The sequence below is a fragment of the Pseudomonas sp. RIT778 genome (genome assembly GCF_019718735.1).
GTDB classification, from domain to species: domain Bacteria; phylum Pseudomonadota; class Gammaproteobacteria; order Pseudomonadales; family Pseudomonadaceae; genus Aquipseudomonas; species Aquipseudomonas aphyarum.
This window is the reverse complement of the sequence record NZ_JAIHBA010000039.1, coordinates 1-56,440: the sequence shown is the minus strand read 5'-3', so window position 1 is coordinate 56,440 and position 56,440 is coordinate 1. Positions and strand designations below refer to the sequence as shown.

53 protein-coding genes, 4 tRNA genes and 1 pseudogene (1 of these 58 cut by a window edge) are annotated in these 56,440 nt (G+C 60.7%); 33 read left to right on the top strand and 25 right to left on the bottom strand.

The genetic code is table 11. From position 1 onward, the window contains the following. From pssA to K5E37_RS25105, 4 genes are all read right to left on the bottom strand, one after another. Positions 1-166, bottom strand: partial view of a CDP-diacylglycerol--serine O-phosphatidyltransferase gene (pssA, locus tag K5E37_RS25120; RefSeq protein WP_007959662.1) — the start only. It extends 692 nt beyond the left edge of the window; the window shows 166 of its 858 coding nt (coding positions 1-166); the start codon lies at positions 164-166; its stop codon lies off the left edge, out of view. Between the two features lie 147 nt (positions 167-313). Then, positions 314-1,330, bottom strand: coding sequence for a ketol-acid reductoisomerase (gene ilvC, locus K5E37_RS25115; RefSeq protein WP_007959661.1), 1,017 nt, complete (start codon positions 1,328-1,330; stop codon positions 314-316). A 48-nt stretch (positions 1,331-1,378) separates the two neighbouring features. Further along, a complete protein-coding gene (gene ilvN / locus K5E37_RS25110) occupies positions 1,379-1,870 on the bottom strand; it encodes an acetolactate synthase small subunit (RefSeq protein ID WP_003176102.1) in 492 nt (163 codons plus the stop codon). A gap of 2 nt (positions 1,871-1,872) precedes the next feature. Further along, entirely contained in the window at positions 1,873-3,597 is a 1,725-nt protein-coding gene (locus K5E37_RS25105; protein WP_085608788.1) for an acetolactate synthase 3 large subunit, read from the bottom strand. Between the two features lie 400 nt (positions 3,598-3,997). Here K5E37_RS25105 and K5E37_RS25100 point away from each other — a divergent pair, with 400 nt between their 5' ends. Next, positions 3,998-4,414 carry a DUF4124 domain-containing protein gene (locus K5E37_RS25100; RefSeq protein ID WP_007959651.1) on the top strand — a complete coding sequence of 139 codons (417 nt, stop codon included), beginning with the start codon at positions 3,998-4,000 and terminating at the stop codon, positions 4,412-4,414. Positions 4,415-4,432: 18 nt separating this feature from the next. On the opposite strand, the gene K5E37_RS25095 is transcribed toward K5E37_RS25100, so the two are convergent. The 3 genes from K5E37_RS25095 to mrcB are packed head-to-tail and all read right to left on the bottom strand — an operon-like array spanning position 4,433 to position 7,855. After that, a complete protein-coding gene (locus K5E37_RS25095) occupies positions 4,433-4,768 on the bottom strand; it encodes a YqcC family protein (RefSeq protein ID WP_064599443.1) in 336 nt (111 codons plus the stop codon). Further along, positions 4,768-5,514, bottom strand: coding sequence for a hypothetical protein (locus K5E37_RS25090; RefSeq protein ID WP_007959642.1), 747 nt, complete (start codon positions 5,512-5,514; stop codon positions 4,768-4,770). The genes K5E37_RS25095 and K5E37_RS25090 overlap by 1 nt, the downstream gene beginning before the upstream one ends. A 16-nt stretch (positions 5,515-5,530) precedes the next feature. After that, positions 5,531-7,855 carry a penicillin-binding protein 1B gene (gene mrcB, locus K5E37_RS25085; protein ID WP_221535426.1) on the bottom strand — a complete coding sequence of 775 codons (2,325 nt, stop codon included), beginning with the start codon at positions 7,853-7,855 and terminating at the stop codon, positions 5,531-5,533. A gap of 118 nt (positions 7,856-7,973) precedes the next feature. Here mrcB and K5E37_RS25080 point away from each other — a divergent pair, with 118 nt between their 5' ends. The 4 genes from K5E37_RS25080 (at position 7,974) to K5E37_RS25065 (ending at position 11,257) form a co-directional block, all read left to right on the top strand. Beyond that, a complete protein-coding gene (locus tag K5E37_RS25080) occupies positions 7,974-9,530 on the top strand; it encodes a bifunctional aminoglycoside phosphotransferase/ATP-binding protein (RefSeq protein WP_221535425.1) in 1,557 nt (518 codons plus the stop codon). A 91-nt stretch (positions 9,531-9,621) separates the two neighbouring features. Further along, on the top strand, positions 9,622-9,966 hold the full coding sequence (locus K5E37_RS25075; protein WP_007959639.1) for a pentapeptide repeat-containing protein: 345 nt from the start codon (positions 9,622-9,624) through the stop codon (positions 9,964-9,966). 220 nt (positions 9,967-10,186) lie between these two features. After that, positions 10,187-10,459, top strand: a complete 273-nt coding sequence (locus K5E37_RS25070; RefSeq protein ID WP_003228231.1) for a TfoX/Sxy family protein — start codon at positions 10,187-10,189, stop codon at positions 10,457-10,459. A 15-nt stretch (positions 10,460-10,474) separates the two neighbouring features. Further along, positions 10,475-11,257 (top strand): Crp/Fnr family transcriptional regulator, encoded by a 783-nt coding sequence (locus K5E37_RS25065; RefSeq protein ID WP_221535424.1) that lies wholly within the window; start codon positions 10,475-10,477, stop codon positions 11,255-11,257. A 226-nt stretch (positions 11,258-11,483) separates the two neighbouring features. On the opposite strand, the gene K5E37_RS25060 is transcribed toward K5E37_RS25065, so the two are convergent. Genes K5E37_RS25060 through K5E37_RS25045 form a run of 4 tightly spaced genes read right to left on the bottom strand, consistent with a single transcriptional unit; the run spans position 11,484 to position 15,030 of the window. Continuing rightward, complete coding sequence (locus tag K5E37_RS25060; protein ID WP_221535423.1) at positions 11,484-12,335, bottom strand: ChaN family lipoprotein; 852 nt, start codon at positions 12,333-12,335, stop codon at positions 11,484-11,486. A gap of 21 nt (positions 12,336-12,356) precedes the next feature. Beyond that, a complete protein-coding gene (locus tag K5E37_RS25055; RefSeq protein WP_085608668.1) occupies positions 12,357-13,124 on the bottom strand; it encodes a heme ABC transporter ATP-binding protein in 768 nt (255 codons plus the stop codon). Beyond that, positions 13,124-14,107 carry an iron ABC transporter permease gene (locus K5E37_RS25050; RefSeq protein ID WP_221535428.1) on the bottom strand — a complete coding sequence of 328 codons (984 nt, stop codon included), beginning with the start codon at positions 14,105-14,107 and terminating at the stop codon, positions 13,124-13,126. Before K5E37_RS25050 ends, K5E37_RS25055 begins: the two co-directional genes overlap by 1 nt. 50 nt (positions 14,108-14,157) lie before the next feature. Next, a complete protein-coding gene (locus K5E37_RS25045) occupies positions 14,158-15,030 on the bottom strand; it encodes a hemin ABC transporter substrate-binding protein (protein ID WP_221535422.1) in 873 nt (290 codons plus the stop codon). A gap of 162 nt (positions 15,031-15,192) precedes the next feature. Here K5E37_RS25045 and K5E37_RS25040 point away from each other — a divergent pair, with 162 nt between their 5' ends. After that, positions 15,193-15,510, top strand: coding sequence for a Rieske (2Fe-2S) protein (locus tag K5E37_RS25040; protein ID WP_221535421.1), 318 nt, complete (start codon positions 15,193-15,195; stop codon positions 15,508-15,510). On the opposite strand, the gene sfsA is transcribed toward K5E37_RS25040, so the two are convergent. Both sfsA and K5E37_RS25030 read right to left on the bottom strand, forming a co-directional pair. Next, positions 15,507-16,220 (bottom strand): DNA/RNA nuclease SfsA, encoded by a 714-nt coding sequence (gene sfsA, locus K5E37_RS25035; protein WP_221535420.1) that lies wholly within the window; start codon positions 16,218-16,220, stop codon positions 15,507-15,509. The genes K5E37_RS25040 and sfsA overlap by 4 nt on opposite strands. Further along, positions 16,220-17,392, bottom strand: a complete 1,173-nt coding sequence (locus K5E37_RS25030) for a pyridoxal phosphate-dependent aminotransferase (RefSeq protein ID WP_007959618.1) — start codon at positions 17,390-17,392, stop codon at positions 16,220-16,222. The genes sfsA and K5E37_RS25030 overlap by 1 nt, the downstream gene beginning before the upstream one ends. A 334-nt stretch (positions 17,393-17,726) precedes the next feature. On the opposite strand from K5E37_RS25030, the gene dksA reads away from it, so the two are divergent. The 14 genes from dksA to K5E37_RS24960 all read left to right on the top strand — a co-directional run bounded on the left by dksA (position 17,727) and on the right by K5E37_RS24960 (position 36,968). After that, a complete protein-coding gene (gene dksA, locus K5E37_RS25025) occupies positions 17,727-18,170 on the top strand; it encodes an RNA polymerase-binding protein DksA (protein ID WP_007959616.1) in 444 nt (147 codons plus the stop codon). Positions 18,171-18,253: 83 nt separating this feature from the next. Next, positions 18,254-19,150 carry a tRNA glutamyl-Q(34) synthetase GluQRS gene (gene gluQRS, locus K5E37_RS25020; RefSeq protein ID WP_085608673.1) on the top strand — a complete coding sequence of 299 codons (897 nt, stop codon included), beginning with the start codon at positions 18,254-18,256 and terminating at the stop codon, positions 19,148-19,150. Positions 19,151-19,227: 77 nt separating this feature from the next. After that, a complete protein-coding gene (locus K5E37_RS25015) occupies positions 19,228-19,404 on the top strand; it encodes a hypothetical protein (protein WP_003176118.1) in 177 nt (58 codons plus the stop codon). Next, positions 19,388-22,342, top strand: coding sequence for a sensor histidine kinase (locus K5E37_RS25010; protein WP_007959612.1), 2,955 nt, complete (start codon positions 19,388-19,390; stop codon positions 22,340-22,342). Before K5E37_RS25015 ends, K5E37_RS25010 begins: the two co-directional genes overlap by 17 nt. Before the next feature lie 22 nt (positions 22,343-22,364). After that, on the top strand, positions 22,365-23,801 hold the full coding sequence (locus tag K5E37_RS25005) for a sigma-54 dependent transcriptional regulator (protein WP_221535419.1): 1,437 nt from the start codon (positions 22,365-22,367) through the stop codon (positions 23,799-23,801). A 735-nt stretch (positions 23,802-24,536) separates the two neighbouring features. Continuing rightward, on the top strand, positions 24,537-25,937 hold the full coding sequence (locus K5E37_RS25000) for a polynucleotide adenylyltransferase PcnB (RefSeq protein WP_221535418.1): 1,401 nt from the start codon (positions 24,537-24,539) through the stop codon (positions 25,935-25,937). A gap of 3 nt (positions 25,938-25,940) precedes the next feature. Beyond that, positions 25,941-26,426: a 2-amino-4-hydroxy-6-hydroxymethyldihydropteridine diphosphokinase gene (gene folK / locus K5E37_RS24995; RefSeq protein WP_221535417.1), complete on the top strand. Its 486-nt coding sequence runs from the start codon at positions 25,941-25,943 to the stop codon at positions 26,424-26,426. A gap of 320 nt (positions 26,427-26,746) precedes the next feature. After that, complete coding sequence (gene panB / locus K5E37_RS24990) at positions 26,747-27,547, top strand: 3-methyl-2-oxobutanoate hydroxymethyltransferase (protein WP_039771642.1); 801 nt, start codon at positions 26,747-26,749, stop codon at positions 27,545-27,547. After that, positions 27,544-28,404 carry a pantoate--beta-alanine ligase gene (panC, locus tag K5E37_RS24985; RefSeq protein WP_221535416.1) on the top strand — a complete coding sequence of 287 codons (861 nt, stop codon included), beginning with the start codon at positions 27,544-27,546 and terminating at the stop codon, positions 28,402-28,404. The genes panB and panC overlap by 4 nt, the downstream gene beginning before the upstream one ends. Before the next feature lie 349 nt (positions 28,405-28,753). After that, complete coding sequence (gene pgi, locus K5E37_RS24980) at positions 28,754-30,418, top strand: glucose-6-phosphate isomerase (protein ID WP_007959603.1); 1,665 nt, start codon at positions 28,754-28,756, stop codon at positions 30,416-30,418. Positions 30,419-30,532: 114 nt separating this feature from the next. Then, the gene (acs, locus tag K5E37_RS24975) at positions 30,533-32,470 is read left to right on the top strand and encodes an acetate--CoA ligase (protein ID WP_221535415.1); all 1,938 of its coding nucleotides are present in this window, start codon (positions 30,533-30,535) and stop codon (positions 32,468-32,470) included. A gap of 100 nt (positions 32,471-32,570) precedes the next feature. Next, entirely contained in the window at positions 32,571-33,587 is a 1,017-nt protein-coding gene (locus K5E37_RS24970; protein WP_221535414.1) for a class I SAM-dependent rRNA methyltransferase, read from the top strand. A gap of 133 nt (positions 33,588-33,720) precedes the next feature. Then, positions 33,721-36,672 (top strand): DUF748 domain-containing protein, encoded by a 2,952-nt coding sequence (locus K5E37_RS24965; RefSeq protein ID WP_221535413.1) that lies wholly within the window; start codon positions 33,721-33,723, stop codon positions 36,670-36,672. Next, a complete protein-coding gene (locus K5E37_RS24960) occupies positions 36,672-36,968 on the top strand; it encodes a DUF2845 domain-containing protein (RefSeq protein WP_007959599.1) in 297 nt (98 codons plus the stop codon). The genes K5E37_RS24965 and K5E37_RS24960 overlap by 1 nt, the downstream gene beginning before the upstream one ends. A gap of 166 nt (positions 36,969-37,134) precedes the next feature. Here K5E37_RS24960 and K5E37_RS24955 read toward each other — a convergent pair whose 3' ends face one another. Together K5E37_RS24955 and K5E37_RS24950 are read right to left on the bottom strand one after the other, a co-directional pair. Beyond that, a complete protein-coding gene (locus K5E37_RS24955) occupies positions 37,135-37,491 on the bottom strand; it encodes a BON domain-containing protein (protein ID WP_007959598.1) in 357 nt (118 codons plus the stop codon). 297 nt (positions 37,492-37,788) lie between these two features. Continuing rightward, on the bottom strand, positions 37,789-38,211 hold the full coding sequence (locus K5E37_RS24950; RefSeq protein ID WP_085608681.1) for a pilin: 423 nt from the start codon (positions 38,209-38,211) through the stop codon (positions 37,789-37,791). Between the two features lie 226 nt (positions 38,212-38,437). Here K5E37_RS24950 and pilB point away from each other — a divergent pair, with 226 nt between their 5' ends. The 5 genes from pilB to yacG are packed head-to-tail and all read left to right on the top strand — an operon-like array spanning position 38,438 to position 43,049. Further along, positions 38,438-40,138 (top strand): type IV-A pilus assembly ATPase PilB, encoded by a 1,701-nt coding sequence (pilB, locus tag K5E37_RS24945; RefSeq protein WP_221535412.1) that lies wholly within the window; start codon positions 38,438-38,440, stop codon positions 40,136-40,138. Positions 40,139-40,140: 2 nt separating this feature from the next. Continuing rightward, a complete protein-coding gene (locus K5E37_RS24940) occupies positions 40,141-41,358 on the top strand; it encodes a type II secretion system F family protein (RefSeq protein ID WP_221535411.1) in 1,218 nt (405 codons plus the stop codon). 1 nt (position 41,359) lies between these two features. Then, positions 41,360-42,232, top strand: coding sequence for an A24 family peptidase (locus tag K5E37_RS24935; protein WP_011335981.1), 873 nt, complete (start codon positions 41,360-41,362; stop codon positions 42,230-42,232). Beyond that, positions 42,229-42,852, top strand: coding sequence for a dephospho-CoA kinase (gene coaE / locus K5E37_RS24930; protein WP_085608685.1), 624 nt, complete (start codon positions 42,229-42,231; stop codon positions 42,850-42,852). Before K5E37_RS24935 ends, coaE begins: the two co-directional genes overlap by 4 nt. Next, complete coding sequence (yacG, locus tag K5E37_RS24925; RefSeq protein WP_221535410.1) at positions 42,849-43,049, top strand: DNA gyrase inhibitor YacG; 201 nt, start codon at positions 42,849-42,851, stop codon at positions 43,047-43,049. Before coaE ends, yacG begins: the two co-directional genes overlap by 4 nt. A 6-nt stretch (positions 43,050-43,055) precedes the next feature. Here yacG and K5E37_RS24920 read toward each other — a convergent pair whose 3' ends face one another. Together K5E37_RS24920 and K5E37_RS24915 are read right to left on the bottom strand one after the other, a co-directional pair. Further along, positions 43,056-43,271 carry a hypothetical protein gene (locus K5E37_RS24920; protein ID WP_007959584.1) on the bottom strand — a complete coding sequence of 72 codons (216 nt, stop codon included), beginning with the start codon at positions 43,269-43,271 and terminating at the stop codon, positions 43,056-43,058. 65 nt (positions 43,272-43,336) lie between these two features. Then, complete coding sequence (locus K5E37_RS24915; RefSeq protein ID WP_221535409.1) at positions 43,337-44,026, bottom strand: energy-coupling factor ABC transporter permease; 690 nt, start codon at positions 44,024-44,026, stop codon at positions 43,337-43,339. Between the two features lie 133 nt (positions 44,027-44,159). On the opposite strand from K5E37_RS24915, the gene K5E37_RS24910 reads away from it, so the two are divergent. The 5 genes from K5E37_RS24910 (at position 44,160) to K5E37_RS24890 (ending at position 47,599) form a co-directional block, all read left to right on the top strand. Continuing rightward, positions 44,160-44,786 (top strand): DUF1780 domain-containing protein, encoded by a 627-nt coding sequence (locus K5E37_RS24910; RefSeq protein ID WP_007959580.1) that lies wholly within the window; start codon positions 44,160-44,162, stop codon positions 44,784-44,786. Next, entirely contained in the window at positions 44,783-45,310 is a 528-nt protein-coding gene (locus K5E37_RS24905) for an MOSC domain-containing protein (RefSeq protein ID WP_221535408.1), read from the top strand. Before K5E37_RS24910 ends, K5E37_RS24905 begins: the two co-directional genes overlap by 4 nt. Before the next feature lie 51 nt (positions 45,311-45,361). Then, positions 45,362-45,535: a DUF3094 domain-containing protein gene (locus K5E37_RS24900; RefSeq protein WP_007909875.1), complete on the top strand. Its 174-nt coding sequence runs from the start codon at positions 45,362-45,364 to the stop codon at positions 45,533-45,535. 63 nt (positions 45,536-45,598) lie between these two features. Then, positions 45,599-46,897 carry an NAD(P)/FAD-dependent oxidoreductase gene (locus K5E37_RS24895; RefSeq protein WP_064599500.1) on the top strand — a complete coding sequence of 433 codons (1,299 nt, stop codon included), beginning with the start codon at positions 45,599-45,601 and terminating at the stop codon, positions 46,895-46,897. Between the two features lie 294 nt (positions 46,898-47,191). Continuing rightward, positions 47,192-47,599, top strand: a complete 408-nt coding sequence (locus K5E37_RS24890) for a hypothetical protein (protein WP_007959573.1) — start codon at positions 47,192-47,194, stop codon at positions 47,597-47,599. Positions 47,600-47,671: 72 nt separating this feature from the next. Here K5E37_RS24890 and K5E37_RS24885 read toward each other — a convergent pair whose 3' ends face one another. The 8 genes from K5E37_RS24885 to rluD all read right to left on the bottom strand — a co-directional run bounded on the left by K5E37_RS24885 (position 47,672) and on the right by rluD (position 54,708). Further along, positions 47,672-49,297: a methyl-accepting chemotaxis protein gene (locus tag K5E37_RS24885; protein WP_221535407.1), complete on the bottom strand. Its 1,626-nt coding sequence runs from the start codon at positions 49,295-49,297 to the stop codon at positions 47,672-47,674. Positions 49,298-49,457: 160 nt separating this feature from the next. Further along, a tRNA-Pro gene (locus tag K5E37_RS24880) sits at positions 49,458-49,534 on the bottom strand. A 97-nt stretch (positions 49,535-49,631) separates the two neighbouring features. After that, a tRNA-Lys gene (locus tag K5E37_RS24875) sits at positions 49,632-49,707 on the bottom strand. 5 nt (positions 49,708-49,712) lie between these two features. Beyond that, positions 49,713-49,789 (bottom strand) — tRNA-Pro (locus K5E37_RS24870). Positions 49,790-49,798: 9 nt separating this feature from the next. Continuing rightward, positions 49,799-49,874 (bottom strand) — tRNA-Asn (locus tag K5E37_RS24865). Positions 49,875-50,172: 298 nt separating this feature from the next. Further along, positions 50,173-52,737 carry an ATP-dependent chaperone ClpB gene (gene clpB / locus K5E37_RS24860; RefSeq protein WP_007959569.1) on the bottom strand — a complete coding sequence of 855 codons (2,565 nt, stop codon included), beginning with the start codon at positions 52,735-52,737 and terminating at the stop codon, positions 50,173-50,175. A 262-nt stretch (positions 52,738-52,999) separates the two neighbouring features. Beyond that, a complete protein-coding gene (gene pgeF, locus K5E37_RS24855; RefSeq protein WP_221535406.1) occupies positions 53,000-53,749 on the bottom strand; it encodes a peptidoglycan editing factor PgeF in 750 nt (249 codons plus the stop codon). Beyond that, the gene (gene rluD, locus K5E37_RS24850) at positions 53,746-54,708 is read right to left on the bottom strand and encodes a 23S rRNA pseudouridine(1911/1915/1917) synthase RluD (RefSeq protein WP_007959567.1); all 963 of its coding nucleotides are present in this window, start codon (positions 54,706-54,708) and stop codon (positions 53,746-53,748) included. The genes pgeF and rluD overlap by 4 nt, the downstream gene beginning before the upstream one ends. Before the next feature lie 152 nt (positions 54,709-54,860). Here rluD and K5E37_RS24845 point away from each other — a divergent pair, with 152 nt between their 5' ends. The 3 genes and pseudogenes from K5E37_RS24845 to K5E37_RS24835 all read left to right on the top strand — a co-directional run. Continuing rightward, a complete protein-coding gene (locus K5E37_RS24845) occupies positions 54,861-55,877 on the top strand; it encodes an outer membrane protein assembly factor BamD (protein WP_007959566.1) in 1,017 nt (338 codons plus the stop codon). A gap of 125 nt (positions 55,878-56,002) precedes the next feature. Next, the gene (locus K5E37_RS24840; protein ID WP_039771683.1) at positions 56,003-56,236 is read left to right on the top strand and encodes a PP0621 family protein; all 234 of its coding nucleotides are present in this window, start codon (positions 56,003-56,005) and stop codon (positions 56,234-56,236) included. Then, positions 56,226-56,440 (top strand): annotated as a pseudogene (locus K5E37_RS24835) (PAS domain-containing sensor histidine kinase); the annotation flags it as partial. The gene K5E37_RS24840 and the pseudogene K5E37_RS24835, both read left to right, overlap by 11 nt.

Below are 56,440 nucleotides of genomic sequence, written 5' to 3'. Positions count from 1 at the left end.
ACCCTGCGAACAGGTTCGCAGTGGTGAACAGATTCGGCAGAAGATAGATACCACGATGCCGGACTTTACGGCCTTCTGCGTCATGCCCTTCTTCGATGTGCTCATCGATGGGCAGCAGGCTTTCGGCGTCGGAAGCCTGGTTCGGCTCTTCGGGACGTTCGCTCATGGACAGTACCTTGCAACGGATTGGACATTTTCGACAGGTGTCTGGGACGACGGTTCGGCCACAAACGATGCAGCTTTATACCAGAACCGCCCGCCCATACGAAAAAACGCGGCCGAGGCCGCGTTTTTTCATACAAGGTTCGACGACTTAGTTTTTGGCTTTGTCGACGATCTTGTTGGCACCGATCCACGGCATCATGGAGCGCAGTTGCTCGCCGATGATTTCGATACCGTGAGCGGCGTTGTTACGACGCTTGGCGGTCATCGAAGGGTAGCCGGTTGCGCCTTCGCTGATGAACATTTTGGCGTATTCGCCGTCCTGAATACGTTTCAGGGCGTTGCGCATGGCCTGACGGGATTCGGCGTTGATCACTTCCGGACCCGTCACGTACTCGCCGTATTCAGCGTTGTTGGAGATCGAGTAGTTCATGTTGGCGATACCGCCTTCGTACATGAGGTCAACGATCAGTTTCAGTTCGTGCAGGCACTCGAAGTAGGCCATTTCCGGCGCGTAGCCAGCTTCAACCAGGGTTTCGAAACCGGCTTTTACCAGCTCGACGGTACCGCCGCACAGAACGGCTTGTTCGCCGAACAGGTCGGTTTCGGTCTCGTCCTTGAAGGTGGTTTCGATGATGCCGGTACGACCGCCACCCACGCCGGCGGCGTAGGACAGTGCAACGTTCTTGGCATTGCCCGAAGCGTCCTGGTAGATCGCGATCAGGTCAGGGATACCGCCGCCCTTCACGAATTCGGAACGTACGGTGTGGCCCGGGGCTTTCGGCGCGATCATGATCACGTCGAGGTCCGCACGCGGAACAACCTGGTTGTAGTGGATCGCGAAGCCGTGGGAGAAGGCCAGAGTGGCGCCTTTCTTGATGTTCGGCTCGATTTCGTTCTTGTACAGCTGGGACTGGAACTCGTCCGGGGTCAGGATCATGACCAGGTCGGCGCCGGCAACAGCGGCAGCCACGTCGGTCACTTTCAGGCCATGGGCTTCAGCCTTGGCAACGGTGGCCGAACCTTTACGCAGACCGACGGTAACGTCGACACCGGAATCTTTCAGGTTGCACGCCTGGGCGTGGCCCTGGGAGCCGTAACCGATGATGGCAACTTTCTTGCCCTGGATGATCGACAGGTCGCAGTCTTTATCGTAGAAAACTTTCATGAATTTCCCCTTTATATCCAGGCCGTTCAGGCCATTCGCTAATTTGGTTTAGATGCTGAGTACTTTGTCGCCGCGGGCAATACCGGTGACGCCACTGCGGACGGTCTCCAGAATCGATGCGGTGCCGATGGACTGAATGAAGCTGTCGAGCTTGTCGCTGGTACCGGTCAGTTGAACGGTATACACGCTGGCACTGACGTCGACGATCTGTCCACGGTAAATATCGGTGGTGCGTTTGATCTCGGCGCGCTGGGCGCCAGTGGCCTTGACCTTGACCAGCATCAGTTCGCGCTCAATGTGAGCACTTTCCGACAGGTCCACCAGCTTGACCACTTCGATCAGCTTGTTCAGGTTTTTGGTGATCTGCTCGATGACTTCATCGTGGCCAACAGTGGTCAGCGTCAGACGCGACAGGGTCGGGTCTTCGGTTGGCGCCACGGTCAGGCTTTCGATGTTGTAGTTGCGCTGCGAGAACAGGCCGACTACGCGAGACAAAGCACCGGGTTCGTTTTCCAGAAGCAAGGAAATAATGTGCCGCATGATTAGGTACGCTCCGTCTTGCTCAGCCACATATCGCGCATGGAGCCGTCTTTGATCTGCATCGGATAGACGTGCTCGCTGGTGTCGACCGAAATATCGATCACCACCAGGCGATCTTTCATGGCGAACGCCTCTTCCATCTTCGACTTCAAATCTTTCGATTCGGTGATGCGCACGCCGACGTGGCCATAGGCTTCAGCCAGCTTGACGAAGTCAGGCAAGGATTCCATGTAGGAGTGCGAGTGACGGCTGCCGTAACTCATGTCCTGCCACTGACGAACCATGCCCAGAACACCGTTGTTCAGGATGACGATCTTGACCGGCAAACCGTATTGCAGGCAGGTCGACAATTCCTGGATGTTCATCTGGATACTGCCTTCACCGGTGACGCACGCAACATCGGTGTCAGGGAAGCTCAGAGCGATACCCATCGCGGCCGGCAGACCGAAGCCCATCGTGCCCAGGCCACCGGAGTTGATCCAGCGGTTCGGCTTGTTGAACTTGTAGTACTGCGCAGCAAACATCTGGTGCTGGCCCACGTCGGAGGTCACAAAGGCGTCGCCCTTGGTCACTTCGCACAGGGTTTCGATCACGGTCTGTGGCTTGATCTTGCTGCCGTCGCCCTTGTCGTAAGGGAACAGGCCGCGATCACCGCGCCACTCATCAACCTGCTTCCACCAGCTGGCGACCGCTTCCTTGTTCGGGGTTTCGCCGATTTCCTTGAGGATCGCGACCATTTCGGTCAGGACGCTCTCCACCGGACCCACGATTGGCACGTCGGCCTTGATGGTCTTGGAAATCGAAGCCGGGTCGATGTCGATGTGAATGATCTTGGCGTTCGGGCAGAACTTCGGCGCGCCGTTGATCACGCGATCGTCGAAACGCGCACCGACCGCCAGGATCACATCGGCATGGTGCATCGCCAGGTTCGCGGTGTAGCTGCCGTGCATGCCGAGCATGCCGATGAACTGACGATCAGTGCCAGGGTAGCCACCCAGGCCCATCAAGGTATTGGTAACCGGCAGGTTGAGCATTTGCGCCAACTCGGTCAGCGGCGCGGAGCCGTTGCCGAGGATCACGCCACCGCCGGAGTACAGCACAGGACGCTTGGCCGCCAGGAGCATTTCTGCCGCCTTGCGGATTTGCCCGGAGTGACCGCGAACGGCCGGGCTGTAGGAACGCAGTTTGGCTTTCTTCGGGAAGATGTATTCGAACTTCTCGGCCGGGTTGGTCATGTCTTTCGGGATATCGACCACGACCGGGCCCGGACGACCGGATTGCGCCAGGTAGAAGGCCTTCTTCATGACTTCCGGGATTTCGGACGCGTGCTTGATCATGAAGCTGTGCTTCACGATCGGCCGGGAGATACCGATCATGTCGGTTTCCTGGAACGCGTCGGTGCCGACCATGGTGCTTGGCACCTGACCGGAAATGATCACCATTGGAATCGAATCCATATAAGCGGTGGCGATACCGGTGATGGCGTTTGTGGCGCCTGGACCGGAAGTCACCAATACCACGCCGGCTTTACCGGTGGCACGGGCGTAGCCGTCAGCCATATGGGTAGCCGCTTGTTCGTGACGAACCAGGATGTGGGTCACTTCCGGTTCTTTGAACAGGGCATCGTAAACATGAAGGAGAGCACCACCCGGGTACCCGTAGATATATTTGACGCCTTCGTCACGCAAAAAGCGGACGAGCATCTCACCGCCAGATAAAAGCTCCACGTTGTTCACCTCTAAAACGCCAGAATACCGTCCACAAAAAAGCGAACGGGTCTTAATAGGTTTACTTCTCGGCAGAGCATGAGCGACGGTGGTCGCCGACTACGTCAGCACTGACTGAGCAAGTATTGGGATCGTCCCAAGTGTTGCGGGCCTTTCCCACCCAGCGCGAGGTAACGCGTTGCGGGTGTAACAGGTCGACGCGGATATGCGCCTCATGATCTGCCGAGAGGGTCTGCTTCTGGCAGTCCCTGTACAGCGGACTTTGGATTCTTCTGTTTCGCCCTCTGCAAGTCAAGTCGTCTATGTGCTTAATTGTGGGTAAGCACATGAGAACGCAAGAAAAAACCTGGAAACCGCTACTCTGTTAGCTTCAATTGCGCAGTTTTGCCAAGGAATCAGCATGCGAACGCTTCTCTTAACTCTGCTAATCGGCGCCAGCCCATGGTGTATGGCCGGTCAGATCTACAAATGGGTCGATGCCCAGGGCGTCACCCATTTCGATCAGCAGCCACCACAAGGGCAGTCATCCACCGCCGTGAAGACGCCCTCCTCTACCGCACCAATACCTGCCGCATTACCTGGCAGCGGCGCGCTGGGCGACCAGAAAGCCATCGATGACAAGGTCAAGAAGCAAGTGGCCGAGCAACAGAATCAGCTCACGGCATTTTGCGAACAGGCGCGCACGAATCTCGCGCAACTGCAGAACAATCCGCGTTTGAGGGAGGAGGTAGAGGGAGAATTGCGGCGGCTGAGCGACGACCAGCGCCAGCAACGTACTGCGGAGGCACAAAAACAGATTGCGGAAAACTGCCAGTAACCACTGGCAGTTTCCGGTTCAGCGCGAAGCGGTGATCAGCAGGTCGAACTCTTTGAGCAATACCTGAAGCTGCCGATCTTTGCCCTGCAGATTGCGCTGGGCAAAAACCATCTCGGCCATTTCCTGAATGCCCGAGGCATTGGGCAATGGCAGATCCTGTTCGAGGATCATCTTCATCCGCGGCAGGAAGATCCATTGCAGCCACTGCTCGAAATCGAGGGTGTCGACCGAAAACGGCTCGACACTGCTCAAGGCTTCGACCGAGGGCTGGACGTCATCCCACCAGCCCTGGGCGCGCAGTTCACGCTCGATCAAGAGCAATTGATCGGCGACCTTGGAGAAACGACTGTCCATCACAGCGAAACCTTGGCCTTCTGACGGGCCAGAGTGGCGCCGGCGGAATCACCTTGCTTCTCACGTGCCTGAGCGATCAATTCCCACAGACTGGCCTGCAAGTCCGGACGACCATTGGCCATGGTCAGTGCACGGCGAGCGGTCTGCTCGGCTTGCGGCGCATCGCCCTGGGCCATGCGCACCTGCGCCAGACGGTAAAGCACTTGCGGCTCGCGCGGCGCTACACGCTGTGCACGCTCCAGGCTGGAAGATGCGCCGTTGAGGTCGCCACCGGCCTGCTGCTGTTGCGCAGTACTCAACAGTGCGAGAACCGGGCCGTCCAGTTGTTCATCGGCAGACAGACCGCCGCCACTGCTGGCCGAAGGAATGCCGCTGGGCGTCGAAGGCATGCTGTAGCTGCCGGAGCTGATCGGCGCCGACTCGACCGCCGAAGGGTTGTACGGCCCCGGCGTGATGCCGCCGGACGCCGGGCCCGGAACGATCGGCGAAGAGCTGATCGGTGCCGAAGCCGCTGCGCCGCCCGGCACCATCACTACCACACCGGTATCACCTTGCGGGATCGCCTGGGTCTGGGCCTGTGCAGGACGTTTCACCGTCGTTTGACGGAAACCGCCATTGGCCGAAATGCGCTCGCTGTTGGATACGGCAGTGCCGGAGTCCACAACCGGAATCGAACCACGCTGTACGGTGGAGCAGCCGCTGAGCAAAGCCACGGCGGTCACCGCTGGAATCAACCACTTGTTCACTTGAAACCCTCTTTGCTTAATTCATCCAGCCCTTGACCCAATCCATCACCGACTCGCCCGATGCCGGGCTTTCGCCCGCGCAGGAGGCGCCGGGTGGCGGTTCGCTGCCGCGAATATACGGCATCTGCACGGCGCCCGGACAGTTGGCATCGGAGCCCTGGCCGGTACGCGAATCGACCCAGGCCTGCACCACGTTATCCGGCTGCGGCATGTCCAGCGGCAGCGGATCGGCTTTGCGCATGAAACTGGTCCAGACCTGCAACGCACCGGTAGCGCCGGTGAACGGCGTCTTGCCGTTGTCGTCACGGCCGAGCCAGACCACCGCCAGCAGATCCTGGCTGAAGCCGGCGAACCAGCTGTCGCGCGAATCGTTACTGGTACCGGTCTTGCCCGCCAGTGTCAGGGTTCTTGGCAACACGTTATAAACCGAACTGCCGGTACCTTCACGCATAACCCGCTGCATGGCGTTCTGGATCAGATAGATAGAGGCCGGATCGAACCGTTGCTCGATCTGGAACGGATAACGTTTGAGCGGCTCGCCATCGGCAGTCAGCACGCTGCGGATCCCGCGCATAGGCGTATTGAACCCACCGTTGGCCAGGGTCTGGTACATGGTCGCGACTTCGATCGGGGTCATGCCGCCAGCGCCGAGCAACATCGACGGGAACGCCGGAAACTCACGGGTCACGCCCAGTCGCGCGAGCGTCTTGAGGACATTCGGAACACCGACCGCCAGACCGAGACGCGAGGTCGACAGGTTGTAGGAATGCGCCAGCCCCTGATATAGGAACACTGTGCCGTGGGAGCGGCGGTCATAGTTCTGTGGTTTCCAGACCTGACCGTCCGCGCCTTTGATCGAAAGCGGGTCGTCCGACAGCCAACTGGTCAGCGTGTACTGGCTCGGTTTCTCCAGCGCCGTCAGATAAACCGCCGGCTTGATCAGCGAGCCGATCGGCCGCACGGCATCCAATGCGCGGTTGAAGCCGGCAAAACTCGCCTGACGGCTGCCGATCATGGCCTGGACTTCACCGGTTTCCGGGTTGGTCACGACCATCGCCGCTTCCACGTCGTCGGAACCCTTGCGACCGGACAGGCGCTTGAAGGTGTCGTTGACCGACGCTTCGGCTTTCATCTGCAGGATCGGATCGAAACTGGTGAAGATCCGCAGGCCCTCTTCGGTCAAGTCTTCGTCGCGGTAGTCTTCACGCAACTGGCGTTTGACCAGATCGATGAAGCCCGGGAAAGAACTGTCGGCCAGCTTGCCGCGCGTGGTCACGCCCAGCGGCATTTTCTTCGCGGCGGCCACTTGTTCGGCGGAAGCAACGCCCTGCTGCTCAAGCACGTCGAGCACCAGATTACGTCGCTCCAGCGCCCGCTCCGGGTTGCGACGCGGGTTGTAATAGGACGGACCTTTGACCATGCCGACCAACAACGCTACCTGGTGCAGCTTCAGCTCAGACAAAGGCTGAGCAAAGAAGAACTGGCTGGCCAGACCGAAACCGTGCACCGCACGCTGGCCGTCCTGACCGACAAAGACTTCGTTGAGGTAAGCCTCAAGGATTTCCTTTTTGTCGTAATGCAGCTCAAGCAGCATCGCCATCATCGCTTCGGTGAGCTTGCGGGTCAGGCTGCGTTCGTTGGTGAGGTAGAAGTTCTTGACCAGTTGCTGGGTCAGCGTACTGCCGCCTTGGGTCATCTTGCCGCCCGAAGTGTTGACCCAAACGGCACGGGCAATCGATTTCGGCGACACGCCCCAGTGGCTGTAGAAATCCCGGTCTTCCACGGCGACCAGGGTTTCCAGCAGATACGGCGGCACCTGATCGAGCTTGATCAGAATCCGGTCTTCGAGGTTTTTCGGGTAGATACCGCCGATCATCAGCGGCTCCAGGCGTACCACGGAGAGCTTCGAACCGTTGGTCGCCGAGAGTTCGGCCACGTAATCGCCGGAGAAACGCACGCGCACCGGCTGCGGTTTCTCAAGGCCTTCGTAGAACTGGAAGCCACGGGTATTCAGATCAACCGTGTTGCCGTTGACCGCCGCCGCGCCGGGACCGTTGCTCACGGCTTCGCGGCGATAGCCCAGGGCATCGAGTTCGGTGAGGAAATCGTCCTTGCTCAGCTTCTGTCCGACGAACAGCTCGAGCGGACGCGCGTACACCTTGGCCGGGATGGTCCAGCGCTTGCCGGAGAACTTCTCCTGCACCACGGCATCGAGGTAAACGGCGAGGCCGGCCAGCACCACAAGGCCGACCAGACTGAGTTTAAGGGCCCAGCCCAACCATGGGCGCAGGCCCCGGGAAGCTGGTTTTTTAGGGGTACGGGGGGATCGAGTACGAGTCATGGCGGCGGATTATACGCACTTTATTCATACTCAACAGGAGCGCTCCGAGGTTTGCGTCGGGCTGGCGAGCGGCCATAATGAGCGCCTTGAATTTCCCCCAGTCTCTGAAGGATCGTCCGTGAGCCAGTCCCTGATCGCTGCCCTGCAAAACCCGGCCCTCTACCCGCACCCCGTCGAAGGGTTCCAGGTCATCGAAACCCATATCTCGTGGGTACTGCTCACCGGCCCCTACGCCTATAAAGTGAAGAAGCCGGTGAATTTCGGCTTCCTTGATTTTACCGCTCTCGATTCCCGTGAACACTTCTGCGGCGAAGAGCTGCGTCTGAACCAGCGCCTGACCGAAGATTTGTATCTGGAAGTGATTCCAGTGACCGGCAGCGCCGAAGCCCCGCAACTGGGTGGCGAAGGCCCGGCCATCGAATACCTGCTGAAAATGCGCCAGTTCCCGCAGACCGGCCTGCTCAGCACCCTGCAAGCCAACGGCGAGCTGACCGCCGCGCACGTCGACGCGATGGCCGAGCAGATCGCCCGCTTCCACCTCAACGCGCCGAAAGTCCCGGCCGAACACGACGCCGGTACGCCTGACAGCGTGATGGCGCCGGTGCGCCAGAACTTCGAACAGATCCTGCCGTTCCTCAGCGACAAGAACGACCTGCTGCAACTCGACGCCCTGCAAGCGTGGGCCGAAAGCAGCTTCGATCGCCTGAAACCACTGTTCGCCCAACGCAAGGCAGACGGTTTAACTCGCGAATGCCACGGTGACATTCACCTGGGCAACGCCACGCTGATCGACGGCAAAGTCGTGATCTTCGACTGCATCGAATTCAACGAACCGTTCCGTTTCACCGACGTCTGGGCTGACACCGGTTTCCTGGCGATGGACCTGGAAGACCGTGGCCTGAAATCCCTGGCCCGTCGTTTCATCAGCCAGTATCTGGAACTGACCGGCGACTACCAAGGCCTGGAAGTGCTGAACTTCTACAAGGCTTACCGTGCGCTGGTACGTGCAAAGGTTGCACTGTTCAGCATGCCGGCCGACGCCACTCCGGTGCAGCGCGCCACCACCCTGCGCCAGTACCGCAACTACGCCAACCTGGCGGAAAGCTACAGCACCATTCCTTCGCGCTTCATGGCGATTACCCACGGCGTGTCCGCTGTAGGCAAAAGCCATGTGGCCATGCGCCTGGTCGAAGCGCTGGGCGCGATCCGTCTGCGCTCCGATGTCGAGCGCAAACGTCTGTTCGGCGAGCAAACCGTTGCCAATGATGTTCAGGCCGGGATCTACAGCGCCGATGCCAGCACTGCGACTTATGCTCGTCTGCATGAAATCGCCGAAGTGATCCTGCACGCCGGTTTCCCGGTGGTGATCGACGCCACTTACCTCAAGCGCGAACAACGCGACAACGCCGCCAAGGTCGCCGAAGCCACTGGCGCGCCATTCCTGATCCTTGACTGCAATGCTCCGCAGGCCGTGATCGAGAGCTGGCTGGCGATTCGTCAGGCGGACAAGAAGGATCCGTCCGACGCGACCCTCGCCGTGATCGAAGCACAACAGGCCAACCGCGAAGCCCTGACGCCGGAAGAAATCCTGCGCAGCAAGCGCGTGCAGACCAATGAATCCGGCACCCTCGACACCGTCGTGGCGCAGATTCGCCAGCGCCTGCCAGGTCTGTAAGAAACTATTTCGGCCGTGAAGCCCTCGCTCGCTTCACGGCCGTCAAATAGTGGCACTATACTGGCGTCATAAAACCAACAGGTGATTTGACATGAGCCAGCCGAAACTTCTCGACACCCCGCTTTATGCCTTGCTGCACAAAGACGACATCACAGGTTTCAACAATGAACGCCCGAAAGACGGCCCGATCGACATGGTTGGTGGTGATTTCCGTGGCCTCGACCTGCGTGAACTGAACGCCGATGGCGTGGATTTCCGGGACGCCTACTTCCGTTCCGCCGACCTGCGCGGCATCGACTTTCGCAACGCCTCGCTGGAAGGCGCGAGCCTGGCTCATGCGCAGATTTCCGGGGCCTACTTCCCGCCGGAGCTGAGTGCCGACGAAATCCTGATGTCGATGAATTTCGGTACACGCCTGCGTTATCGCACCCGCTGAAGCTTTTAAAAACCTGAACCGTCCAGCGCCCCCGCTTTGCGCTGGACTGCGTGCTATTGGTAATTCTCCCTCGCCCTCCCCGTCCTGATTCATCAGTGAAACCTGACGTTTCTTAGAAGCGTTTGCGTTGAATCCGACCAAACAACCACGCTTTTCCTACTGATGGCTACACTCCTGAGAAGCTCGCCCACGCACCATTCGGCCGTCGCAAGGAGGCTTGATGAATGATGAACTGCAACACCTGAAGAATCTTGGCAAGACGTCGGCGCAATGGCTGCATGCCGTGGGCATCCATAGCGCCTCCGACTTGCGTCGCCTCGGTGCGGTGGATGCCTACCGGGCCGTGCGCACTCGCGGGTTCCGGGCGTCGAAGGTGTTGTTGTACGCGATCGAAGGGGCGTTGATGGATGTGCACTGGAACGACATTCCCGCCGAACGCAAGGATGCGCTGAACAAGCAGCTGGAAGCCATTTCCTCTCGCCACAAGAACTAACGGGCACTGAACGCCATGTACCTGCTCGGGGAACAATCGGCCCAGGCCGATGCATTGATCAACCACTTGCAGAGCTTGCCTGCGCAATGGCTTGAAGGCCTGTCGCCGTGCGGGCCAGCGCTGGAACTTGAAGCCACGGATGATCTGTTGGCACGTTTGCCGGACGACCAGTTGTTCTTGCTCACTCAAGGTGTCGTCACCGGCCGGCTGGGTGGACGTGGTCTGTTCTATTGGCATGAGGGCGATTTGATCGGCCTGCAACAGGGTCCGGAATGGGCGGATTGCACGCTGTACTCGGACAGCCCGCTGACATTACTGCCCTATCGCCGAAGCGATTTGTTTCAACATGTGTACGGCGAAACGTCGCGATCGGAGCAGTTTCTGCGCTACCTGCTCGGGCAGATGGCGTTGCTGGCGCACGCAGTCGCCGAGTTCAAGCCGCGCGAATTTCGCAGCACCAACGGTTTCAAGCGGGTTGAAGCCGGGGACGTTCTGATCCGCGAGGGCGATGTCGCCGACCATGTGTTCGTGATTATCGAAGGACACGCCGAAGCATTTGTTAACGGGCACAAGGTAGGCGACGTGCCCAGGGATGAAATATTCGGCGCAATGGCGGTGTTTACTGGCGAGCCGCGCAACGCGACGGTCATTGCCCGGGAGGCGAGCACCGTAATGCTGATTCCCGGCGATCAGTTTCTGAGCATGACCCGCACCAATCCGAAAATCGCCCACAGCCTGATCGAAAGCATGGCGAGGCGTATCGACCAGCTCAACAAGCAGCTCACAGCCCAGATCTGACGCCCGGATTCACCGGGCGTTTACGCCATTGCCGGGACAAAACGACAGAAATGAAAAAACAGCAGTTGACTTGGTAATGAGAATCGCTATGATTATCACAACTGGTCGCGAGATCAGTCGATATTCTGAAAAGCCCTTGGTTCGGACTCTCAGATTATCTCCTCATCAGGCTAATCACGGTTATTTGACCCGGTTTTTACCGGGTCTTTTTTTGCCTGTGGAAAAGTCATTTTTTACTGAACTGTTTACGCATCTCGGCGCAATAATCCGGTTTCGGGGTGGCTGGTGTGTACCAGACATAATCAGCCATCGCCGCCGTAACCTGACTGCCCTGCTCCGCCAGCATCAGCACCGTCGGCGCTTCCGGCGCGCCCAGATCCAGCACATGCAGCGGCACACCCACATCCTTGCGCGCGTGATACGCACCCGCCAATAACAAGGCAGGCGCAGGCGCCGCCAACAAACGCGAGGCCATGCGCCGATCCCGTTGTTGTTGAACGGCCAGCATCGCCGGCATTTGTGATGACGGCAGCAAGCCGCAGTGAGAATCGCCGATCTGCTCCAACAGCGTCTCTTTCACGGATTTGGCGTTGCTGCGCTCACCGCTCAAAACCGGAGGATCGCGATAGAACGCACGAATTTCGATGTTATCGAGGTTGGCTGCCAGCAACGGCCAGGATTGCGTCAGGGCGAACCGCACAATCGGGCCGTAGAGATTCCAGTCCCAACCGTCCTGCCAGGCCAATGCAGCGGGAAGATCAACCGGTGGCGTTGTGGCATGTCGCACATCATCAACCCGCGACTGTTGATCGGGCGTCAGCATTTCCAACAGGAGACTGCCTTGGGGTCGCGTTTCTTCGAGGTTCTGCAACAACCACAATTGAAGGGCATGGTGATCGGCGTTGTCATGCTGTTCGCCAATGATTAGCCGCGTCGGCCTGCTCAGTTGCGTCAGTAATTGCTGCGCCGTCAGACTCTCGCCGCTACGCAGATCACGGATCTCGCCCACGACCGGCGGCTCCGCAACATGCTGGCAACCCGCAAGCCACAACACCGCCAACAGCAGAATCCCGCGCATACCCTCACCTCGATGACGACATCAGCGGGCGATGATCAGCGGATGCCCGCGCTCCGGGTGCGGCTGCACCAATACTTCCAGACCGAAAACCGCCTTCAGCGATTCAGGGCGCAACACCTGTTGCGGCGTATCCAGTGCGACCGGGAGACCGCCTTCAAGCAGCAGGATGCGATCACAATAGCGCGCCGCCAGATTCAGATCATGCAGGATCACCAGAACTGCCGCGCCGCGATCGGCAAATTCGCGCACTGCCTGCAGCGTCGTATGTTGATGCAATGGATCGAGCATCGAGGTCGGCTCATCGAGCAGCAACGTCTGCCCCGCCTGTCCTGGCCAGAGCTGCGCCAGCACCCGCGCCAGATGCACGCGCTGACGCTCGCCGCCGGACAACGCCAGATAACTGCGGCCACTCAGGTGCCCGGCATCGGCCGCCCGCAATGCGGCAGCGACGATCTCGTCATCGCGCACCCGCCCGCTCTGATAAGGCAGACGCCCCATGCCGACCACTTCTTCAACACGAAAGGCGAAATCCAGGGTCGATACCTGCGGCAACACCGCCAGCCGCTGCGCGCGCTGAGTGCCACTCCAATGACTCAAGGCCTCACCGTCCAGCAGCACTTCCCCCTCGTGCGCGCTCAGCTCACCGCACAGCGCGCCGAGCAAGGTGCTTTTGCCGGCGCCATTCGGCCCCAACACGCCAAGCACTTCGCCCGGTTCGAGTTGCAGGCTGACATCGGCCAGAACGGTCTTGCGGCCACGGCGGATGTGCAGATTGTGCGCACGCAGCATCAGGCACGCCCTCGCAGCAACAGATAAAGGAAGAACGGCGCACCGATGAACGCCGTGACGATGCCGATCGGCAGTTCCGCCGGCGCCAGCGCCAGCCGCGCCACCAGATCCGCCAGCAGCAACAGACTCGCCCCGGCCAGCACCGATGCCGGCAGCAACACCCGATGATCAGGCCCCGCGAGCAAGCGCACCAGATGCGGCACCACCAGCCCGACAAAACCGATCATGCCCGCCGCTGCCACCGCCGCACCGACACCCAGCGCCGTGCAGAACACCAGCTCGCGCTTGAGCCGTTCTACATCGATCCCCAGATGCCCGGCTTCCGATTCGCCGAGCAGCAACGCATTGAGCGCCTTCGCCCGCCGTGGAAGCCAAAGTGCAACACCGGCGGTGATGATCAGCAGCGGCCACAACCGCGCATAGCTCGCGCCGTTAAGGCTGCCCAGGTTCCAGAACGTCAACGTGCGCAATGTGGCGTCGTCGGCCAGATAGGTAAACAGCCCCACCACCGAACTGGCCAGCGCCGTCAGAGCGATACCCGCCAGCAACATGGTCGCAACATTCGTCTGCCCGTTACGGCGACCGAGTCGATAGACCAACGCCGTTACGCCGAGGCCACCGAGAAACGCGCAAACCGACAGCAGATAAGGCCCGAACCACTCCGGCAATCCGCCAAAAAACGAACCGCCGACAATCGCCACCGCCGCGCCCAACGCCGCACCGCTCGAGACGCCGACCAGCCCAGGATCGGCCAGCGGATTACGAAACAACCCCTGCATCGCCACCCCGGACAGCGCCAGCACACCGCCGACTGCCAGCCCGAGCAACGTACGCGGCAGACGAATCTGCCCGAGAATCAGTTCAGCCTGTTCCAGCCCGTCCGGCGCCAGCGGCACACCGATCAAGCGCAGCGCAGCGCGCAAGGTATCGAACAACGGCAGACTGACCGGCCCCAACGCCAGCGACAGCCAGATCGCCAGCAGGCACAGCAAGATCAGGCCGATGAACAAGCCACGGGGTTTGACCAGCGTGGTCATTGGCCGCTCTGGGCCGGGTAGAAACCGTCAGACAGGGTCTTGAGCGCAGCCGGCAAACGCGGCCCGAGCCCGCCCACCAGCAGCGTCGGATCCAGCTCCAGCACGCGTCCGGTCTTGGCCGCACGGCTGGAATTGAGGATCGGGTTTTCCTTGAACAGCGCCGTTTTCGCCGCCTCGCCGGTCAGCGCACGGTCAGCGAATACCAGCACTTCAGGATCGAGGCTGGCCAGGGATTCCACAGAAAACGGCTTGTACCCGGTGTGGGTCGCAAGGTTATGCCCGCCCGACTGTTGCAGCAGCCAATCGGCGGCGGTGTCTTTGCCGGCGATCAGCGGTTTGCCGCCGGCATGTCCGAGCAGCAACAGCACGCCCGGCGCTTTCTGCTGGGTCTGCGCTTCAGCCACTCGCGCCTTTTGCGCATCAAGCTGCTGTTGATAACTTTGCAGCAATTGCGCGGCCTGGCTTTCGGCGCCCAGCAACTGACCCAGATGGGTGACATTTTTTTCCAGTGTCGGCAGATCCGGCTGAGCCGAAAACAATTCCACCTGCACCTTGGCACTGCGAACCTGCGAGATCACCAGGGGCGGGCCCATTTCTTCGGTGCCGATCAGGATGTCCGGGCGCAGGCTGAGAATGCCTTCGGCCGACAGGCTGCGCTGATAGCCGATGCTCGGTAGCGACTTGAGAGACTCGGGATGCTGGCTGGTGGTGTCGACGCCTACCAGTTTGGCCTCGCCACCCAGCGCACTCACCCACTCCGACAACGCACCGCCGGCGCTGACCCAACGTTGCGGCAACTCGGTCGCTGCAGCCTGGTGGCTGACCAACAGTCCGACACACAGCACGGCAACGCGGGTACTCAGGCGCATAGACAGCTTCCTTGAAAGGTTTTCCCGGACATCGGGACGGCAGGCCAAGTATCCTCGGCAGCGGTCACCTCGCCACGGGTGAAGGCGGCCATTTGATAATTGTTTGCATTTGAACGTCAAGCTCGGACATATCCAGACACGAGCCGACATTTGAGGATAGCCATGAAGTTTCTTTGCGCGGGCGCCGATCTGGTTGAGGACGGCAGTCGCGGTTTCGATATTGACGGGAAAAAACTGTTTGCCGTGCGCCGCGCGGGGCGGGCTTACGTCTATCTCAATCGCTGCCCGCATCGGGGCGTCGGACTGGAATGGCAGCCCGACCAGTTTCTCGACCCAAGCAACAGCCTGATCCAGTGCGCCACCCACGGCGCACTGTTTCTGATCGAAGACGGTGAATGCGTCGCCGGCCCGTGCGCCGGGCAATCGCTGACGGCCATCCCTTGCCGTGAAGACGCGCAGGGGCTGTGGATCGATGTTTAACCGTTGAGCAGCACATCCAGGCGCCGGTCGATCACCATCTCTTCATGGCTCAAACGCACGCCGTACGCCAGGACTTCGACCCCGCACGCCACCGCCTCACGCAGCGCAGCGGCGTAGGCCGAGTCGATTTCCTCGGCAGGACGCACCGCTTCGATACCGGTGAGATTGACGCAGTACAACTGCACCGCGCGAATCCCGTCCCTGGCCAGATGCGCCAGCTCACGCAAATGCTTGGCGCCGCGCTCTGTCACCGCATCGGGAAACGCTGCCACTGCCGTGCCGTCGAAACCGAGCGTGACGCTTTTCACTTCCACGTAGGCCGGGCCCGTCGGATAGTCGAGGCGAAAATCGATCCGGCTCTTTTCCTGTCCGTATGCCACTTCGCGCTTGAGCCCGGTAAAGCCGTTCAGTTCACTGATTACGCCCGCCTGCAAGGCCTCTTCGACCAGTGCGTTGGCGCGCCCGGTGTTCACGCAAAACAGCCGGCCCTGCGGTGTTTCGCCGACTTCCCAGGTACCGGGCAGCTTGCGCTTCGGGTCATTGGAGCGGCTGAACCAGACCTGCCCGCCCTCAACCTGGCAATTGAGCATCGAGCCGGTGTTCGGGCAATGAATGGTCAGCAACTCGCCGCCAACGGTTTCGATATCGGCGAGAAAACGCTTGTAACGGCGGATCAACCGGCCTTCTTCAAGAGGAGGATGAAAGCGCATCAGCCTTGCCAGCTCTTCAAGCCACGGGCGATGCGTTCCACCGCTTCCTGTAGGCGAGGGAGGTTTTGCGTGTAGGCAAAGCGCACATGATGCCCGGCCTGATAGCGGCCGAAATCCAGCCCCGGAGTGAATGCCACATGTTCGGTTTCGAGAAAATGCCGACAGAACGCGAAGGCATCGCCGCCGAACTGGCTGATATCGGCATACAAATAGAACGCGCCTTCCGGCTCCACGGCAATGTTGAAACCCAGTTCACGCAATGCCGGCAGCAGGAAGTCGCGACGACGGCCGAACTCGGCGCGGCGCTCTTCGAGAATCGCGATGGTGTCCGGCTCGAAACAGGCCAGCGCTGCGTGTTGGGCCATGCTTGGCGCGCTGATGTAGAGGTTCTGCGCGAGCTTTTCCAGCTCACTGACCGCCGCATCCGGCGCCACCAGCCAGCCGAGGCGCCATCCGGTCATGCCGAAATATTTGGAGAAACTGTTGAGGACAAATGCACTGTCATCGACTTCCAGCACACTGGCTGCGTCGGTGCCGTAAGTCAGGCCGTGATAGATCTCGTCCACCACCAGATGCCCGTGACGCGCCTTGATGGCTGTGGATAAACCGGCCAGCTCATCGCGTGTCAGAATCGTACCGGTCGGGTTGGCTGGCGAAGCGACCAGCGCGCCGACGCTGTCGTGATCCCAGTGGCGCGCCACCAGGTCCGGCGTCAGTTGATAGCGAACGTCCGGGCCGACCGGCACAAGCTGCGCCGCGCCTTCGACCAGTCGCAGAAAATGCCGGTTGCAAGGATAGCCGGGGTCGGCCAGCAGCCAGTGCTTGCCCGGATCCACCAGCAACGCGCTGGCCAGCAGCAACGCGCCGGAGCCGCCCGGCGTGATGAGAATCCGTCGGGGATCGATGTTGAGGCCATAGCGCGTTTGATAGAAGCCGGAAATCGCCTCGCGCAGCTCGGGAATGCCACGGGCCGCGGTGTAGCGGGTTTTCCCGTCTGTCAGGGCTTGCTGACCCGCGCGGATGATCGGCTCGGCGGTGGTGAAGTCAGGTTCGCCGATTTCCAGGTGGATCACATCGTGGCCGGCGGCCTGCAATTCATTGGCCCGCGCCAGCAACGCCATCACATGGAACGGTTCGATCGCACGACTGCGCGCACTGTAGGGCTGAGCCATTGGCCTTCCTTCAACGAGGGAAAAGAAACGATTCTACCCATCTGCCGGAACGAGCGAGAACCCGCAACGGTCACAGCCTCAAGAACACTGGACTGTAACGACCCGGGCGTACGCTCCAGGATTGACTAAAATCAGTGATTGAGCAGGTCTGCAACATTGCCGGACATGGCTTGGCAAACATTTGCAAGCCCCACTGGCCGCGCGCTCGACATCCGGGAGTAGCGCGGGCCGAATTGATCTGGTAAGTTCGCCCGCTTGCAGCCGCAGGGCCGGCAGGTGTCGGTGATGGAGCAATCCTGCGCAATGGATTACAAGAGTAGAGGCGGTCCATTTCATGCCCACCCAAGCAAAGCAACAGGCAAGTCAGACACTCAGCGGTTTCGAACCCTACGTCCCGAAAGCGGGCGAAGAGTACATGGGCGCTCCAATGCGCGCGCACTTCACCAAGATCCTGACCAAGTGGAAACTGGACTTGATGCAGGAAGTCGACCGCACTGTTGATCACATGAAAGACGAAGCGGCCAACTTTCCTGATCCGGCCGACCGTGCCAGTCAGGAAGAAGAGTTCGCCCTCGAGCTGCGCGCCCGCGACCGCGAGCGCAAACTGATCAAGAAGATCGACAAGACCCTGCAACTGATCGAAGACGAAGAGTACGGCTGGTGCGACTCTTGCGGCATCGAGATCGGCGTCAAGCGCCTCGAGGCCCGTCCGACTGCCGACATGTGCGTCGACTGCAAGAACCTGGCGGAAATCAAGGAAAAGCAGGTCGGCAAATAATCCCGGCCTGAACGAAAAACGGAGCGTGCGAACGCTCCGTTTTTGTTTCTGCTGTTCTTTGACTCTCAAGTAACATCGCCCTCATGACTGCCAACACCTCCCCCGCCTACATTGGCCGCTTTGCCCCGACCCCCAGTGGACACCTGCACTTTGGCTCGCTGGTAGCGGCGCTCGCTTCTTATCTGGATGCCCGCTCGGTGAATGGCCGCTGGCTGGTGCGCATGGAAGATCTCGATCCGCCTCGCGAAGAGCCGGGCGCGCAAGCGGCGATTCTCAAGGCACTGGAAAGCTATGGCTTCGAATGGGACGGCGAAATGGTCCGCCAGAGCGACCGGCACGAAGCCTATGCTCAAGTCCTCGACAGCCTGTTCAATCACGGCCTGGCCTACGCCTGCACCTGCTCGCGCAAACAACTGGAGCCGTACCACGGCATTTATCCGGGACTGTGCCGCAATGCCGGCCATGGTCAGGAAGACGCCGCGATCCGCCTGCGCGTGCCAGAGCTGGAATACCACTTCATCGACCGGGTGCAGGGCGAATACCGCCAGCACCTGGGCCGTGACGTGGGAGATTTCGTGATCCGCCGCCGCGACGGCCTCTACGCCTACCAACTGGCGGTGGTACTGGACGACGCGTGGCAGGGCATCACCGACATCGTGCGCGGTGCCGATCTGCTCGACTCCACGCCACGCCAGCTCTATCTGCAGGAATTGCTGGGCCTGCGCCAGCCGCGCTATCTGCATCTGCCACTGATTACCCAGCCGGACGGCAACAAGCTCGGCAAGTCCTATCGCTCGCCACCGCTGGAAGCCGATCAGGCCACACCATTGTTGCTGCGGGCCTTGCGCGCACTGGGGCAAAACCCGGGGCTCGAACTGGCCCACGCCTCGCCGCAGGAACTGTTGAACTGGGGCAGCGCCCACTGGGATGCCTTGAAAATCCCGCGCACACTGACCCTGCCCGAAGCGCAACTGCTGTGACGACACTTGCAGTGGCGCGCCCATCCGTTACCATCGCCGCACGTTTTCGGGCACGCGCATAAAAAAGAGAGGCCGGGATGTACATCTATCGCTTGGTCCTGCTTCTGGTCGTGGGGATCTACCTGTTTTCTCCCGCCATCATGGATTGGTGGATCGACGCTACGGGCGCCTGGTATCGCCCTTATCTGCTCTGGCTGATCCTGATTGTCGTGACCTTCATCCTGCAGAGCCAAAAAGATGCCGATGAGCTTTAGCCTGACCCAGATGCTGCTGATCAGCGCCGCCTACCTGGCCGCGTTGTTCGGCGTGGCCTGGATCAGTGAACGGGGCATGATCCCGCGGGCGATCATTCGCCATCCGTTGACCTACACCCTGTCGCTGGGGGTCTACGCCAGTGCGTGGGCGTTCTATGGCACGGTGGGTCTGGCCTATCAGTACGGCTACGGTTTTCTGTCCAGTTATCTCGGGGTATCCGGCGCGTTTCTGCTGGCGCCGGTGCTGCTGTATCCGATTCTGAAGATCACCCGCACTTATCAACTGTCGTCGCTGGCAGACCTGTTCGCCTTCCGCTTCCGCAGCACCTGGGCCGGTGCGCTGACCACGATTTTCATGCTGATCGGCGTATTGCCGTTGCTGGCGTTGCAGATCCAGGCCGTGGCCGATTCCATCGGCATCCTCACCGGCGAACCGGTGCAGAATCGCGTGGCCCTGGCGTTCTGCGCATTGATCATCCTGTTCACGATCTTCTTCGGCTCCCGTCATATCGCCACCCGTGAAAAGCACGAAGGGCTGGTGTTCGCGATTGCTTTCGAATCGGTGATCAAACTGGCCGCCCTCGGCGGCGTTGGCCTCTACGCGCTGTACGGCGTATTCGACGGCCCGCAACAGCTCGAACTGTGGCTGCTGCAGAACCAGACCGCCCTCGCCGCCTTGCACACGCCATTGCAGGAAGGCCCGTGGCGCACGTTGCTGCTGGTGTTTTTCGCCTCGGCGATCGTGATGCCGCACATGTATCACATGACCTTCACCGAAAACCTCAACCCGCGCTCGCTGGTCAGCGCAAGCTGGGGCCTGCCGCTGTTCCTGCTGCTGATGAGCCTGGCCGTGCCGCTGATTCTCTGGGCCGGCCTGAAACTCGGCGCCACCACCAATCCGGAATACTTCACCCTCGGCATCGGTATCGCCGCCAACAGCAAGTCGCTGGCGTTGCTGGCCTATGTCGGCGGACTGTCGGCGGCCAGCGGCCTGATCATCGTCACCACGCTGGCGCTGTCGGGCATGGCACTGAACCATCTGGTGCTGCCGCTCTACCAGCCACCGGCCGAGGGCAATATCTATCGCTGGTTGAAATGGACCCGCCGGGCGCTGATCGTCGCGATCATCATGGCCGGTTTCTGCTTCTATCTGATGCTGGGCGCCGAGCAGGATCTGGCCAACCTTGGCATCGTCGCCTTCGTCGCGACCCTGCAATTCCTGCCGGGTGTGCTGTCGGTGCTGTACTGGCCGACCGCCAATCGCCGCGGCTTTATCGCCGGTCTGCTGGCGGGGATTGTGGTGTGGGTAGTGACCATGCTCTTGCCGCTGGTCGGCAACCTGCAGGGTTTCTATATTCCGCTGCTGAACATGATCTACGTGCTGGACGACACCAGTTGGCACATGGCGGCCATCGCCTCGCTGGCAGCCAACGTCCTGATGTTCACGCTGATTTCGCTGTTCACCAATGCCAGCCCCGAAGAGGCCAGCGCCGCCGAAGCCTGCGCGGTGGACAACGTACGTCGTCCGCAGCGCCGCGAATTGCACGCCGCCTCGCCGCAGGAATTCGCCACGCAACTGGCCAAACCGCTGGGCGCCAAGGCTGCGCAGAAAGAAGTCGAGCAGGCCCTGCGCGACCTTTATCTGCCATTCGACGAGCGCCGCCCTTATGCCTTGCGCCGTCTGCGCGACCGGATCGAAGCCAACCTCTCCGGTCTGATGGGCCCGAGCGTCGCCCAGGACATGGTGGAAACCTTCTTGCCCTACAAGGCCGGCGGCGAAAACTACGTCACCGAAGACATCCACTTCATTGAAAGCCGCCTCGAGGATTACCACTCGCGTCTGACCGGGCTGGCCGCCGAACTCGACGCCTTGCGCCGCTACCACCGCCAGACCCTGCAGGAACTGCCGATGGGCGTCTGCTCGCTGGCCAAGGATCAGGAGATCCTGATGTGGAACAAGGCCATGGAAGAACTGACCGGGATTGCCGCGCAACGGGTGGTCGGCTCGCGCCTGAGCACCATCGCCAATCCGTGGAAAGATCTGTTGCAAGGCTTCATCCACCTGCCCGACGAGCACTTGCACAAGCAGCACCTGGCTCTCGACGGCCAGACCCGCTGGCTGAACCTGCACAAAGCGGCCATCGACGAGCCGCTGGCACCGGGCAACAGCGGCCTGGTGCTGTTGGTGGAAGACCTGACCGAAACCCAGATGCTCGAAGACAAACTGGTTCATTCCGAGCGTCTGGCCAGCATCGGTCGACTCGCAGCGGGTGTTGCTCACGAAATCGGCAATCCGATCACCGGCATCGCCTGCCTCGCGCAAAACCTGCGGGAAGAGCGCGAAGAGGACGGTGAGCTGACGGAAATCAGCGGCCAGATCCTCGAGCAGACCAAGCGCGTTTCACGCATCGTCCAGTCGTTGATGAGCTTCGCCCACGCCGGCAGCCATCAGCACAGCGACGAGCCCGTCTGTCTGGCGGAAGTCGCCCAGGACGCCATCGGCCTGCTGGCCCTGAACCGGCGCAATTTCGAAGTCCAGTTCTACAACCTGTGCGATCCCGATCACTGGGTCGAAGGCGATCCGCAGCGGCTCGCCCAGGTTTTGATCAATCTGCTCTCCAACGCCCGTGACGCCTCGCCTGCCGGCAGTGCGGTACGCGTGAAGAGTGAAGCCGGCGAACACACGGTCGATCTGATCGTCGAAGACGAAGGCAGCGGTATTCCGTCGAGCATCATGGATCGATTGTTCGAACCCTTCTTCACCACCAAGGATCCTGGCGAAGGCACCGGTCTGGGCCTTGCACTGGTCTATTCCATCGTTGAAGAGCATTATGGACAAATCACCATCGACAGCCCGGCTGATGTTCAGAGCCAGCGCGGCACCCGTATCCGGGTGACATTGCCGCGCCATGTCGAAGCGACGTCCGCTGTGAACTGAGACCGTCGAGAGTATCGAATCAATGCCGCACATTTTGATCGTCGAAGACGAAACCATTATCCGCTCCGCCTTGCGCCGCCTGCTGGAACGTAACCAGTACCAGGTCAGCGAAGCCGGTTCAGTGCAGGAAGCACAAGAACGCTTCAGTATTCCCACATTCGATCTGATCGTCAGCGACCTGCGACTGCCGGGCGCTCCGGGTACCGAGCTGATCAAGCTCGGCCAGGGCACGCCGGTGCTGATCATGACCAGCTACGCCAGCCTCCGCTCGGCGGTCGACTCGATGAAGATGGGCGCGGTGGATTACATCGCCAAGCCTTTCGACCACGATGAAATGCTTCAGGCTGTCGCGCGGATCCTGCGTGATCGCCAGTCGGCGCCTGCCGCCGGCGAAGCGGCTCCTGCCAAACCGGCCAATGGCAGCGGCAAATCCGCCATCGACAACAGCAATGGCGAAATCGGCATCATCGGCTCGTGCCCGCCGATGCAGGACCTTTACGGCAAGATCCGTAAAGTCGCGCCGACCGATTCCAATGTGCTGATCCAGGGCGAATCCGGTACCGGTAAAGAACTGGTGGCCCGCGCCCTGCACAACCTGTCGAAACGGGCCAAGGCACCGATGATCTCGGTGAACTGCGCCGCCATCCCGGAAAGCCTGATCGAGTCCGAACTGTTCGGTCACGAGAAAGGTGCGTTCACCGGTGCCAGCGCCGGTCGCGCCGGTCTGGTGGAAGCGGCGGACGGCGGCACGCTGTTCCTCGACGAGATCGGTGAATTGCCACTGGAAGCCCAGGCTCGTTTGCTACGCGTACTGCAGGAAGGCGAAATTCGCCGGGTTGGCTCGGTCCAGTCGCAGAAGGTCGATGTCCGGTTGATCGCCGCGACCCACCGGGACCTCAAGAGCCTGGCGAAAATCGGTCAGTTCCGTGAAGACTTGTACTACCGCCTCCATGTGATCGCGTTGAAACTGCCGGCCCTGCGCGAGCGTGGCGCCGACGTCAACGAAATCGCCAATGCGTTCCTTGCTCGTCAGAGCGCCCGCATCAACCGCACCGACCTGAAATTTGCCGCCGATGCCGAACAGGCGATCCGGCACTATTCCTGGCCGGGTAACGTGCGGGAGCTGGAAAACGCCGTCGAGCGCGCCGTGATTCTGAGCGAAAGCCCGGAAATCTCTGCCGACCTGCTGGGCATCGACATCGAGCTGGGCGACCTGGTGGACGACGAATTCATCGGCCTGCCGGCTCAACAGCCCGGTAACGCCAGCAACAGCAGCCACGAGCCGACCGAAGATCTGTCACTGGAAGACTACTTCCAGCATTTCGTACTCGAGCATCAGGACCACATGACCGAGACCGAACTGGCGCGCAAACTGGGCGTCAGCCGCAAATGCCTGTGGGAGCGTCGTCAGCGTCTGGGCATTCCACGGCGCAAGACCGGGGTCGCCAGCGAGAGCTGAACGTTACCTGTCGAGTGGGCGGGTAACGGTTGAGGATGTGAAAAAACTGTTACCTCAGTCTTTTCACGTAACAGAAGCCGGGGTTATCGGTAACGAAACCCCGGCTTTTTTTCGCCCTGCGAAAACGGTTATATCGACCTAACCCCTTGTTTTATTGGGGTTCGCAAAAGTTGGCACGGCACCTGCTATATGTTTGGTACAAGAACAATAACAAGCAATGCACAAGACAATAAAAATAAGACGAATCGACTCACGCACAATAAAAACAAGACGGCGAGAGGCGCAGCTAACTGATTCTTTTGGAGAGGCGTTGTATTTGGGGCTAGCCCCACGACCAGGCCGAGAACAACAAAAACTGTCTTAAGACAGAGCCTGTACTGGTTGGATCGCAAGATCACTGCAACACAGCGACCAAAGCAATCCGTTTGCTCTTGGCTCCCGATTGGGAGGGCCATGAAGGAAAAGCTTCATGGCGAGGGCACTCAACAAAAACAAGAAGCCCGAATCAATAATAAAAAGAGCACGCAACTACTTCTTGGGGAGCTTCGGCTCCCCTTGTAGTTTCTCCTTTACGGCAAATCCCCCCCTTCTGACGCATCTTCACCCCCTCTAGCCTGCGGCTTGCAGCGCAAAACGGCAGCGTCCTACACCATCCCTCGACTAAATGCTAGAATCCCGGCCCATCATGCGGTCATTCTCTGGTATGGCCGAACATTCCTTCAAACAGTGCATCCCATGCTGAAGAAGCTGTTCCAGTCATTCCGAACTCCCCTGCGTCGTACGCAACACATCCGTAGCACGCCTGAAGTCCTCAGCAGCGGCCAACATTCGCTGCAGAAGGCGCAATTCAGCCGTTACGCGGTCAACATCGTCGAACGTCTGCAGGGCGCCGGCTACCAGGCCTACCTGGTTGGCGGTTGCGTGCGAGACATGCTGCTGGGCATCACGCCCAAAGACTTCGACGTCGCCACCAGCGCCACCCCCGAGCAGGTTCGCGCCGAATTCCGCAATGCGCGGATCATCGGCCGCCGCTTCAAGCTGGTACACATCCATTTCGGTCGCGAAATCATCGAAGTCGCGACCTTCCGCGCCAATCACCCGCAAAACGAAGACGACGAAGACAGCAACCAGTCTTCGCGCAACGAGAGCGGGCGCATTCTGCGTGACAACGTCTACGGCACCCTGGAAGAAGACGCGCAACGCCGCGACTTCACCATCAACGCCCTGTATTACGATCCGGTCAGCGAGCGCATCCTCGACTACGCCAACGGCGTGCACGACATCCGCAATCACCTGATCCGTCTGATCGGCGACCCGAAGCAGCGTTACCAGGAAGACCCGGTGCGGATGCTGCGGGCCGTGCGTTTCGCCGCCAAGCTCAATTTCGGTATCGAGAAGCACACCGTCCAGCCGATCCGCGAACTGGCGCCGATGCTGCGCGAGATCCCGTCGGCCCGCCTGTTCGAGGAAGTGCTCAAGCTGTTCCTCTCCGGTCATGGCGCGATCACGTTCGAGATGCTGGTCGACCTGCAACTGTTCGCGCCGCTGTTCCCGGCCAGTGCCGATGCGCTGGAACACAACCCGGAATACACCCACACGCTGATCAGCGAAGCACTGACCAACACCGACTTGCGGATCAAGCAGAACAAACCAGTGACCCCGGCGTTCCTGTTTGCCGCACTGCTGTGGCCTGCCCTGCCGGCCCGCGTGCTACGTCTGCAAGAGCGCGGCATGCCGCCGATTCCGGCCATGCAGGAAGGCGCTCACGAACTGATCGCCGAACAGTGCCAGCGCATCGCGATTCCAAAACGCTTCACCATGCCGATCCGCGAGATCTGGGATATGCAGGAACGCCTGCCACGCCGCAGCGGCAAACGCGCCGACCTGCTGCTGGACAATCCGCGCTTCCGCGCCGGCTACGACTTCCTCCTGCTGCGTGAAAGCGCCGGCGAGCAGACCGATGGCCTGGGCGAATGGTGGACCGATTATCAGGACGCCAACGACAGCGAACGTCGCGACATGATCCGCGACCTCAGCGGCAAGGGTGATGACGCCAGTGGCGCACCGCGCAAGCGTCGCCGCAGCAGCGGTTCCAAGCGCAAGCGCGCCGGCGCACCGAGCGCCACGGGCGAATAAGGCATGGAACGCATCTACATCGGCATGGGCAGCAACCTGGCTGACCCGGCCGAACAACTGCGCAGCGCGGTCAACGCACTGGGGCAATTGCCCGACACCGAACTGGTCGGCGTGTCTGCCTTCTACCAAAGCGACTCGCTGCTGCCGGGCCAACCGCGTTACACCAACGCGGTTGCCGCGCTCGACAGCGCGCTCGCCCCGCTGGATCTGCTCGATGCCTTGCAGGCGATCGAAAACGATCAGGGCCGCGAACGACTGGAGCGTTGGGGCCCACGCACGCTGGATCTGGACATTCTGCTGTTCGGTGATCGCCTGATCGAAGAGCCGCGCCTGAAAGTCCCGCATTACCACATGCAGGAACGCGCGTTCGTTCTCTATCCCCTGGCCGAACTGGCGCCCGAAGATCTGAGTCTGGCCGATGGCCGCACCCTTGCCGATCTTCTTGCAGCCTGCCCGTTCGTCGGCCTCGAACGCCTCTCCCACGCCTGATACAAACCGCTGATGCGGGAGCCCATCGGCTCCCGCATTTTGCTTTCTTGTAGGACAAAAACCCCGCAGATCAGGCCCGCCGGCCCGCTGAATCGCATCAGTAACGCCGGTAACACTCCCCTCGTAACAATGCGGTAACACATGCAATTGACTTCCTGAGGCCTCATCACGACTATAGGCGTCCCGCTGCCGCCAACCCGGCATACAAGGGCGCAATCCAGGCCTTATAAGCACGACAAAAGAGCGTGCGCCTGAATAGATGACGAATCACGCGCGTTACTCGCAGTAGTTTCCAAAGCGCCTGAACGAGGATTTCTTACATGCCAGCCATCACCCTGACCACGCTCCAGAGCCTCAAGCAGAAAGGTGAAAAGATCACCATGCTGACCTGCTATGACGCGACCTTCGCCCACGCCTGCAACGAGGCCGGTGTCGAAGTGCTGCTGGTGGGCGACTCCCTCGGCATGGTCCTGCAGGGTCACGACAGCACCCTGCCGGTGACCACCGCAGAAATGGCCTACCACGTTGCCAGCGTCAAACGCGGCAACTCTGATGCCCTGATCCTGGCCGACCTGCCGTTCATGGCCAACGCCACCCTTGAGCAAACCATGACCAACAGCGCCCTGCTGATGCAGGCCGGCGCGCACATGGTCAAGGTCGAAGGCGCCTTGTGGCTGGCGGACTCGATCCGCCTGCTGGCCGAACGCGGTGTGCCGGTCTGCGCCCACATGGGCCTGACCCCGCAAGCCGTGAACATTCTCGGTGGCTATAAAGTGCAGGGTCGTAACGAGAACCAGGCACGCCAGATGCGCGCCGACGCGATCTCGCTGGAGCAGGCCGGTGCAGCCATGTTGCTGCTCGAATGCGTGCCGAGCGAACTGGCGGCTGAAATCAGCCAGGCCGTGAAAATCCCGGTGATCGGCATTGGCGCCGGTTCGGATACCGACGGTCAGGTGCTGGTACTGCACGACATGCTCGGCCTGTCGATCAGCGGCCGTGTGCCGAAATTCGTGAAAAACTTCATGCAGGGTCAGGACAGCATCCAGTCCGCGCTGAAGGCTTACGTCAGTGAAGTCAAAGCCACCACTTTCCCCGGAATCGAACACGGATTCTCTGCATGAACACCGTCAAAACCGTACGTGAACTGCGCGCCGCCGTGGCGCGCGCCCGCAGTGAAGGCAAGCGCATCGGCTTCGTGCCGACCATGGGCAACCTGCACAGCGGCCACATCGCGCTGATCACCAAAGCCACCCAGCGCGTGGACTTCGTGGTCGCGAGCATTTTCGTCAACCCGCTGCAGTTCGGCGCCGGCGAAGACCTCGACAAGTACCCGCGCACCCTGGCGGCGGATCAGGAAAAACTGCTGGAAGCCGGATGCGATCTGCTGTTCGCCCCGACCGTCGAGGAAATGTACCCCGACGGCATGGCCGGTCAGACCCGGGTCAGCGTGCCGCAACTGTCCGAAGGCCTGTGCGGCGCCAGCCGTCCGGGGCACTTCGAAGGCGTGGCGACGGTAGTCAGCAAGCTGTTCAACATGGTCCAGCCGGACCTGGCGATCTTCGGCCAGAAAGACTTCCAGCAACTGGCAGTGATCCGCGCGCTGGTGCACGACCTGAACATGCCGATCCAGATCATTGGCGAGCCGACCGTACGCGCCGCCGACGGTCTGGCGCTGTCGTCGCGCAACGGATTCCTCAGTGAAGAACAGCGCGCCGTGGCGCCGGTGGTCTATCGCACCCTGAGCAGCATTGCCGAGTCGATCAAGCAAGGCGAGCGCGACTTCCCTACCCTGATCCAGGCGCAACGCCAGCAACTGGAAGCCGCCGGCCTGCGTCCGGACTACCTGGAAATCCGCCACGCCCTGACCCTGCGTCCGGCAACGGCGGAGGATCGCGATCTGGTGATTCTGGTCGCGGCCTTCCTCGGCACCACCCGGTTGATCGACAACCTGCATCTGAATCTCGATACCCCCGCCTGAACACCGGCAAACGCTGTGGGAGCAACCCCGCTCCCACAGCGTGTGCACGCACTTCCAGACCGTATTGCTGAGCACCTGCCCATCGGGCAAACTTCCTGCCGTTCGACGCCACGCGATAAGCAGGGACTTGCTCGCATTACTCGCCGTCTGTCGGCCCCGTCTGTTATCAATGTTAAAAAAGTACCGAAAACAGGTCAGACAAAGCCAAGACAGATCGCGGCGCTGGGTTTACTGTATTCGCCCTGCGCCAAAGTAATCGTGTCGACGCAGTTGCCCCCTCGCCCAAACATGGCGGGGAGGTCTTTTCAGAGTTCAAAAGGCCGTTCAAGTAAAAAGGAAAACCGCAGCGATGGCGTACTACCGCACTCCTCATGACGTTACCGCTCTGCCTGCCTGGCAAGCGTTGAAAGATCACCGCCAAGCCATGCAGGATTTCAGCATGCGCGAAGCCTTCAACGCCGATCCGCAGCGCTTCAATCAGTTCACCCTCAGCAGCTGCGGACTGTTTCTCGACTATTCGAAGAATCTGATCAACGCCGAGACCCGCAACCTGCTGGTGGGTCTGGCCAATGAAGTCGATCTCAAAGGCGCGATCAAGGCACTGTTCGACGGCGAAATCGTCAACTCCTCCGAAGGCCGCCCGGCGCTGCACACCGCCCTGCGTCGCCCGGTCGGCGACAAGCTGTCGGTCAACGGCGTCAACGTGATGCCTGAAGTACACAAGGTGCTGAACCAGATCACCGATCTCGTGGGCCGCATCCACGACGGTCTGTGGCGCGGTTACACCGAGAAGCCGATCACCGACGTTGTGAACATCGGCATCGGTGGTTCGTTCCTCGGCCCCGAGCTGGTTTCCGAAGCCCTGCTGTCCTACGCCCAGAAAGGCGTGCGCTGCCATTACCTGGCGAACATCGACGGCAGCGAATTCCACGAGCTGACGCAAAAACTGCGCGCCGAGACCACGCTGTTCATCGTTTCGTCGAAATCGTTCAACACCCTCGAAACCCTGAAGAACGCTCAGGCCGCCCGTGCCTGGTACCTGGCCCAGGGTGGTTCGGAAGCCGAGCTGTATCGCCACTTCATCGCCGTATCGAGCAACAACGCGGCAGCCGTGGCTTTCGGTATCCGCGAAGAAAACATCTTCCCGATGTGGGACTGGGTCGGCGGTCGTTACTCGCTGTGGTCGGCCATCGGCCTGCCAATCGCGCTGGCCATCGGCATGTCCAACTTCAAGGAACTGCTGTCCGGTGCCTACACCATGGACCAGCATTTCCAGAGCGCGCCGTTCGAACAGAACATGCCGGTACTGCTGGCCCTGCTCGGCGTGTGGTACGGCAACTTCTGGGGCGCGCAGAGCCACGCGATCCTGCCGTACGACCATTACCTGCGAAACATCACCAAGCACTTGCAACAGCTGGACATGGAATCCAACGGCAAGAGCGTACGTCAGGACGGCACCCCGGTGTCGACCGACACTGGCCCGGTGATCTGGGGCGGCGTCGGCTGCAACGGTCAGCATGCTTACCACCAGTTGCTGCACCAAGGCACCCAACTGATTCCGGCCGATTTCATCGTGCCGATCGTCAGCTTCAACCCGGTCTCCGACCACCACCAGTGGCTGTACGCCAACTGCCTCTCGCAGAGCCAGGCGCTGATGCTCGGCAAGACCCTGCCGGAAGCCGAAGCGGAACTGCGCGACAAGGGCATGAGCGAAGACCAGGTGCAGAAACTCGCACCGCACAAGGTGATCCCGGGCAACCGTCCGAGCAACACCCTGGTGGTCGAGCGCATCAGCCCGCGTCGTCTCGGCGCACTGGTGGCGATGTACGAACACAAAGTCTTCGTGCAAAGCGTGGTCTGGGGCATCAACGCCTTCGACCAGTGGGGCGTGGAACTGGGCAAGGAACTGGGCAAAGGCGTGTACAACCGTCTGGTCGGCAGCGAAGAAACCGCCGCTGAAGACCCGTCCACCCAAGGCCTGATCAACTACTTCCGCGGCCGTCACCGCGGCTGATCCCGCCCTGAACACACCCCCTCGCCACGAGGGGGTGTTTGTTTACAGGTATTGAACCCTCTCCGCTCTCGGCGCATCTTTATCCTTGTCGCACAACAAGAATAAGGAACCGTCATGTTCGATATCAGCACGTTCCCCAAAGCCGATGCCGTCCGCCGGGCTGCACAGTTGAGTCAGGACGACTACCAGCGCCTGTACCGCGAATCCATTGAACACCCCAGCACCTTCTGGGCCGAACAGGCCACCCGCTTCCTCGACTGGAGCACGCCGTGGCAGACCGTCCAGCGCTATGACCTGAAGACCGGCGACGCCGCCTGGTTTGCCGGTGGCAAGCTGAACGTCAGCTACAACTGCATCGACCGCCATCTGGAAACGCGCGGCGATCAGACCGCCATCCTCTGGGAAGGCGACGACCCGGCCGAGTCGACGCAAATCACCTACAGCAAACTCCATCACCACGTCTGCCGCCTGGCCAACGTGCTGAAAAGCCGTGGCGTGAAAAAAGGCGACCGGGTGTGCATTTACATGCCGATGATCCCCGAAGCCGCCTACGCCATGCTCGCCTGCGCACGGATCGGCGCGATTCACTCGGTAGTGTTTGGCGGTTTCTCCCCGGACTCATTGCGCGACCGCATTCTCGACGCTGACTGCCGCACCGTGATCACCGCCGACGAGGGCGTGCGCGGTGGCAAATTCGTGCCGCTGAAACAGAACGTCGACAGAGCCCTGCAGAGTTGTCCGAATGTCAGCACCGTCGTGGTGGTCGAGCGTACCCAGAACAAAGTCGACTGGGTCGAAGGCCGCGACCTCTGGTATCACCAGGCCGTGCGCGACGTCAGCGACGATTGCCCGCCGGAACCGATGGACGCCGAAGACCCGCTGTTCATCCTCTACACCTCCGGCAGCACCGGCAAACCCAAGGGCGTGTTGCACACCACCGGCGGTTACCTGCTGCAGGCGGCGATGACCTTCAAGTACGTCCTCGACTACCGCGACGGCGAAGTGTTCTGGTGCACCGCCGACGTCGGCTGGGTTACCGGCCACAGCTATATCGTCTACGGCCCGCTGGCCAACGGCGCCACCACCCTGATTTTCGAAGGCGTGCCGAGCTACCCGAGCACTTCGCGTTTCTGGCAGGTGATCGACAAACACAAGGTCAACATCTTCTACACCGCCCCCACCGCCCTGCGCGCATTGATGCGTGAAGGCGCCGGGCCCTTGCAGGAAACTTCGCGACAAAGCCTCAGATTGCTCGGCAGTGTCGGTGAGCCGATCAACCCGGAAGCGTGGGAATGGTATTTCAACGTGGTCGGCGAACAACGCTGCCCGATAGTCGATACGTGGTGGCAGACCGAAACCGGCGGCATCATGCTCAGCCCGCTGGTCAGTGCTCAGCGGATCAAACCGGGCTGCGCCACCCAGCCGATGTTCGGCGTGCAACCGGTGCTGCTCGATGAGCACGGCAAGGAAATCAAGGGCGCCGGCAGCGGCGTGCTGGCGATCAAGTCGAGCTGGCCGGCACAGATCCGCAGCGTCTACGGCGATCCGCAGCGCATGGTCGACACCTACTTCAAGCCCTATCCCGGTTACTACTTCACCGGCGACGGCGCCCGCCGCGACGAGGACGGCGATTACTGGATCACCGGGCGCATCGACGACGTGATCAATGTCTCCGGCCATCGCATCGGTACCGCCGAAGTGGAGAGCGCGCTGGTGCTGCACGACAGCATCGCTGAGGCCGCCGTTGTCGGTTATCCCCACGATGTCAAAGGTCAGGGGATTTATGCGTTCGTCACACCGATGAACGGCACCGAGCCCAACGATGAACTGAAGAAAGAACTGCTGGCCCACGTCAGCAAGGAAATCGGCAGCTTCGCCAAACCGGACCTGATCCAGTGGGCCCCGGCCCTGCCGAAGACCCGCTCGGGCAAGATCATGCGGCGGATCCTGCGCAAGATCGCCTGCAACGAACTCGACAGTCTTGGCGACACCTCGACGCTGGCGGATCCGAGCGTGGTGCAGGGCTTGATAGACAAACGCCTGAACCAGTAAGCGCGGCTGCAAGCGGCGAGCCTCAAGCCTGAAGCTCGCCGCTTGCAGCCGAGTTGCTGCTAAACTCCCGCGCCCCGATTCCCTCCAGCAAGGCGCCCGCATGTCTTCCTTGAACCTGGCGCTGCGCGCCGCCCTCGATCAACGCCAGGATCTGCTCGCCGAGCTGCACAGTCAGGGCACCGACTGCTATCGGCTGTTCCACGGCAGCCAGGAAGGCGCCGGCGGCCTGACCATCGACCGCTACGGCCCGCAACTGATGGTGCAAAGTTTCCACCAGACCCTGGCGCGCGAAGACCTGCTGCAACTGCACGCCATGGTCAACCAGACTCTCGGCCTTGAAACCCTGCTGGTCTACAACGACCGCTCCCGTGGCAACTCGCGGATCGATCGTGAAGACAGCGTCTACCGCGCCGACGACGCCGCGCTGGCCGATCTGGTCGGCCACGAATGGGGCCTGAATTATCGTGTGCGCGGACGCCACGCCGGGCAGGATCCGCTGCTGTTCCTCGACCTGCGCAACACCCGTGGCTGGGTCAAGGATCACGCCAAGGGTAAAAGCGTACTCAACCTGTTTTCCTACACCTGCGGCGTCGGTCTCAGCGCAGCGGCCGGCGGGGCGCGCGAAGTGTGCAACCTGGATTTCGCCGAAGGCAATCTGGCGGTGGGGCGCGAGAACGGTCAGCTCAACCCGCAACTGCCGACCATGGAGTTCATCCAGTCCGACTACTTCCCGGCGATCCGCCAACTGGCCGGCCTGCCGATCAGCCAGCGTCGCGGGCAGAAACTGCCGAGCTATCAGCGCCTGGAACAGCGCCAGTACGATCTGGTGCTGCTCGACCCGCCCGCGTGGGCCAAGAGTGCGTTCGGCACCGTCGACCTGCTGCGCGATTATCAAAGCCTGCTCAAGCCGGCCCTGCTGACCACCGCCGAGAATGGCGTGCTGATCTGCTGCAACAATCTGGCGAAAGTCAGCATGGACGACTGGCGCGAACAGGTGCTGCGCTGCGCCGAAAAAGCCGGGCGGCCGGTGCGTGAATGGAGCGTGATGACGCCAGGTGCCGACTTCCCTTCGCGGGATCAACAACCGCCGTTGAAGACACTGATTCTGCAGCTCTGATCTTTACCTCTGCAGGAGCAGCCTTCGGAAGCTCCTACAGAAATTGCAGACAAATCTGAACAATCCTGTCTCGCGCGATGTACTTCGGAACCGGAATCGCGTGCCATACTCCAAGGCACTCCGATTCAGACAGATGAAGCCGCACATGCCCAAAGGATTGATTCGCGCGATTGGCGCCCTGTTGACTGCCCTGGCCCTCTACAGCCTGCTGGGGTTCCTGATTTTGCCGGGCATTGCGCTCAGGGTGATAAATCAGCAACTGGCCAACTACGCCACGGTGCCGGCGCATCTGCAGCGCATCGAACTCAACCCGTTCAGCCTTGAACTCACGCTGTGGGGCCTGGTGATCGGCGAGCCGGGCAAAGAACAGGTCGGCTTCGAACGTCTGTACGCCAACCTGCAACTCGACAGCCTGTGGACCAAAGCCCTGCATCTGTCCGATATCGAACTGGAAAAATCCAAGACCGAGATCCTGTTCGCCAAGGACGGCCAGCTCAATCTTCTCGGTCTGTTCAAGCTCCCGGCCAGCGAGCCCACCCCGGCCGATCCCGACGCCAAACCCTTTCCACTGCGCATCGACCGGATCCAGCTGGCCGGCGGCAACCTGCACTTCGTGGATGCGCGCCCCAGCGAGCCGATCGAATTCGTTTACGACAAACTCGATTTCGAGCTGAAAAACCTCAGCACCCTGCCTGAAGACAACGCCGACATGACCCTCGTCGCGATCGGCCCGGCCGGTGGGCAGATCGACTGGAAAGGCAATTTCAGCCTGGTTCCGATCGCCTCCGAAGGCACCCTCAAGATCACCGACGGCAAGATGAAAGCCTTCTGGCCCTACGTGCGCGACGCCGTGCCACTGGTGCTGGAAGAGGGTGTCGTCAGCCTGAGCACCGACTACAAGCTCAACCTGTCCAAGGAAACCGAACTGCTGCTGAGCAACGTGGCGGTCAACATCGCGCCGTTCGCGATCAAGGCGCCGGACGGACGTCAACTGGCGAAACTCGAGCGTCTCGACGTCAGCGACACCACCGTGGACCTGGCCAAACAGCAAGTGGTGGTCGGCAAGATCCGCAGCCAGAAACTGGAAACCTGGGCAGCCCTGGAAGCGGACGGACAACTGGACTGGCAAAAACTGTTCGCCAGCCAGCCATCGAAACCCGCCGCCAAAGCGGCGGCGGAACCGGCAAGCACACCGGCCGCCGCCGACTCGCCGAAACCCGAGCCAACCGCGCCGAGCAAGCCATGGCAAGTGCTGCTCAAGGACGTGCAACTGCGTGACTACAAAGTGCATCTGGCCGACCGCTCGGCGAAGCCCGAAGTCACCCTGGATGTCACCCCGCTGAACGTCGATCTGCAAAATTTCGACAGCCTCAACGGCTCGCCTTTCAACCTCAAACTCGACACCGGCCTGGGCAAGCAAGGGAAAATCAGCGCCGACGGCGTGGTCAACCTGGCCCCGGTCACCGCGCAGCTCAACGTGAAAACCCAGGACATCGACCTGCGGGTCGCGCAGTCCTACATCAACCCGTTCATTCGCCTCGAACTGCGCAGCGGCATGCTCGGCAGCGACCTGAAAGTGAACCTGAAAAGCACTGACCCGCTGGCCCTCAGCGTCACCGGTCGCGCTCAGGTCGATCAGTTGCACACCCTCGACACCCTGAAAACCCGCGACTTCCTCAAGTGGCAGCAAGTGGTGGTCGAAGGCCTGAATTATCAGCACGGTGACAGCCTGTCGATCGACAAGATCAACCTGTTCCAGCCGTATGCGCGGTTCATGATCAACGATGACCGCACCACCAACATCGACGACCTGCTGATCCCGCAACCGGCCGATTCCGGGGCGAAGACCACCGCGGCGAAACCGGCGAGCAATGACAAACCTCTGGGCATTCACATTGGTGGCATCGCGATCAACGACGGCTCGGCCAACTTCGCCGACTTCAGCCTGACCCCGAACTTTGCCACCGCGATCCAGCAGCTCAACGGCCAGATCGGCACCATCGACAGCCGTCAGGCGAAGCCCGCCAGCGTCGACGTCAAAGGCAAGGTCGACCGCTATGCGCCAGTAACCATCAAAGGCGCGGTCAACCCGTTCGACCCGATGGCCAGCCTCGACATCGCCACCAGTTTCAAACGCGTCGAACTGACCACCCTGACCCCCTACTCCGGCAAGTTCGCCGGCTACCGGATCCGCAAGGGCCGACTCAATCTCGACCTGCATTACCTGATCACCAAGGGCCAGCTCAAGGCCGAGAACAAAGTGGTGGTCGAGCAACTGCAACTGGGTGAGAAAGTCGACAGCCCGGATGCCGTGAGCCTGCCGCTGAAACTGGCGATCGCCCTGCTCAAGGACGTCGACGGCAAGATCTCCATCGAGCTGCCAGTGACCGGTGACCTGAACAACCCGCAATTCAGCGTGATGCCGATTGTCTGGCAGACCCTGCGCAACCTGATCGTCAAGGCCGCCGCCGCACCGTTCAAGCTGATTGGCGGACTGGTCAGTGGTGGTGGCTCGGAAGACCTCGGCACCGTGTCCTTCGCACCGGGTTCCAGCGACCTGAGCAAAGATGCCGAAGCGGCGCTGGTGAAACTGTCGCAAGCGCTGAAGGAGCGGCCGGCCCTGCGTCTGGAAATCGAAGGCACCGCGGCAAAAAGCAGTGACGGTCCGTTGCTCGCCGAACAGCGCCTGGAACGCGAATACCAGTACAACTACTACAAGATGCTCCAGCGCCGGGGCGACAAGGTGCCGGCTCAGGCTTCGCTGATCCAGGTACCGGACAACGAAAAAGGTCCATTGCTCGAAGGCATCTACCGCACCCGTCTGAAAACCCAGCCCCCGGCCGAATGGAAGGATCTGGGCAAGGAAGAACGCACCGCGAAAATGCGCGCCGATGTGATCAAGTTCTGGAGCTCCAGCGACGTGCTGCTGCGCCAGCTCGGTCAGGACCGGGCCAGCAGCATCAAGGATTACCTGGTGGACAAGGGCCAACTGGCCGACGATCGCGTGTACTTCATCGACGCCAATCTCGGAGAAGCGGAAAGCGACGGTCGAGTGGTGACACAAATGCATCTGGATGCCGAGTGATGAACTGCAAATGGCTGGCTGCACTGGGGCTGGCGTTGATCGCCAGCCAGGCTGCGGCGTCCGATACCCTGCGCTGCGGCAGCCAACTGGTGAGCCTTGGCGACCGCGCCAGCGAGGTGCTGCAGAAATGCGGTGAGCCGGTCAGTCGCGATCTGCTCGGTTACAAGCGCAGCGCCAACCGTCGTGAAGAGTTTCAGGTCGAGGAGTGGACCTACGGCCCGAGCAACGGCATGTATCAATACCTGCGCTTTGAAGGCAATCGCCTGAAGCAGATCAACAGCAAGCGCGGCAACTGACCTCCGCACTTTTCCTGCCCCTGAAATAGAACAGGCCCCGACACATGTGCCGGGGCCTGTAATGGCCACATTCCGTGTGGCCGTTCGCATGAACTCTAAAGTGCGGCAGACGTATTGCTCGGCCCGCCTGTCGCGTCTTCTCCCGGTTCAGGCGAGAAGTCTTGCCTTACTCGGCTTTCAGGCCGTCAGCGGAGACCGCTTTCACGCCTTTGATTTTCTTGGTGATGTTCACGGCGGTGGTTTTCTGGGCTTCGGTGATGGCGACCTCAGAGGACAGGGAAACCACACCTTTGTTGGTTTCGACTTTGATGTCGGTACCAGGAATGCCTTTTTCGGTTACCAGGTCGCTTTTGACTTTGGTAGTGATCCAGGTATCGGAAGTAGCTTCTTTAGCCTTGGTGACTTCACCGGCAGCCAAGGTCATTGGCGCCTGAGTGGCCTGAGTCGATTGAGCAAATGCACCGGAAGCCATGGTCAGGGTCAGCGCGGTAGCAGCAGCGGCAGTGATAGCGAACTTCTTCATACGAGTAACTCCTGTTTTTCTGGAAAGTCTGCTGGTTGTCTTGTCAGCAGGGTTACTGGAGATATTGCGAACGCTGTGCCAACTTTTAAAATCTTAATAAATCCTTATAAATCAACAACTTAAAATCTATGAATATTTTCGGAATCATGCAAATTGCATGACCGGTGAAATATCTACATGCAAGTTGCGGCTTTTCGGAAAGTTCCTAACACCCTGAAATTATTGAAGCTTTTGCTAGGTAGTCGACATGACGAAAATGCCCCGCAGAGCGGGGCATCGTTCGGACTCCCAAGCGGATCAGGTACCGCTTGCTGCGCAGCCTTTAGGGGAGTAGTCCGGCGCAACGGTCGTTGCACACGACCAGCCGTTGGCAGCAGTACGTGTGAGCGTGATGGTTTTGCCCACTACGGGTGCTGGCGCATTGGCCAGCGTACAAACGATGGTGCCCGCTCCATCAGCAGCGGTCCCCGAGGCGGTCAGTGCACAGTTAGAGGTGGTAGTGCCCGCATCGCCTTTAACGGCAGCCAGTGTGGGGTTCGTTCCTTGATTGATGATGTCTTCGAACGGCACTTTCATCGCCGAGATCTCGGCCAGCCCCGCCGTCACCTTCGACCGCGCCTGATATTTGGAGTACTGCGGCAGCGCCACAGTCGCGAGAATACCGATGATCGCCACAACGATCAGCAGCTCGATCAGAGTGAAACCTTGTTGTTTCTTCATAGACACGCTCCATGCATGAGTCGGAATCTCATGATCTGAAATGGACTGAGCACAGCCCGTGCCAAGGGCTCGCAACCCCGGCCTGCTGGGCGTGAACCGGACGTCGTGCCGATTCCTACAACCTGCAACCGCACTATCTGACACTTTTTGTCACCTGCACCCCGCGTGTTTGGCGCTGTCACTTGACTAGGCTATAAGTCATGAACGGCAAGCACGTGGAAACCCCATGAATGACATCGCTCTGAGCGGTCTGGCCAAACAACTGGTCCAGGCCGAATTGCTCACGGAAAAGAGTGCCCAGCAAGCCTGGCAACAGGCGCAGCGCAATCGCCTGTCGCTGGTCAGTTACCTGGTGCAGAACAAACTGGTAAAGAGCTGGCAGGTCGCCGAAATAGCCTCGGAGCATTTCGGCATGGCATTTCTCGACCTCAACTGCCTCGACAAGGAAACCCAGCCCAAGGGCCTGGTCAGTGAAAAACTGGTGCGCCAGCACCACGCCCTGCCCCTCTGGCGGCGCGGCAACAAACTGTTCGTGGGGATTTCCGACCCGAGCAATCATCAGGCGATCAATGACATTCAGTTCAGCACCGGGCTGAGCACCGAAGCCATTCTGGTCGAAGACGACAAACTCACCGACGCCATTGAAAAATTCTTCGACACCCACGCCACCGGCCTGGAGGAAATGGCCGATGTCGACCTCGACGGGCTGGATATCGAATCGGTCGACGACAGCAAGCAGGACACGCTCGGCGGAATCGACGCCGACGATGCCCCGGTGGTGCGCTTCGTGCACAAGATGTTGCTGGACGCGATCAAGAGCGGCTCGTCCGACCTGCACTTCGAGCCTTACGAAAAGAATTACCGGGTGCGGGTGCGCACCGACGGCATTCTGCGGGAAGTGGCCAAGCCGCCGATTCAGCTCGCCGGGCGCATTGCCGCGCGCCTGAAGGTCATGGCCAGCCTCGACATTTCGGAGCGGCGCAAACCCCAGGACGGGCGGATCAAGATGCGTCTGTCGAAGAGCAAGTCGATCGATTTCCGGGTCAACACTCTGCCCACGCTCTGGGGCGAGAAAGTGGTGATGCGGATCCTCGACCCGTCCAGCGCCCAGATCGGCATCGATGCCCTCGGCTACGAGCCGGAGCAGAAAGACCTGTACATGGCCGCCCTCAAGCAGCCGCAAGGCATGATTCTGGTGACCGGCCCCACCGGCTCGGGCAAGACCGTGTCGCTGTACACCGGGCTGAACATCCTCAATACCGTCGACATCAACATTTCTACCGCCGAAGACCCGGTGGAGATCAACATGGAAGGCATCAACCAGGTCAACGTCAATCCACGCCAAGGGTTGGACTTTGCCCAGGCCCTGCGCTCGTTCCTGCGTCAGGACCCGGACGTGATCATGGTCGGCGAGATCCGCGACCTCGAAACCGCCGAAATCGCGATCAAGGCTGCCCAGACCGGGCACCTCGTGTTGTCTACCCTGCACACCAACAGCGCAGCGGAAACTCTGACCCGCCTGCACAACATGGGCATTCCCGGCTTCAACATCGCGACCTCGGTGAGCCTGATCATTGCCCAGCGCCTGGCGCGAAAACTCTGCAGCCACTGCAAGAAACCCATCGAAATCCCTCGCGAAACCCTGATCAAGGAAGGTTTCCCCGAGGAACGCATCGGCCATTTCACGATCTATGAGCCCTCTGGTTGCGATCACTGCAACGGCGGGTACAAGGGTCGCGTGGGGATTTATGAAGTGGTGAAGAACACCCCCGAGCTGCAACGGCTGATCATGGCCGAGGGCAACTCACTGGAAATCGATACCCAGATGCGCCGGGACGGCTTCAACGACCTGCGCACCTCGGGCCTGATCAAGGCCATGCAAGGCATCACCGGCCTTGAAGAAATCAACCGGGTCACCAAGGACTGAACATGGCGGTCAAGGCAGCGAAAATCAGTGTCTACGCCTGGGAAGGCACGGACCGCAAAGGCAGCAAGGTGACCGGCGAGCTGAGCGGCCAGAACCCCGCACTGGTCAAGGCCCAATTGCGCAAGCAGGGCATCAGCCCGGGCAAGGTACGCAAGAAATCCGCCTCGCTGCTGAGCTTCGGCAAGCGCATCAAGGCCCAGGACATTGCCCTGTTCACCCGGCAGATGGCGACCATGATGAAGGCCGGCGTGCCGCTGTTGCAGTCGTTCGACATCATTGGCGAAGGCTTCGAGAACCCGGCCATGCGCAAGCTGGTCGACGAGGTGAAACAGGAAGTCGCCGCCGGCAACAGCTTCGCCGCCGCGTTGCGCAAGAAGCCTCAGTATTTTGACGAGTTGTACTGCAACCTGGTGGATGCCGGCGAGCAGTCCGGCGCGCTCGACACCCTGCTGGAGCGGGTCGCGACCTACAAGGAAAAGAGCGAAAGCCTCAAGGCCAAGATCAAGAAGGCCATGACCTACCCGTCCGCCGTGGTGCTGGTGGCGGCGGTGGTTACCGGGATTCTGCTGGTCAAGGTGGTGCCGCAGTTTCAGTCGGTGTTCTCTGGCTTCGGTGCCGAACTGCCAGCCTTCACATTGATGGTGATCAGCCTGTCCGAGTTCATGCAGCAATGGTGGTGGGCGATTCTCGGTTTGCTGGTGGCCGGCTTTTTCGGCACCCGCCATGCCCTGAAAAAATCCCAGGCTCTGCGCGACCGACGCGACGCCTGGTTTCTCAAGCTGCCGCTGGTGGGCACGCTGATGTACAAGTCCGCCGTGGCGCGGTTTGCCCGTACCCTGTCGACCACCTTCGCAGCCGGCGTGCCGCTGGTGGAAGCGCTGGACTCGGTGGCCGGGGCCACCGGCAACGTGGTGTTCAAGCGCGCCGTGCTGCGTATCCGTCAGGACGTTTCCACCGGCATGCAGCTGAATTTCTCGATGCGCTCCACCGGCATCTTTCCGAACATGGCGGTGCAGATGACCGCCATCGGCGAAGAGTCCGGCGCACTGGACGAGATGCTCGACAAGGTCGCGGGTTTCTACGAGGACGAAGTGGACAACATGGTCGACAACCTCACCAGCCTGATGGAGCCGTTCATCATGGTGGTGCTCGGGGTGATCGTCGGCGGCCTGGTGGTGGCGATGTACCTGCCGATCTTCCAACTCGGCTCAGCGATCTGACATGCCTATCGACGAACTCTTCAGCCTCTATCCGCTGGCCTTTGTTTTCACCGCCCTGCTGCTGGGGCTGGTGGTCGGCAGTTTCCTCAACGTGTTGATCTGGCGCCTGCCGAAAATGCTCGAGCGGGAATGGCGCCAGCAGGCTCACGATGTGTTGGGGCTGCCCGGTGAAGCGCCGTTGCCCACCTACAACCTGATGCTGCCGCACTCGCAATGCCCGCACTGTGGCCACCGGATTCGCGCGTGGGAAAACATCCCGGTGTTGAGTTACGTGTTCCTGCGCGGGCGCTGCTCAAGTTGCAGCGCACCGATCAGCAAGCGCTACCCGCTGACCGAGCTGGCCTGCGGCCTGCTCTCGGCGTTCATCGCCTGGCACCTGGGGTTCGGCTGGCCGGCGTGCCTGCTGATCGTGCTGACTTGGGGCCTGTTGGCCATGAGCCTGATCGACACCGAGCATCAGTTGCTGCCCGATGTGCTGGTGCTGCCACTGCTGTGGCTGGGATTGATCGTCAACAGCTTCGAGCTGTTCGTGCCGCTGCACGATGCCCTGTGGGGCGCGGTGCTGGGTTACATGGCGCTGTGGTCGGTGTTCTGGCTGTTCAAACTGATCACCGGCAAGGACGGCATCGGTCACGGCGATTTCAAGCTGCTGGCACTGCTCGGGGCCTGGGGCGGCTGGCAGATTTTGCCGCTGACCATCCTCTTGTCCTCGCTGGTGGGCGCCGTGCTCGGGGTGATTTTGCTCAAGCTGCGTGACCAGAAAACCTCGACGCCGATCCCCTTCGGCCCGTATCTGGCAATTGCCGGCTGGATTGCCTTGCTCTGGGGTGGTCAAATAACCGGCTTCTATTGGCAGTTTGTCGGTTTGAAATGAATACCCCTGTGGAAAAACCCTGGATTCTCGGCCTGACCGGCGGCATCGGCAGCGGCAAAAGCGCCGCCGCCCAGCACTTCATCGACCTCGGCATCCATGTGGTGGACGCCGATCACGCGGCGCGCTGGGTGGTCGAACCGGGCCGCCCGGCGCTGGCGAAGATCGCCGAACACTTCGGCCCCGATGTGTTGCAGGCCGACGGCACGCTGGATCGTGCGGCCCTGCGCAAACTGATCTTTGAGGTGCCGGAGCAACGGCGCTGGCTCGAAGCGCTGCTGCATCCGCTGATCGCCGAGGAAATCGCCCATCATCTGGCGCAGGCACAATCGCCTTACGCGATTCTGGTCTCGCCGCTTTTGATCGAATCCGGGCAATACGCGATGACTCAGCGAATCCTGGTGATCGACGCCCCGCAACAACTGCAGATCGAACGCACCTTGCAGCGTGACCAGACCAGCGAACAGCAGGTTCAGGCGATCCTCAAGGCCCAGTCCAGCCGCGAAGACCGCGTCAGCCGTGCCGACGACGTGGTGGTCAACGACCGCGACCTCGCCTGGCTGCACAGCGAGGTCGAGCGCCTGCATCACTTTTACCTGACTTTATCCGGAGGCCAGTCATGAGCCAGATCCCAACCGTCAACTGCCCGACTTGCGGCGCGCCCGTGGAATTCACCCCGGAAAACAAATTCCGGCCGTTCTGCTCGGACCGCTGCAAACTGATCGACCTCGGCGCCTGGGCGTCGGAAGAACACAAGATTCCCGTGGCCCCGGATGCCGAGGACGAACTGTTTTCCGGCGATTTCGATCCGCGTCACTGATCCCGTTCAGGGCCGCATGAAGCCGTAGTCCTGATCGTCGTCGAGGTTTTCCGCCAGGAAGCGCAACTCGTCGGCCAGGTCTTCGGCGTTGCGCACCGCCTTGCTCTGCTGCACCACTGCACTGAGCAAGGCGCGCAGGCTCAGGCCCGGATCGAACCCCACCTCCTGTGCCATCTCCAGACTCTGCCGGGTTTCCTGCCTCGCCCACTCGTACACGCTCATACCGCTGCTCCTGAAGGAATTTGGCCGAGCATGAAATGCGGCGCGCTGGGTGGATTTGATGTGGATCAAGACTTGGGATCGTCGTCCTTCCACGGCGCCGAAAGGTAGCGTGTGCGGTTGAAGGTCTCCAGCCATTCCGGGCAGAACACCACCAAGGCACTGACCACCATGCCGTTGATGAAGGCTTCGGGAAAAATCAGCAACCACAGGTAACCGATGAAATCCTCCAGCCATTCCGGCATGGCAAAGAGGCCGTCGTACCAGAGCAACGTCAGGCTCAGCGTCAGGCAGAACAACGCCGACAGCGCGGCGGCAAAAAAGCCGGAACAGAAGATGTACACGAACGGATTGCGCGGCTGCGCACGCTCGACCAGGATCGCCACGCATTCGGTGATCAGCACCGGGAGCAGGATCAGCAAGGCGCCGTTGACCCCGACGGCCACCAGATCCTGACGTCCCAACAGCACCAGTCCCAGTTGCGCCACCAGTCCGCCGACGATCGCCAGCGGCCAGTCCAGCAGCAGCGTCACCGCTGTCATGCCGATGAAGTGGTAAGACACCCCGGTGTCGAAATCCCTGCGCACCAGCCACAGCAGAAACAACGCGAACACCGTGCCGAACAGCAAATGCTGACGGCGGTTGTCGCTGAACAGCTCGACCCACGGTGCGCGGACAATCGCCCAGAGCAGCACCGGCAGGTAAATCAGCCATCCGAAAGTAAGACTTGTCGATGACAGCAGTTCTGCACCGATCATGATCCCATCACCTTCATTCGCACCGCAGACTCCCTTGATTGGCGCTCCTGTGTCGAAGTCTACACCTGCACGGCGGGACATCTGCCGATGCAAAGCTTTCTGCTTGTCGCAATTGAACGCTAAGCTTGGGCCTATGGATGATTCAGATTATTTACGCCTGCTGACCATCGCGGCCGAGCAAGCCAACGCCTTCCTGTCCAATGCCCGCAAATGGGAGCGTGAGCGTTGGGTCTGCCAGCGCCTGCTGCAAGGCTTGAATATTCCTTATCGCGCCGACGAATTCGCGCCCGCCGGTGAGCCGCCGGACGTGTTGTTTCGCGACGCCAATTTCGAGGTGTTTTTCGTCCTCGACGAGGGCCGTCGGCTCAACGACGAATGGCGCGATGAGCTGCAACGGCGGCGCAGTGCGTTTTCCCTCAGCCAACTGGTGCGGCGTGAAGCCAAGCCACGGCGGATTCCGGCCAATGAATTTCTGCTGAGACTGGCGCCGACCTTGCGCAAGAAAGCGCACAACTACAAGGAACGCGGAATGGATCTGGGCGAGCTGGACATCATTGCCTTCGCCAGCCTCAAACGCGAAGTGCTCGACCTGAATAGCCACTTTCCGCCACCCACCGAATACCTGCGTCAGGGCTGGCGTTCGCTATCGCTGGTCGGGCCGACCTTTGCCCGGGTGTTGTTCGCCCATCCCGATGCCCCGGATTTTCTACGCGGCAACCTGGGGCGCAGCATCGTGTTCGATGTCGGGATCAGCCTGTGACGCCGCTTCAACAATTGATTGCTGATGTCCCGCAGACCGGATGCGTGCGCTGGATTGGCGTGCGCCCCGAATCACGGGGGCCGATGCTCGCGCTCGATGCGGTGGAGGCGCGGCTTGAAGCCGGGCTCACCGGCGACCACACTCGGCCCGGTGTGCGCAATGCGCGGCAGGTGACGCTGATTCAGTGGGAACACCTGGTTGTGATCAGCGCCCTGATGGGCCGGTCGGCCGAACAACCGGTCACACCTGAAGATCTGCGGCGCAATCTCGTTATAAGCGGGATCAACCTGTTCAGCCTCAAGGGGCGGCGCTTTCGCATTGGTCAGGCGATTTTCGAAACTACAGGCTGGTGCCAGCCGTGTGCGCGTCTGCAAAACAACCTTGGCCCCGGAACGTTCCAGGCCGTGCGCGGGCATGGCGGAATCACCGCGCGAGTGTTACAAAGCGGGATCATTCGCCTCGGGGACAGTGTGTCTGTCGAACCGGTCCCGGACAGTGGCTATGCTGCGTTCAATCCCGGTTGAAAACCGCTGTAGCGTGTTCTCATTCAGTAACGTCTACCTGACGAGGCCTTTATGACCAGCCGCCTGAACCCCGAAGACCAGAAGCATGTCGAAGAGTACCTGCAGTTGTCCCAACACCGTGTCGAGCGCCGGCCATTCCGGCCGTGGATGCTCCTGGTGCTGGTGCTGGCAGTGACCATTGGTCTGGGCCTGTTGAGCCGATTTATCAGTTACCTGACGCTATGAGCTGCATCGCGCTCGCTCGGGTAGCCGTACCGATTTCCTTTCAAAACCTTGCGAGCTATCCCTATGTCCCATCGTATTGTCATTGTCGGCGGCGGCGCCGGCGGTCTGGAGTTGGCTACCCGTCTGGGTAAGACTCTGGGCAAACGCGGCACCGCCAGCATCATGCTGGTCGACGCGAACCTCACGCACATCTGGAAACCGCTGCTGCACGAAGTGGCCGCCGGATCGCTGAACTCTTCCGAAGACGAACTCAACTATGTCGCCCAGGCCAAATGGAACCACTTCGAGTTCCAGCTGGGGCGCATGAGCGGGCTCGATCGTGAGCAGAAGAAGATCCAGCTGGCTGCCACCTACGACGAAAACGGCGTTGAGCTGGTCCCGGCGCGGGAAGTGCCCTACGACTCGCTGGTGATCGCAGTCGGCAGCACCACCAACGATTTCGGCACCCAGGGCGCCGCGCAACACTGCCTGTTCCTCGACACCCGCAAACAGGCCGAGCGCTTCCACCAGCAACTGCTCAATCACTATCTGCGTGCTCATGCCGGGCAAACCGATGTGGTCCAGCAGATCAGCGTGGCTATCGTCGGCGCGGGCGCCACGGGTGTGGAACTGGCGGCCGAGCTGCACAACGCCGCCCATGAACTGGCGGCTTACGGTCTGGACCGGATCAAACCGGAAAACATGCACATCACCCTGATCGAAGCCGGGCCACGGGTGCTGCCAGCCCTGCCGGAGCGGATCAGCGGGCCGGTACACAAGACCCTGGAGAAACTCGGGGTCAACGTAATGACCAACGCTTCGGTCAGCCAGGTCACCGCCGACAGCCTGATCACCGCCGATGGCAACGAGATCAAGGCCAGTCTGAAAGTCTGGGCTGCCGGGATCCGCGCACCGGGTTTCCTCAAGGATATCGACGGCCTGGAAACCAACCGCATCAATCAGCTGCAAGTGCTGCCGACGCTGCAGACCACCCGCGACGAAAACATTTTCGCCTTCGGTGACTGCGCCGCGTGCCCGCAACCGGGCTCCGATCGCAACGTTCCACCACGGGCCCAGGCTGCGCACCAGCAGGCGTCGCTGCTGGCCAAATCGCTGAAATTGCGGATCGAAGGCAAGACCCTGCCGGAGTACAAGTACACCGACTACGGCTCGCTGATTTCGCTGTCGCGTTTTTCGGCGGTGGGTAACCTGATGGGCAACCTGACCGGCAGCGTGATGCTCGAAGGCTGGCTGGCGCGGATGTTTTACGTGTCGCTGTACCGCATGCACCAGATGGCGCTGTACGGGCCGTTCCGCACGGCGATGCTGATGCTGGGCAGCAAGATCGGACGCGGCACCGAGCCGCGCCTGAAGCTGCACTGATGTAACACCCTGTGGGAGTGAGCTTGCTCACGAAGACGGTGGATCAGTCGATAAATGCATCGGCTGACCCGCCTCATTCGCGAGCAAGCTCGCTCCCACAATGTTTTGTGTTTATCGAAAGATCTGTTTCCTACTGTATCTGCCCCCCGCTTTCCCCACCTTCGCTTACAAACGCCCCGCTCCTCGACACAGACGCGATACACCGCCACCGCTTAATGGCCACACCCGAGCACACCTGCTCCGGCTTGATCGCCCTTAACGTGTGGTTGCGCTGTGCAACCGAAGGAGAATGCAATGTCCCGTACTTCGAAAATCGGCAAAAACTCCCTTGGCCTGGTCGGTGCCGTACTGGCCGGCGGCCTGATGCTGTCCGGCTCGGTGTTCGCCGCACAACCGCTGGCCCAGGGTTATATGGTCGCTTCGGCCGAGACCTCGGTGAAAACCCCGGAAGGCAAATGCGGTGAAGGCAAATGCGGCGATGCGTCGATGGCCAAGACCGACACCGATGGCGACGGCAAGGTCTCGCGCGCCGAATTTCTGAAGGTCGCGCCGAAGTCCGACTTCGACAAGATCGACACCAACCACGACGGCTTCATCGACGAGCAAGAGGCGTACAACAACGTCAAAGCCAACTTCGAAGCCAATGGCAAGAAAATGCCGAAAGGCCTGTTCGAACACCTGAAAGACCAGGACGGTGCCTGATTTTTCAGACGCCCGACAAAACAAAGCCGCGCTTTCCCTGATGAGAAGCGCGGCTTTTTCACGCCTGCATGATTACAGCTGGAAGCGCCGCACCATGCCTTGCAGGGCGTTGGCCAGTTGCGACAGCTCATGGCTCGACGCGTTGGTTTGATCGGCACCCGCCGCCGAGCGCACCGACAGATCGCGAATGTTCACCAGATTGCGGTCCACTTCCCGCGCCACCTGCGCCTGTTCTTCGGCGGCGCTGGCGATCACCAGATTGCGTTCGTGGATTTCGTGGACCGAGGCCGTGATCGTCTGCAACGCTTCACCGGCCCGCTCGGCCAGCACCAACGTGGTGGCCGCCCGCGAGGCACTGGCCTGCATCGACTCCAGCGCCAGGCTCGACCCGCTGCGCATGCCCTGCACCATCTGCTCGATTTCCTGGGTCGATTGCTGCGTGCGATAAGCCAGTGCCCGGACTTCGTCGGCGACCACGGCAAACCCGCGTCCACTCTCCCCGGCCCGGGCCGCTTCGATGGCAGCGTTGAGCGCCAGCAGGTTGGTCTGTTCGGCAATCGCCCGGATCACGTCCAGCACTTTGCCGATGTCCTGCGACTGATTGGCCAGTGATTGCACCAGCTCGCCGGTGTGTTCGACTTCGCTGGCCAGAGCGTTGATGGCGCCGGCGGTTTCGCTGACCCGCTCTTGGCCCAACTGTGCCGACTCGCTGGACTGGCGGGTGGCGTCGGACGTCGACACCGCGTTGCGGGCGACTTCTTCGACCGCCGTGGTCATCTCGTTGACGGCGGTGGCGGCCTGTTCGATTTCGTTGTTCTGCTGTTGCAGCCCTTGCGTGCTGTCGTGGGTGACCGCGCTGAGTTCGTCGGAAGCGGTCGCCAGTTGCGTGGCCGAGCCGCTGATGCCCTGCAGGGTTTCGCGCAGGTTCTGCTGCATGGTCGCCAACGCCTTGAGCAAGCGGCTGACTTCATCGTTGCCGTGGGTTTCGATCGGACGGGTCAGATCGCCTCTGGCGACGTGTTCAGCAGCGTCGACGGCGGCGCTCAGGGGGCGAACGATGCTGCGGGTCAGCAACATGGCCAAAGCCACAGTGGCCAGCGCCGCCAGCGCGATGAACAGGGTCACGATGGTGCGCGAGGTTTCGTAATGGGCGGCAGAGTTCTGGCTTTCGGCGGCGACCTGGCGGGCGAACAGATCCGCCAGATCGTTGAGTTGCTTGCCGGAGCCGTCGACCACGGTTTTCATGTCGACCAGCAGCAACTTGGTCAGCTCGTCGCGCTTGCCTTGCTCGGCTAGGGTGAACGACTGGGCGATGCCGGTGCGGTAGGCAGCAAAAGTTTTCTTGAACTGATCGTACAACTGCTGCCCTTCCGGGGTTGTTACCAGCCGGTCGTAGGCGGCGATTTTTTCGCTCAGCTCCTTGTCGCGGGTGTCCATCTGGCTGCGGTACGTGGCGATGTTGGCCGGATCCTGATCCAACGCCATGCGCAGGGAGATGGTGCGGATGCGCAGCATGATCTCGCGAATTTCGTCGCCGCCACGAATACTCGGCAGCCACTGGGTCTCCACCGCCACTTCACTGTCGCGGATGCTCGACATCTGCCCCAGCGCAAACACCCCGAGCAACGCCACCAGTAACGCGATCAGGGCAAAGCCAAGAGCGGCGCGGGGAGCAATATTCAACTGACGAAGCAACATGACGAACGCCCTTTTTCTTGTATTGGCAGAGTTCAGGGGCGTTTGATGCGGCAGGCCCCTTTCGTTAGCGGGCTATCGGCAAGTTGTATGACGACTTGAATGAAACATTTCCGGAGGGCAAAAAAAATCCCCGTATCTTTCGATACGAGGATTTTTAATATGGTCGGGGTAAGGGGATTCGAACTCCTGACATCCTGCTCCCAAAGCAGGCGCGCTACCGGACTGCGCTATACCCCGGTAAAAAAAAGGCGATCTTTCAAAGATCGCCTTCTTCGATCAGCGCTTTTGGCCTCTGATCTTAAGATTCGATCCCAGTATTACCTGGTTTCAAAAATGGTGGGTCGTGTGGGATTCGAACCTACGACCAATTGGTTAAAAGCCAACTGCTCTACCAACTGAGCTAACGACCCAAAAATGGTCGGGGTAAGGGGATTCGAACTCCTGACATCCTGCTCCCAAAGCAGGCGCGCTACCGGACTGCGCTATACCCCGGTTTGAAATTGGCTCCGTGACCAGGACTCGAACCTGGGACCCAATGATTAACAGTCATTTGCTCTACCGACTGAGCTATCACGGAACTACATATTTCAATTTACAACGGTGAAACTTGCAGCTTCTCGACATCGTTTTCGCATCGCTGCGTTCGTGTGTCTGAGGCGCGCTATTCTACAACCTAGAACACCTCTGTCAACCCCCTAAATTGCTTTCAAGTTAATGATTTGCAACTTATTTCAGATTTCTGCCCAGTGAGCTGAAACCGTGTTGGTGACTGACTGCGGGGCGCACTTTACAAGCCTTTTCCTTTGAGTTCAACAGCCTAACGAAAAAAAAGGCCTCGCAGTGCGAGGCCTTGATTACTTCACCACCGTCGAGCGTCAGTTGAACGTGATCTCGTCGTTCTCCACGACGCCGGTCGCGGTCTCGCCCGGCAGGAAACGTCCCGACAGGATCAACTGCGCCAACGGGTTCTCGATCCAGCGCTGGATCGCCCGCTTCAGCGGCCGTGCGCCATAGACCGGGTCGTAGCCGACGGCAATCAGCTTGTCCATCGCTTCCGGGCTCAGCTCCAGCTTCAGCTCGCGCTCGGCCAGACGGCTGCGCAGACGGCCCAGCTGGATCTCGGTAATGCCCGCGATCTGATCCCGCGCCAATGGCTCGAAGATCACCACTTCGTCGACCCGGTTGATGAACTCCGGACGGAAGTGGGTGGAAATCGCATCCATCACCGCTGCCCGTTGCGCTTCACGATCGCCTACCAGTTCCTGGATCTGCATCGAACCCAGGTTCGAGGTCATGACGATCACGGTATTGCGGAAGTCCACCGTGCGGCCGTGGCTGTCGGTCAGACGACCATCCTCCAGCACTTGCAGCAGGATGTTGAACACATCCGGGTGCGCCTTCTCGACTTCGTCCAGCAGGATCACCGAGTAAGGCTTGCGCCGTACCGCTTCGGTCAGGTAACCGCCCTCTTCGTAGCCGACGTAGCCCGGTGGCGCACCGATCAGCCGCGCCACGGAATGTTTCTCCATGAACTCGGACATGTCGATCCGCACCATCGCCTCTTCCGTATCGAAGAGGAATTCGGCCAGCGCCTTGCACAGCTCGGTTTTACCGACACCGGTCGGGCCGAGGAACATGAACGAGCCGCTCGGGCGATTCGGGTCGGACAACCCGGCACGGGAACGCCGCACCGCGTTGGCCACTGCAACCACCGCTTCGTCCTGGCCGATCACGCGTTGATGCAACAGGCTTTCCATCTTCATCAGCTTGTCGCGCTCGCCTTCGAGCATTTTCGACACCGGAATACCGGTCCACTTCGAAACGACTTCGGCGATTTCCTCTTCAGTCACCTTGCTGCGCAGCAGCTGGTTTTCGCTCTTGCCGTGCTGGTCGACCATTTGCAGGCTGCGCTCCAGATCCGGGATCACCCCGTACTGCAACTCGGCCATGCGGTTCAGGTCGCCTTTACGACGCGCGGCTTCCAGTTCCTGACGGGACTGTTCGATCTTTTGCTGAATCTGCGCAGAACCCTGCACCTCGGCTTTTTCCGAGTTCCAGATTTCTTCCAGATCCGAATATTCCCGCTCGTGACGGACGATTTCTTCCTGGAGTTTTTCCAGGCGCTTGATCGCCGCTTCGTCGCTTTCTTTCTTCAGGGCCTGGGATTCGACTTTCAGTTGAATCAGGCGCCGCTCCAGACGATCCAGCACTTCCGGCTTGGAGTCGATCTCCATGCGGATGCGGCTGGCCGCTTCGTCGATCAGGTCGATCGCCTTGTCCGGCAGTTGCCGGTCAGTGATGTAGCGATGGCTGAGCTTGGCCGCCGCGATGATCGCGCCGTCAGTGATCGCCACCTTGTGGTGAACCTCGTAACGCTCTTTGAGGCCACGCAGGATCGCGATGGTGTCTTCTTCGCTCGGTTCGTCCACCAGCACTTTCTGGAAGCGCCGCTCGAGGGCCGCGTCCTTCTCTATATATTGGCGGTACTCGTTGAGCGTGGTGGCGCCGACGCAATGCAGTTCACCACGGGCCAGGGCCGGTTTGAGCATGTTGCCGGCGTCCATCGAGCCCTCGCCCTTGCCGGCGCCGACCATGGTGTGCAGTTCGTCGATGAACAGAATGATCTGCCCTTCCTGCTTCGACAGCTCGTTGAGCAGCGCTTTCAGGCGCTCTTCGAACTCGCCGCGATATTTGGCACCGGCAATCAGCGCACCCATATCGAGGGACAGCAGGCGCTTGCCGCGCAGGCCATCCGGCACTTCGCCGTTGATGATGCGCTGGGCCAGACCTTCGGCAATCGCGGTTTTACCCACGCCAGGCTCGCCGATCAGCACCGGGTTGTTCTTGGTGCGGCGTTGCAGAACCTGAATGGTGCGACGGATCTCGTCGTCACGGCCGATCACCGGGTCAAGCTTGCCTTCTTCGGCGCGCTTGGTCAGGTCGACGGTGTACTTATCCAGTGCCTGACGCGACTCTTCGTGGTTGGCGTCGTTAACGGCTTCGCCACCGCGCAGGTTGTTGATCGCATTCTCCAGCGCCTTTTTGCTCACACCCTGGCCGAGCAGCAACTTGCCGAGCTTGCTGTTCTCGTCCATCGCGGCAAGCAGCACCAGCTCGCTGGAAATGAACTGGTCGCCCTTCTGCTGGGCCAGACGGTCGGCCTGGTTGAGCAGACGAGCCAGATCCTGCGACATATTCACGTCGCCGGTCGGGTTCTGGATTTTCGGTAATTGATCGAGCTCTTTGGTCAGCTCTTTACGCAAGCTGTTGACGTCGAAGCCCACCTGCATCAACAGGGGTTTGATCGAACCACCCTGCTGTTCAAGCATGGCTTGCATCAAATGCGCCGGCTCGATGGCCGGATGATCGTGGCCGACAGCCAGGGATTGGGCATCGGACAACGCCAACTGCAATTTGCTGGTTAAACGGTCTATACGCATGGGTCACCTTCCTTTTGAGCAGGCCGGACCTAAAAACCATCCTGAATAAAGAAACCTGCCAGATACCGCTATAGATGCGGTCGATTCTGGAAGATTCAAGCGTCAGGGAGTTGATGCAGGTCAGACAAGCTTAGCGGGCGCCCAGCCTCGCAAATACGTTTCTCTTTTGGCGAGTGGCTGTTTTCGTCAGGCAAGGCGCCGCGACGAGTCATAGCCCGCTATGGCGAGGAGCGGCAACGCAGCATGACGTAAACAGACGCCGTCAAAAAGAAACAGTATTTGTGAGGCTGGGCGCCTCAAGCCAGACTAGGGAGGCGAAGCGACCAGTGCGCGATGCACGGCGATAAGAGAAGAAGCGCGGATCGGTCACGGTACAGAAACCGCCACCATAAACAGCGGTGACACCACGAGCCGCCAGACGCAGCCGCGCCAGCTTATAGATGTCGGCCATGAACTTGCCGTCATTGTGGCTCGGGACAAAGGCTGTCTCGGCTTCGGGCAATTGATTGATGAAGACTTCCCGGACTTCCGGGCCGACTTCAAAGGCTTGCGGGCCGATGGCCGGGCCGAGCCAGACCAGTACGTCTTCGGCGAGCACGTCCAGACTGTCGAGTGTGGCTTCCAGCACGCCGGCCGCCAGCCCACGCCAACCGGCGTGCGCCGCTGCCACGCGAGTACCGGCACGGTCGCAGAACAGCGCCGGCAGGCAATCGGCGGTCATCGCCGCACACGCGATACCGGGTGTTGCCGTCCAGCTGGCATCCGCCGTGGCCACCACGGACGGATCAGCATGCGCCACGGCAATCCCGTGCACTTGCTGCAACCAGGCAGGCTTTATAGAGAAGTGTTCGGTCAGGCGCCGACGGTTTTCGGCGACGGTCTCCGGGCGGTCATCGACATGATCGCCCAGGTTGAGGCTGTCGAACGGCGCCTCGCTGACGCCGCCCTCGCGGGTGGTGACACAGGCCCTGACGCTGGCCGGCGCGGGCCAGTCCGGCGTCAGCCAGTTCATCCGATGAATGCCTCGCGATCCTGCTTGAGCAGAGTCAGCAGCCACACCAGATCTTCCGGCAGCGGCGACTCCCAGCTCATGCGCTCACCGGTGGTCGGGTGATCCAGCTCAAGGAACCGCGCGTGCAGGGCCTGACGCGGGAAGTGCTTGAGGGATTCGACCATGGTCTGGCTCGCGGCCGGCGGAATGCGGAAACGACCGCCGTATGCCGGGTCGCCGACCAACGGGAAGTTGATGTGCGACATGTGCACGCGAATCTGGTGGGTACGACCGGTTTCCAGCTTCACCCGCACGTGGGTGTGGGAGCGGAAGCGCTCCAGCACGCGGTAGTGGCTGACGGCCGGCTTGCCGCCTTCCATCACCGCCATGCGCTGACGCTGCTGGCCGTGGCGGCCGATCGGGGCATTGATCTTGCCACCGGCGGTCACTACGCCGATCACGATGCACTCGTAGATCCGGCTGACGCTGCGGCTTTGCAGCTGGGCGACCAGCTTGGTCTGCGCCTGAATGGTCTTGGCCACCACCATCAGACCGGTGGTGTCCTTGTCCAGACGATGCACGATACCGGCGCGCGGGACATTGATGATGTCCGGCACGTGGTGCAGCAAGGCGTTGAGCAAGGTGCCATCAGCGTGACCGGCAGCCGGGTGCACCACCAGGCCCGCAGGCTTGTTGATCACCAGAATGTCGTCATCTTCATAGACGATGTCGAGTTCGATGTCCTGAGCGACCCATTCACCCTGGGCCTCCTGCTCGGCAGTGAGCTCAAGGATGGCACCGCCATGAACGATGTCGCGCGGGCGGATGACCGCCCCGTCCACAGTCAGGCGACCTTCTTTGATCCAGGCGGAAAGGCGCGAGCGCGAGTGCTCGGCGAAGAGTTGGGCGGCGACTTGATCGAGGCGTTGGCCGCCCAATTCGGACGGCACCTCTGCGCGAAGTTCAATTTTATCGGACATGCTCGGACTGGGCGTCGGCTACAGCCTTTGGTTTCGGCTGCGCGCTTGTGGTTAAATACGGCGTCTTTTGCCCCGGGGCTTTTCAACGGGGCGCTCATCATAACAGGACGGCCCCGCCCAAGACAGCGGCCGTCATAGGGACGCAAGCCGCCATGCAAGTGAAACACCTGCTGCTGATCGCCATCCTCGCATTGACCGCTGCTTGCTCATCGAAGGAAGTCGTAGACGAAAACCTGAGTGAAGCCGAGCTGTACCAGCAGGCTCAACAGGACCTGGACAACAACAGCTACACCAGCGCCACAGCCAAGCTGAAGGCTCTGGAGTCGCGTTATCCGTTCGGTCGCTACGCCGATCAGGCGCAGCTGGAACTGATCTACGCCAACTACAAGAACGCCGAGCCGGAAGCTGCAAAATCCGCCGCCGAGCGTTTCATTCGTCTGCATCCGCAGCACCCGAACGTGGATTACGCCTACTACCTGAAGGGCCTGACTTCGTTCGACCAGGACGTCGGCCTGCTGGCGCGCTTCCTGCCGCTGGACATGACCAAGCGTGACCCGGGTGCCGCCCGCGACTCCTACAACGAGTTCGCCCAGCTGACCAGCCGCTACCCGAACAGCCGCTACGCGCCGGACGCCAAGCAGCGCATGATCTACCTGCGCAACCTGCTGGCGGCCTACGAAATCCACGTGGCCGACTACTACCTGACCCGTCAGGCCTATGTCGCCGCTGCCAACCGTGGTCGTTATGTAGTGGAAAACTTCCAGGAAACCCCGTCGGTCGGTGACGGCCTGGCGGTGATGACCGAAGCCTACCAGCGTCTGCATCTGGACGAACTGGCGGCCACCAGTCTGGAAACCCTGAAGCTCAACTACCCGAACCACCCGAGCCTGCAGGACGGCCAGTTCGTGCCTCGTGTTGCCGAAGCCGACAACCGTTCGTTCCTGAGCAAGGCCACTCTGGGCCTGATCGAATCCCGTCCGCCGCTGCCGCCGGGAGAAACCCGCGCCAACCAGGACGTGCAGAAGCAGTTCCAGGACGCGAAAGACGCGATCCCGAACGAGCTCAAGCCGAAAGACGAAAACGGCGACGTGATCGAAGAGCCGGAACCGGAGTCGAGCGACAGCGACCGTTCCATCTTCAGCTACATGACCTTCGGTCTGTTCGACTGATCACTTCGGTGATGCCAAAAAGGGAGATCTTCGGATCTCCCTTTTTATTGCGGCGTGTGATTGGGCTGTGCGCTTGTCGGGTCCTTGGCTAAACTGCCGAATCATTAGCCGAAAAGCCGCCCATCATGCTTCGTTTACTGTTCTGGATTGCCTTGATCGCCGCTGCTGTCTGGTTGTGGCGCAAATTCAAGGCCCCCGCCTCGTCCACCCGATCGCCTCGCGAACAGGATGCCGCGCCGATGGTGCGCTGCGCCCATTGCGGCGTGCACCTGCCCCGCGACCGCGCGCTGAACCTTCAACAACAGTGGTATTGCAGCCAGGCTCACCTTGAGCAAGGCCCCGGTTCCAGTGATCGCTGAGGCCGACAACGCCGACAGCAAACAGGCTCAGCGACTGCTGCGCCTCTATCATCTGTACCGTTTGAGTGTCGGCATCACCCTGGTGTTGCTGATCTCCAGCAACATGGACAACCGCCTGCTGACCTCGGCCAACGACGAGTTGCTGCGCAATGGCAGCTGGTTGTACCTGGTGCTGAACATCCTGCTGGTGGTGTTCCTCGAGAA

What these genes read in the sequence shown, in the direction of transcription:
- K5E37_RS25030 (WP_007959618.1), bottom strand. Translation starts at nt 17,392, where the DNA reads ATGGCTCAGCCCTACAGTGCGCGCAGTCGTGCGATCGAACCGTTCCAT.
- K5E37_RS24900 (WP_007909875.1), top strand. Translation starts at nt 45,362, where the DNA reads ATGACCAGCCGCCTGAACCCCGAAGACCAGAAGCATGTCGAAGAGTAC.
- K5E37_RS24910 (WP_007959580.1), top strand. Translation starts at nt 44,160, where the DNA reads ATGGATGATTCAGATTATTTACGCCTGCTGACCATCGCGGCCGAGCAA.
- K5E37_RS25065 (WP_221535424.1), top strand. Translation starts at nt 10,475, where the DNA reads ATGTACCTGCTCGGGGAACAATCGGCCCAGGCCGATGCATTGATCAAC.
- K5E37_RS25095 (WP_064599443.1), bottom strand. Translation starts at nt 4,768, where the DNA reads ATGGACAGTCGTTTCTCCAAGGTCGCCGATCAATTGCTCTTGATCGAG.
- pilB (WP_221535412.1), top strand. Translation starts at nt 38,438, where the DNA reads ATGAATGACATCGCTCTGAGCGGTCTGGCCAAACAACTGGTCCAGGCC.
- K5E37_RS24965 (WP_221535413.1), top strand. Translation starts at nt 33,721, where the DNA reads ATGAAGCCGCACATGCCCAAAGGATTGATTCGCGCGATTGGCGCCCTG.
- K5E37_RS25055 (WP_085608668.1), bottom strand. Translation starts at nt 13,124, where the DNA reads ATGCTGCGTGCGCACAATCTGCACATCCGCCGTGGCCGCAAGACCGTT.
- K5E37_RS24960 (WP_007959599.1), top strand. Translation starts at nt 36,672, where the DNA reads ATGAACTGCAAATGGCTGGCTGCACTGGGGCTGGCGTTGATCGCCAGC.
- panC (WP_221535416.1), top strand. Translation starts at nt 27,544, where the DNA reads ATGAACACCGTCAAAACCGTACGTGAACTGCGCGCCGCCGTGGCGCGC.
- K5E37_RS24845 (WP_007959566.1), top strand. Translation starts at nt 54,861, where the DNA reads ATGCAAGTGAAACACCTGCTGCTGATCGCCATCCTCGCATTGACCGCT.
- K5E37_RS24885 (WP_221535407.1), bottom strand. Translation starts at nt 49,297, where the DNA reads ATGTTGCTTCGTCAGTTGAATATTGCTCCCCGCGCCGCTCTTGGCTTT.
- K5E37_RS24895 (WP_064599500.1), top strand. Translation starts at nt 45,599, where the DNA reads ATGTCCCATCGTATTGTCATTGTCGGCGGCGGCGCCGGCGGTCTGGAG.
- ilvN (WP_003176102.1), bottom strand. Translation starts at nt 1,870, where the DNA reads ATGCGGCACATTATTTCCTTGCTTCTGGAAAACGAACCCGGTGCTTTG.
- rluD (WP_007959567.1), bottom strand. Translation starts at nt 54,708, where the DNA reads ATGTCCGATAAAATTGAACTTCGCGCAGAGGTGCCGTCCGAATTGGGC.
- K5E37_RS25060 (WP_221535423.1), bottom strand. Translation starts at nt 12,335, where the DNA reads ATGCGCGGGATTCTGCTGTTGGCGGTGTTGTGGCTTGCGGGTTGCCAG.
- K5E37_RS25045 (WP_221535422.1), bottom strand. Translation starts at nt 15,030, where the DNA reads ATGCGCCTGAGTACCCGCGTTGCCGTGCTGTGTGTCGGACTGTTGGTC.
- K5E37_RS25010 (WP_007959612.1), top strand. Translation starts at nt 19,388, where the DNA reads ATGCCGATGAGCTTTAGCCTGACCCAGATGCTGCTGATCAGCGCCGCC.
- K5E37_RS24940 (WP_221535411.1), top strand. Translation starts at nt 40,141, where the DNA reads ATGGCGGTCAAGGCAGCGAAAATCAGTGTCTACGCCTGGGAAGGCACG.
- ilvC (WP_007959661.1), bottom strand. Translation starts at nt 1,330, where the DNA reads ATGAAAGTTTTCTACGATAAAGACTGCGACCTGTCGATCATCCAGGGC.
- mrcB (WP_221535426.1), bottom strand. Translation starts at nt 7,855, where the DNA reads ATGACTCGTACTCGATCCCCCCGTACCCCTAAAAAACCAGCTTCCCGG.
- K5E37_RS24970 (WP_221535414.1), top strand. Translation starts at nt 32,571, where the DNA reads ATGTCTTCCTTGAACCTGGCGCTGCGCGCCGCCCTCGATCAACGCCAG.
- acs (WP_221535415.1), top strand. Translation starts at nt 30,533, where the DNA reads ATGTTCGATATCAGCACGTTCCCCAAAGCCGATGCCGTCCGCCGGGCT.
- K5E37_RS24935 (WP_011335981.1), top strand. Translation starts at nt 41,360, where the DNA reads ATGCCTATCGACGAACTCTTCAGCCTCTATCCGCTGGCCTTTGTTTTC.
- K5E37_RS24950 (WP_085608681.1), bottom strand. Translation starts at nt 38,211, where the DNA reads ATGAAGAAACAACAAGGTTTCACTCTGATCGAGCTGCTGATCGTTGTG.
- K5E37_RS24955 (WP_007959598.1), bottom strand. Translation starts at nt 37,491, where the DNA reads ATGAAGAAGTTCGCTATCACTGCCGCTGCTGCTACCGCGCTGACCCTG.
- sfsA (WP_221535420.1), bottom strand. Translation starts at nt 16,220, where the DNA reads ATGCGCTTTCATCCTCCTCTTGAAGAAGGCCGGTTGATCCGCCGTTAC.
- K5E37_RS25040 (WP_221535421.1), top strand. Translation starts at nt 15,193, where the DNA reads ATGAAGTTTCTTTGCGCGGGCGCCGATCTGGTTGAGGACGGCAGTCGC.
- pgi (WP_007959603.1), top strand. Translation starts at nt 28,754, where the DNA reads ATGGCGTACTACCGCACTCCTCATGACGTTACCGCTCTGCCTGCCTGG.
- dksA (WP_007959616.1), top strand. Translation starts at nt 17,727, where the DNA reads ATGCCCACCCAAGCAAAGCAACAGGCAAGTCAGACACTCAGCGGTTTC.
- gluQRS (WP_085608673.1), top strand. Translation starts at nt 18,254, where the DNA reads ATGACTGCCAACACCTCCCCCGCCTACATTGGCCGCTTTGCCCCGACC.
- K5E37_RS24840 (WP_039771683.1), top strand. Translation starts at nt 56,003, where the DNA reads ATGCTTCGTTTACTGTTCTGGATTGCCTTGATCGCCGCTGCTGTCTGG.
- coaE (WP_085608685.1), top strand. Translation starts at nt 42,229, where the DNA reads ATGAATACCCCTGTGGAAAAACCCTGGATTCTCGGCCTGACCGGCGGC.
- K5E37_RS25100 (WP_007959651.1), top strand. Translation starts at nt 3,998, where the DNA reads ATGCGAACGCTTCTCTTAACTCTGCTAATCGGCGCCAGCCCATGGTGT.
- K5E37_RS24915 (WP_221535409.1), bottom strand. Translation starts at nt 44,026, where the DNA reads ATGATCGGTGCAGAACTGCTGTCATCGACAAGTCTTACTTTCGGATGG.
- K5E37_RS25070 (WP_003228231.1), top strand. Translation starts at nt 10,187, where the DNA reads ATGAATGATGAACTGCAACACCTGAAGAATCTTGGCAAGACGTCGGCG.
- panB (WP_039771642.1), top strand. Translation starts at nt 26,747, where the DNA reads ATGCCAGCCATCACCCTGACCACGCTCCAGAGCCTCAAGCAGAAAGGT.
- K5E37_RS25000 (WP_221535418.1), top strand. Translation starts at nt 24,537, where the DNA reads ATGCTGAAGAAGCTGTTCCAGTCATTCCGAACTCCCCTGCGTCGTACG.
- pgeF (WP_221535406.1), bottom strand. Translation starts at nt 53,749, where the DNA reads ATGAACTGGCTGACGCCGGACTGGCCCGCGCCGGCCAGCGTCAGGGCC.
- yacG (WP_221535410.1), top strand. Translation starts at nt 42,849, where the DNA reads ATGAGCCAGATCCCAACCGTCAACTGCCCGACTTGCGGCGCGCCCGTG.
- K5E37_RS24920 (WP_007959584.1), bottom strand. Translation starts at nt 43,271, where the DNA reads ATGAGCGTGTACGAGTGGGCGAGGCAGGAAACCCGGCAGAGTCTGGAG.
- K5E37_RS24890 (WP_007959573.1), top strand. Translation starts at nt 47,192, where the DNA reads ATGTCCCGTACTTCGAAAATCGGCAAAAACTCCCTTGGCCTGGTCGGT.
- K5E37_RS25005 (WP_221535419.1), top strand. Translation starts at nt 22,365, where the DNA reads ATGCCGCACATTTTGATCGTCGAAGACGAAACCATTATCCGCTCCGCC.
- K5E37_RS25075 (WP_007959639.1), top strand. Translation starts at nt 9,622, where the DNA reads ATGAGCCAGCCGAAACTTCTCGACACCCCGCTTTATGCCTTGCTGCAC.
- clpB (WP_007959569.1), bottom strand. Translation starts at nt 52,737, where the DNA reads ATGCGTATAGACCGTTTAACCAGCAAATTGCAGTTGGCGTTGTCCGAT.
- folK (WP_221535417.1), top strand. Translation starts at nt 25,941, where the DNA reads ATGGAACGCATCTACATCGGCATGGGCAGCAACCTGGCTGACCCGGCC.
- K5E37_RS25015 (WP_003176118.1), top strand. Translation starts at nt 19,228, where the DNA reads ATGTACATCTATCGCTTGGTCCTGCTTCTGGTCGTGGGGATCTACCTG.